Genomic DNA, 57,671 nt, shown 5'->3' with positions numbered 1-57,671 from the left:
GCAGCTAAAGCGGCATCGATGGTTGCAACCGTATAATTTTCGACGGACCCTTCGTAGGAAGGCTGCCCTGGCTGATGGTGAATCGTCACCTGCTTCAAACGATACAGATCTGCGCACCATACCAGAAATGTCGGGCATTGCTCAACGTAAGCCTGCCCTCCGGCCAAATCAGCCAGTTTTGTTTTTAAAGCGGGCTCTGTAACGGCAATAACAGTATATGCCTGCACATTGCTGGACGAGGATGCCATTTGGCCAGCTGCCACAATAGCTGCGAGCTGCTCGTCGGTAATGGGATCTGATTTGAATTTTCGCACAGACCGATGGTTCATCAACAAGGAAATCGTATCATTCATGACTGCTTCACTCCTAATCCGTAATTTAAACTCTTTATCTGCTTCAAGCTGTGAGTACACGAAAAGGTTCTTGCATGCTTGCATGGCACTCCTACAAATATTATGAAACTTTCGCCAGTGATAAGCAACCTAACGCAATGAAGGACGACACTATGGAATCCATAAAATAAAAAAACAACAAAAAAGCAAGCACACAGAAAGCCAAAATTGTGCTTGCTTGCTCCAAATTACAAATAGATCTTGCTGCAAAAGTGTCCAGCAGCATGCATCTGCCTGATACATCACTACACTTACAGTTTCACCCGCTGAAGGCGCAGCGCATTCAGTACGACCGAAACAGAGCTAAATGCCATGGCCGCTCCCGCCAACCATGGAGCAAGAAAGCCCAAAGCAGCAATCGGAATGCCGATCACGTTATAACCGAGCGCCCAAAACAGGTTTTGCCGTATGTTTGTCATGGTCCGGCGGCTCATTTCGATCGCGTCCGGAATGCTGTTCAGGTTACCACGCATGAGAGTAATATCGGCAGCCTCCATAGCTACATCCGTACCTGTGCCCATTGCCATCCCTATATGGGCTGTGGCCAGCGCTGGCGCATCGTTAATACCATCCCCGACCATGGCTACGATCTTGCCCTGTTCTTGAAGTCGTTTCACTTCTTCGGCCTTTCCTTCAGGCAGCACTTCCGCCAGCACACGTTCAATTCCTGCCTCGGCGGCAACGGCCCGCGCTGTCCTTTCATTGTCACCTGTAATCATGATGACTTCAATGTTCATTGCTCGCAAACGGGCAACAGCTTCCCGTGACGTTTCTTTAATCGTATCTGCCACGGCCACCAATCCGGCATAGGAACCATCCACAGCGACAAGCATCGCCGTTTTCCCTGCGCCTTCCAATTCATTCATTTGCTGCTCGACTGAATCATCAATCGCGATGCCTTCCCTGCTCATTAATCGACGTGTGCCCACCAATACTTGTCTGCCTTCCACATGGGCCTTCACACCATAGCCCGGAATATTTTCAAAATCCGTCGCCCCCCCGAACTCAATGCCTCGATCAGCAATTCCTTTTACAATAGCTTCCGCCAGCGGATGCTCCGAGCTTTTTTCTGCCGCACCGAGCAATCGCAGCATATCCGTTTCAGTCAGGCTGCTTGCTCCAACCATAACATCCGTCAGTTCTGGCTTGCCGTTCGTAACCGTACCTGTCTTATCCAAAATCACTGCGTTGACGGAACGGGTCATTTCCAAATGCTCGCCACCCTTGAACAAAATACCGTATTCAGCGGCACGTCCCGAGCCTGCCATAATGGACGTTGGGGTAGCCAATCCGAGCGCACAAGGACAAGCAATAACGAGAACTGCAATCATTTTCTCCAACGATCCTGCAAAATCAGACGGTGTCACAAGGAAAAACCAGACGAGAAACGTCAACACGGCAACAGCAACAACGATGGGAACAAAGATCCCCGAAATTTGATCCGCAATCCGCTGAATCGGGGCCTTGGAGTTCTGCGCATCTTCTACGACCTTAATAATCCGGGCCAACGCCGTATCCCCACCTACACGCTCAGCCTGAATACGAAGTACTCCATTTTTATTGAGGGTGGCTCCTGTGACTGGGGAACCCGCTCCTTTTTCAACCGGAAGGCTCTCGCCACTTAACATGGATTCATCCACTGCCGAACGTCCATCCACGACCACACCATCGACCGGAATTTTCTCCCCTGGGCGCACAATAAAGATATCTTTTACACGCACTTGTTCAATCGGAATATCCAGCTCTTGTCCATCACGTACCACACGTGCCGTCGTCGCCTGTAGGTTCATCAGGCTCTTGATCGCTTCAGACGAGCGCCCTTTGGCTACCGCCTCAAACCATTTGCCGACCAGTATGAGCGTAATAAGTACCGCACTTGTCTCGAAATACAGCTCTGGCATGGTCATGACAGGCATTCCCGCCATAGCATCGGATGGACGCAGAGTAAGGTACAAGCTGTAAAAATAAGCCGCAGACGTACCCAGAGCAACTAATACATCCATATTCGAACTGCCGTTGCGAAGCGCTTTATAAGCACCTACGTAAAACTGCCATCCAATGATGAACTGAATGGGTGTTGTAAGTACAAGTTGAAACCATGGATTCAAGAACAATTGCGGCACATAAATCCATGAGGTAAAGGAAAAGTGAGCCACCATTGCCCACAACAACGGAAGCGACAGCACTGCCGATATCATCCACTTCCATTTTTTACGCTGGATATCCTTACTGCGGACATCCGCAATATTGTCCTCAGCACTCTGTGGGATCGCTCCGTAGCCCAGCTGTTCAATCTTGCTTACCAGATCACTAACCGTAGTACTCCCAGCAGCATATTCCACATGTGCTGTTTCCATCGCCAAATTTACCGTAGCACCTGTTACACCCGGTATTCGGTTTAATCCTTTTTCAATTCGAGCTGCACAGGCCGCGCAAGTCATGCCCGTCACATTCAAATTAGCTTCTTCACTCACAGTTCCAAAACCAAGAGAAGCAATTTTATCGCGGAATTCAGGAATTTCCACCTGCTTGGGATCATAGGATATGGACGCCTGCTCCAAAGCCAAATTTACATTGGCGTGCGCCACGCCGTCTATTCGATTTAAACCTTTCTCAATACGGCTTGCGCAGGCTGCGCAGGACATCCCCGTAATATGAAGCGTTGTATGCCTATCACCGTCGGTCGTGCGGTTTTCCATGGTAGTCCTCCTCCTGAATACCCCTGTGGGGTATATTATGTTCAAAAAGAAAAAGCTCCTAATATGGAAGCTTTTCCTTCGAACAAATCTGTTCACGCATAAAGCATTTTAACCTTAAACAACATCATATCCTTGGTCTTCAATAGCTGTTTTCAGAGCCTCGACACTCAGCTTGGATTCGTCATATTCTACACTTACTTGTTTCGTTTCTAGGCTAACCTTGCCGGTAGCGCCTACTTTCTCCAAAGCTCCTTCTACGGCTTTCACGCAGTGATTGCAACTCATGCCCTCTACGTTCAATGTAACTTGTGCCATATTTCGTTTCCTCCTCAAGGGTACGTTCATACCCGTAATGTGTATACCTGCTACTTTTAACGGATTAGCTTCTTAACCGTAACCAGCAGCTCATCAATCACTTCCTGCTCTCCTGCCTGCATGCGCTCAATGACACAGCTTTTCATATGCCCTTCCAGCAGTAGCTTGCCGACACCATTCAGAGCTGATTGAACAGCCGCAATCTGGTTCAGCACATCATCACAGTAGGTGTCCTTCTCAATCAAGCCCTTAATGCCGCGAACCTGACCCTCAATACGGTTTAACCGGGTTACAAGGCTGTTCTTGAACTCCGCCGAATGATGACTTTTTCTAACTGTCTTTTCCCCATCTGTTCCACAATGAGTCCCGTGAACTTCAGTGTGGGAAACAGGTTGCTCCTCAGCCATACATCAGCCTCCTGTGTGGTGTATATGCATTCATGCTTTTGTTATATCACCATCATAATATACCCCCATGGGGTATGTCAACATTCCAGTAAAATGTCACCTATTCGCCTTGTTTCATACTTTTGCGCGTGCTTCCTTGGCAAGTACAGCAAAGCTTAACAACGCGCCAAGCTCAGCTACAGCAATAACGACCGCCATCGGTACGGGGGTTGTTCCACTCCCCAAGCCCACCAACGGTGAAGCGATGGAGCCCAGCAATAGAGGCAACAAGCCAAGCATGGCGGAGGCACTGCCCGCGGAACGCTGCTGACTCTGCATTGCCAGTGAAGTCGTCGTTGTACTCACAATACCTACGCAAGATACGACAAAAAACATCGGAATTAATACAGCGAACAATTGGCCTCCGGTAAAAGCTACGGCAAGCAAGCTGATCCCGGCTACAGCCGCAATTACCAGGCCCGATAAGAGCAACTGTCGTTCGCTAAATCGGCCCACAAGTCTACCGGTCAATTGGGAGAACAGTACAATCCCCAAACCATTCACCGCAAAAATGATGCTATACATCTGGGGAGAAACCCCGAAAATATCCTGAAGCACGAAAGGCGAACCGGCGATGTACCCGAACATCGCCCCCGTAATCAGCGCCTGCGAAAGGGCATAACCCATAAAACGTCGATCCGCAAACAGATGACCGAGTGTTCCTAGCGTCTGCTTCAAGCCACCGGATGAACGGCGGTTCGTTGGCAACGTTTCTGGAAGACCCCATACGACGGCAATCAGCATTGCTACACCAACTACACATAGCACCATGAATACACCGCGCCAGGAAACAAAATTTAAAATGGCACCGCCCAGCACAGGTGCAGCAATGGGGGCCACGCCATTCACCAGCATGAGCAGTGAGAAAAAGCGTGTCAGTTCTTTGCCCGAGTACAGATCACGTGCCACAGCTCTAGAAATTACGATCCCCGCTGACCCCGTAAGGCCTTGGATAAAGCGAAGCGCAATGAGCACACCGATATTCGGCGCAAACACACATAACAGCGATGCTGCAGCGTACAAAATTAACGAGATAACCAGCGGTCCTCTGCGCCCCCTCACATCGCTAAGCGGACCAGCAACGATCTGACCAACGGCCAGGCCCAACAGACAGGCTGTCAGACTAAGCTGTGCCAGCGAAGTCGTCGTATGCAAATTGTCGGCTAAAGTAGGCAGTGACGGCAAATACATATCTATGGACAACGGTCCGAAGGCACTTAAAGCACCCAGGACAAAGGCAATCCATAATATCCGTGATTTGGTCATATCTGCGGCAACCATTACCGTATTGGATAACCGGTTCATGATAATAATCATCCTTTTCGCTAAAATGTAAATATTGACTTCAATATGTTATGATATCATTCATTTCGCCTGGCTTCGAATAATTACACGCTAATCCGCAATTTTTTTTCAAAACTGCTATAAATCAGGCAGGAATTTACCAATTTCAGGTCGAATTATCAGGGTAACCAAAACAAAAAAATTTGTAGAATCTGGAGAATGATAATGGTCTATGATGGAGTGCTGCTGGGTCTCATTGTAGGTCTGTTCAGAGGAGGCTGGCGGCAGGGTCTGATCCGTTTCAGTCATATTCGCCTTATAGCCGGCTGGATGTTCCCGCTGCTGCTGGTAGTTCAATTTATTATTTTCTATGCTCAGGAAAAGTGGGCTTGGCTGGCAGCCATGAACGGGTATCTATTTATGGGAATCTATATGATCGGATTGATATTTCTCTGGTTGAACAGACATCATAAGGGCTTCAAGCTTATTTTAATCGGCGTATTAATGAATTTTATCGTGATGGCCGTAAATGGCGGCAGAATGCCGGTCTCGTTGAGCGCTTCAGAGGTGCTTGGTCCCTATTATACAGATATGCTGAAATCCGGAAGTGTCATCTCGAAACATTACATGATGGATGCGAACACACGTTTATCATTGCTTGGTGACATCATCCCCCTATCCAAGCCCTATCCACGCACACAGGTGATTAGTATTGGAGATGTCGTCATGAACTTCGGGATGTTCCTGTTTATCCAAAATGTGATGGTCGTGAACAGAAATAAGGATAATCAACAAGAAACCAATCCCCGCCATGCCTAATTCAAATCTTATTCCAAGGAAGGGAGGGAACCTTATGAAAAACCTGAAATACTCCCGTGTGATTATCAATGCTATTATCGTTGCTTCTGTCGTAATCGCTTTGACTTCCGGTTACAAAATCGGAGGCTAGTCACCGATAAGATAAAAAGGGAAGCACAGGCTCAACAAAACAGGCTGGATTCCGGCCTGTTTTTTCATGTGAAATTTTCGATTACAAAATTGTAAATTATCTCATTCACCCCTGGTAGCTTTGACATCAAGATACGACAAGGCAGGAGAAGAAATGATGAGTATATTAAAAAAGCTGCAAGAACGGGTTACCACGACGGGAATATACGTGTTTTTCATATGCATGGCTGGCCTGATCGTCCTCTTGTATACGAACCATTGGTCCTTTTTGCACTATTCGACGACAGAGTGGGTCACGATCTATTCCCTATTAGGAGCAGTTCTGATTTTGGAGCATTTTACATTCCAGCTGCCACCAGCCAGTAACAAGCAGTCCATGGATTCCTCCGTGTATCTCGCTTGTATTTTTGTGCATGGGGCTGAAATCGCCATTTTGATTTTGCTGTTCAATGTGGTCATTGCTGCGTTTCGGCACACAGAGCTGTCCTGGTGGAAGCATGCCGTCAACTTTTCCATTTACGCACTTGCCATTTTCCTGTCGTCCACCTTATTCGAACTAAGCGGCGGAACGCTGGGAGCCTTAAACGAGAACCATTTTGCTTCCTACCTGCTCGCATTAATCTGCTACTTTACGGTGAACACAATCACCCTGGGCATCTACTTTTATGTCGCATATAAAGGGTCTTTCAATGAGCTCAAACAAGCTTTTTTGGCCGAATCCCTACTTGTATACTTATGTACACTCATCCTGTCCTTGGTGTTGACCACGCTGATTTATTATAACGGCATTTTAGGACTTTTGCTGTTTCTAGGGCTAAGCATGCTCTTATCCCACGCATTCAAGCAAATGTTCACAATGTATCGTGAGATTGAGGAAAAAGCCAACACAGATCGCAGAACAGGACTGTACAATCATAGCTACTTTGAAAATACACTTGAAACTGAATTGAATGTATCCAGATCGCAGAACACCCCCCTTAGTCTCGCGCTGATTGATATTGATGATTTCAAAAAATACAATGATCATTTCGGTCATCTCAAGGGCGATCAGCTGCTGGGTTTCCTCGGTGAGTTTCTTAAAAAGGAAACGTTCGGCACTCCTATTACCGTATCCCGTTATGGTGGAGAAGAATTCACTCTGCTTATGCCCGATCATACCGCTGAACAAGCCTATGAAAAAGTCAATGCTATCCGTAAAAAACTGAATGATTCTCGTTACGAGGGAGTCGAAATCTTCCCACACGGTTGTCTGTCCTTCTCCGCAGGCATTGCACAAAGCCGCATTGATATCTACGACAAATCACAGCTGGTCGATCTAGCGGATAAAGCACTGTACTACGCCAAGAAACAAGGCAAAAACATCGTTCATACCCACGGCAGTTTAAATGAAGTGGAACGCGAGGTCGATCTGGGACAGGATATTCGTGATCTGGAGCAGCAGCTTAACCTGTTCTTGTACAAGGATATTAACACTTTTAAGCATTCCAAACGGGTATTCAGATATGCAGCCGACATGAGCGATGTGCTTCAGCTCGGACCGAAGGATAAGCGGCGTTTTTTACTGGGAGCCCTCATTCATGACATTGGAAAGCTGGAAATACCCTGGAATATCCTTAATAAAAAAGAAAAGCTATCCGGCGAGGAATGGCGGATGGTACAAGCCCATGTCATGTGGGGCAAGCGTATTGTCGAGGCCAACGAACGATTCATAGATTTAGTTCCTTTTGTGGAGCTGCATCATGAACGTTATGACGGGGGAGGCTATCCGTTTGGCTTTAAGGGTGAGCAAATCCCAAGGCTGTGTCGGATGCTGACAATCATCGACTCTTTTGATGCGATGACAACTGAGCGTCCCTATCAACCGACCAAAACGTTCGAGGAGGCCATCGAAGAATTGCGTACTTGTTCAGGTAGCCAATTCGATCCCGAACTAACGGCTATTTTTATCCAATATATTCAACATAAACAACCTGCTTTCACACAGTCTGTAGAAGCAGGTCTCTAATGTCTTATAGTCTCCTCATCTTACCACCTACCGTGAACGAAATCCCCTGGATTTCAGTTACGGTAGTTTTTTTTCTTATAATAGGCATTTTGCATACTGCAGATTATTTCAAATTTCATATAAATGTCATAATTCTCTCCATCTATTCCCGTTATATGCACTATGATTAAGATAGGAATTGGATTGTCCGTATAAAATGTTACAAATGAGGATATCCTCGCTTCAAGTAATCGAGAGAAGGTGACTTCACAGGCATGTTGCAACTGTCTAGACCAGCTCGTGTGGCTTGTCTTTTATTGCTGTGTCTTCCTCTTCTGCTCCTGTTTCCTCACTTATCATGGGCTCATGCATTTGTCGTTGAATCCAGTCCAACCGAAAACCAGGTCTTGGACAAGTCTCCTTCCCAGGTGACCATCACCTTCAACGAAGATTTGCAGTCTGCCTTCATGTCCATCAAAGTGACCGATGAAACAGGTAAGCGGGTCGACACAGGAAAAGCACAGCTCAACCCAGAGCACCCATCCACCATGGGAATCCAATTGATTCCAGGGATGAAAAGTGGAATTTACACCATCACTTGGAGAGCTTTGTCCGCAGATGGACATCCAGTCAATGGAGTGATTCCATTTCAAGTAGGCAGCGGTTCCAATGCATCTACCCATCAAGCTGCCGCTTCTGAAGGCTCTGGGACATCACGAATTGACTTAATCGCTGTCCGTTGGCTTTTTTACATAGGGCTATCGCTGCTTTTTGGAGCGATTTGTTTCCGGCTGTTCCTCTTACCAAGCATAAACCGGGACAAGAACCGCAATGAACAGCAGATACTTAGTCAGCGGCCCTCTGACTCATTACCCCGCTGGACTAAGCTGCTATGGAGTGGCTACGGCATAACGTCTGCTGCCATTTTAATCAGCCTGCCGCTTCAGGCGTCTTGGGATGCCGGAGTATCCATCGGAGAGGGCTTCTCACTCCCCATTCTGGGAGAAGCGCTTCAATTTACGGGGGCAGGGCAAATCTGGTTTATCCAGATGATTCTCGTGCTGCTTCTGAGCGTAACGCTAATTTATGCGATCGATCCCAGCATTTCCAATCGCCAGCGCTATGTGTGGGGATACTGCTCCGTTCTACTAACGCTGAGCCTTATGCTGTCCAAGGCATTTGTCGGGCATCCAGCAGCGGCTACCCATCCGGCTCCAGCCATTGTGGCAGATTTCGTCCATCTTGCGGCGTCTGCCTTTTGGATCGGCTCACTTGCCGTTATGGTCGTGTGCCTGCCTGTTGCCGGATCGGAGCTGCCTGTATCCGAGCAGGCAACTCTGCGACAAGCCGCCCTGCGCCGCTTCGCTGGCTGGGGCATGGCTATGGTGGCGGCGCTGCTCGCCACTGGTATATATGGAGCGGTGCTGTACATACCGACTCCCTCCATGCTGCTGAACACGTCCTACGGACTCGTTCTGCTCGGCAAAGCAGCGCTACTGCTAGTGATGCTGGTCTTCGCAGCCAGCCAATTCCGCAGCGCTCGGCTAGCAGCGGCGAGCAAGCGGGCCGCCGGAGGATTGCGTGCCGAGCTGTCCGTCGGCCTGCTCGTGATGCTGTTGGCAGCAGTGCTCACTCACCTGTCACCCGGTCAGGCACCTGCCGTACCCTTTGAGGAGACTCGCATTACTGGCGAATACAGCGTTACACTGGCAGTCAGCCCAAATGCTGTGGGCAGCAATGAATTTAAGGTATCCGTTCAGGATAGCAAGGGTACTGCCGTTTCAGGTATCCAGCAGGTCACATTGACGCTTACTCCAGCCAATCCTGACCAAGACCAACAGGAATTTGTTCTGCCTGTGAAGCAGCAACAGCCCTTCCGCAGTCAGGAATTGATAACCTCCGAAGGAACATGGGCGGTCAAAGTACATGCCTTGATGGCATCACTCGATGCAGTTGACGCGGAATTCACTCTGCAGGTAGGCGGTAAAAAATAATTATTTTATCTAACAAGGAGCGAAATAAAGATGAATAAAACGATTCAAACAGCAAAATCCAGGTTTTCCAGGTTAGCAACCTCTATGGGCTTAATTGCAGCTGGTGCCTTGCTCTTTGCAGGTATGGCCAGTGCGCATGTGACGGTCAAGCCTTCCGTTTCACAGCCTAATACGTGGGAAACGTACACGTTGAAAGTACCTGTGGAAAAAAACATTCCAACCACTAAAGTCGCTTTAAAAGTTCCTAAAGAGGTCGTCTTCAAACAATACGAGCCTGTACCGGATTGGAAGGTAGCCACCGAAAAAGACAACTCTGGCAAAATAACCACCGTCACCTGGACGGCTGAAAAAGACGGCATTCAAGCGGGACAGTATCAACGCTTCAGCTTTGTCGCACAAAATGCAGACCAGAATACCACAGCAGCCTGGAATGCTTTCCAATATTACAGTGACGGAAGTATTGTGGAATGGACCGGTGATGAAGGAAGTAACAATCCTCATTCCATTACCACAATTACAGCGAATGCCACACCCGAAACTTCTGCTCCTGCCGCAGACAGCGGACATGATTCGGCAGGCACCGCAGAGGGCCATACGAGCACAGATACGGCTGAAAATAGCGGCAGCTCAGCACCGACCTCGGACAATGCTGCTCAGGCTACGTCTACCGCTTCTGCTCCAGCCAGCTCTGCTGCACAAACAACAGCACTTGTCCTTTCGATCATCGCAGTCGTGCTTGGTGCGGCAGCAGTAGGCATTGCACTCAAGCGCCGCAAGTAATTCATTCATAACAACAAAGCCTTACATGTAAAAAAAGCTGGTGCCATTCATTCAGGCACCAGCTTTTTTATAATGATCTCATCCTATCATTTCACATTCACCTATCTATCATTTTTTTGGTAAAATGGTAGAAACCTCACGATTCTAACATGATAGCATTGCAATCTATTGAGCATAGGAGATCATAGGATGAAAATCGTAAATAAGGCTCTGTTATCTAGCGCTATCCTTTTGAGTACTGCAGCGGGCATCTATAGTCCCTTAGCCCAAGCGGAGGCGGGGAAGATCAGCATCATGCTGGACGGATATCCATTGCCGTTCCCTGTACAACCTGCCATGATGAACGGCACGACGATGGTTCCTTTTCGCGCTATTTCTGAGGCTCTGGGCATTACCGTAAAATGGGATCAAGCCAGCCAAAGCATCATCGCTACCAAAGCACAAGGCAATGCAACCAAGCAGGTGGTTCTCAAAATGGGAAGCCGCGATGCCACAGTAGACGGACAAACCGTTCAACTAACAGCCGCACCGCAAACCGTACGCGGCAGTACAATGATTCCGTTGGGCTTTTTCGGGCAACAGTTTGGAGCCACAGTGAACTGGAATCAGGGAACGCGGACGGTCTCGATTACATCGCCACGTGAAGCAATGTATACTGTGGGCTTTTATGCACTGTCTTCCTTTGACCAAAAATCGAAAATACCAAATTTTAATGCCGTTGCCTTTGGCTGGAGCCGAATTGATACGAACGGACAGTTCACAACGACCGGCAAAGAATATAAATGGCCTCAAGCTGCCGGAGCTGTAACGCCCGAGTCTATTTTACAGGAAGCAGATAGCCAGGGGACTTCCCCATACCTGATGGTTTATTCTGTCGACGGCAATCATGAGCTAACCAAAGTTTTGGAAAATGCGCAGCTTCAAGAACAGACCATTTCTCAAATCGTCAGCACTGCCACCGATAAGCAGTTCAAGGGCATTACGTTAGATCTTGAAGGATTAGGCTGGAGCGGCGATAAGTCCAAAGCTCGTTCCGACTACAACGCCTTTATTAAAAAGCTGTCAGCCAAAGTGCATCAAGCTGGACTCAAGCTCACCGTCGTTCTGCATCCGCTGAATAGCTCTTACGCTGGCTATGATTACAAGACACTGGGTAATCTGGCGGACGATCTGATCATTATGGCTTATGATTACGGACAAAAGGCTACGCCTGAGCCACTGGATAAAGTGGACGAAGCTATAAAGCTGGCGTTGAAGGAAACCTCGCGTGATAAGCTCATTTTGGGAATCTCAATGGGGAGCGAAAAAGACAGCACCGTTAACGCCAAGATCGGTTTAGCCAAACGTTATGACCTCAAGGGAATCGCCATCTGGCGTCTAGGTATCATTGGAGAAACGGCCTGGGCGAAGATGAGCGAATCGATCGAGTTTAAATAAGTGCCCACTTTGTAAAAGGTAATCTGTCCTTATTCAGCCCGCTAATGATTTCTTATGCATCTTCTATGGAATCATTTGGCGGGCTTTCTTCATGCCCTTTAACAAAAATCCTTGCCCGATTTGGAAGTTGTCGTTACAGGCTCGCAACCCTGTTCTCCATAGAAGATCCCCCAGTCTCTCATAAAATCCAGCAACGGCCTTAATGTTTCTCCCAACGGGGTAAGCGAGTATTCTACACGGGGTGGGTTCTCATTATAAATTTCACGGTGTACAATGCCATCTCTCTCCAATTCACGCAGCTGCAAGGTTAGCATCCGCTGTGTAATATTAGGCAAGGTCCGTCGAATTTCATTATAGCGCCGTGGTCCTGTGGTCAAATGATACAAAATGACCCCCTTCCACTTGCCTCCAATCACCCCGACGGTTTTGGCTACCGGACATCCAAAATTAACGCTAACCGCATGTTCCATCTCCCGTGGCATGTATACCCCTTCTTTCTGCTGGAATGTGTAACCAATAGCCTCAGATGTATGACAAGGAACAAATATGTGCGTACTTGTTCCCTGCAAAAACTTTCTATATGATAACTATATATTCGATATTAGCTCTCATTATAGTAGCAGAAAATCCATAGAGCACCAACTAACCCCATATCAAAAGGAGTACATTTTATGTCCAATACATCAGCTAAAAAGCAGGAAATTCTGGATGCCTTTCTATTTAGACATGCCACGAAAGAATTCGATCCTAATCGCATCATACCGGAGGAGGATTTTCAATTTATTCTCGAAACCGGTCGCCTCTCCCCTAGCTCTGTAGGATTTGAACCGTGGCAGTTTGTGGTCGTACAAAATCAAGCATTGAGAGAAAAGCTGGCGGCAGTGTCCAGTGGCGGTCAAAAGCAGATCCCAGCGGCCAGCCATGTCGTTCTGATTTTGGCACGTAAGGATGTCCGCTATGATTCTCCTTACGTAGAGTACATGTATAAAGAGGTTAAGGGTATGTCTGACGAAGACTTTGCCACACTACCAGGCCGCTATAAGATTTTCCAAGGTGAAAGTCAACGCCTGCTGGAAAACGAACGCACGTTATTTGACTGGGCCTCCAAGCAAACCTATATTGCCTTGGGCAATATGATGACAGCGGCAGCTCAGATTGGCATTGATTCCTGTCCAATTGAAGGCTTTAACTATGATCAGGTGCATGCTATTTTGGAGGAAGAAGGACTGCTGGAGAACGGGCTGCTGGATATTTCAGTGATCGCTGCCTTCGGTTATCGTGCCCATGAACCCAAGCGGGAAAAATCCAGACAACCCCTGGAGAAGGTCACACGCTGGGTTCTGTAAATATTCATCCAATGCTGTTAGTTAATCTTTAAGTTTGCCACAGCTTGAACAGGCGGGCTTGCGATCACTCATCTTAACGATGGCCCATCGCAGCCCGCCTCTTTATTTAAAATTTTTTCTTCTACAACTGTTTGCTTATAGCCGTAGTCAAGTTATCCTATATAATAAGATGTATCTGCCTAAAAAGGAGTACAGTACACGTGGAAAGATCAGAGATATTGACAAGGATTGTTATTGTCGATGATGAAGAGTTAGCTTTGGATTATATGAAGCGTCTGCTTGGCGAGTTACAAGGCATACATATTGCAGGAGCTTTTACGAATCCATTCGTGGCTAAGGACTATATTCTACTTGATGATATAGATATAGCTTTTTTGGATGTAAGACTTCCAGGGATCAGCGGAATTGAATTAGCACATCAAATTTTGGAGCACAAACCCCATGTTCAGATCGTTTTTGTTACGGCTTACGATAAGTACGCTATTCAAGCCTTCGAGCTTAACGCACTGGATTATCTGCTCAAGCCGGTCACGACAGAACGTCTTATCAAAACCATGAATCGCATTCTGAAGCGTGACGATCAAGCTGCCTCCATGCCTGACAATCAGCCTTCTGTTCTTCAATTACAGGTTTTTCAATATGTCGTCTTCACCTTACCGGATCAGCCACCCACTGTTATTCAGTGGAGGACTAAAAAGACCCAGGAGTTGTTTTTGTACTTGCTCCAGAATCATGACCAATGGGTTCGTAAATCAGCCTTAATTGAATTACTATGGCCAGAATATGAAGAAGATAAGGCCTACTCTCTTTTATATACAGCCGCTTATTATATTAGAAAAACGATAGCGCCGTATCACTCCTTTTTAGAGATTTCCAATACTAACGGCGGTTATATTTTGCATACGCAAAACGTACTGTTAGATACAGAAAGATGGGAGTCTCTCCTGGCATCCGCTCCACAGATGAACAAGGAATCCATCCCTTATTATGTAAAAATGATGGAGCTTTACAAAGGGGACTATTTACAAGAATATGATTTTTGGTGGGTTGAAAGTGAACGCCAAAGGCTGCATAAAATGTGGTTATCCATATCATTAAAAATGGCAGAATGGTATAGAGGGAACTCCCAGCCTGAAGAGGCGATCTCTATTTATGAGGGCATCTGTAGTCGTCACCCCCAAGAAGAGGAAGCCTACTGGGGATTAATGAAGACCTACGCTGAGATGAATAAAAATAGCTCAGTGATCAAATGGTATGATTTATTATCATCCGTCTTATGGGAAGAGCTTCATGAGATGCCCAATGAACAAATTACAAATTGGTTTAAAGAGTGGCAAATGGCTCATGCCTAATTTCACGACTGGGAATCCTTCTCCGTACCCGTAGAGTCCCCATTAGAAGCGTCACTTACTTCGCCTCGTTCTGTATAGGACCTACGGGACAGAGATATTATATTTCTTGGCTTTGTACCTGGGGAACATGGAAGCTTACCGTTGTACCCTGGTTGGGAAGACTGCTAATATACAGCCCTTTACCGTATACTTGCTTCAAACGTCGATCCGTATTTCGTAATCCAATCCCGCTATCCTGTTCTTGATGAGGACTCAGCAGACGGTCTAGTTCCTCTTGACTCATCCCCACACCATCATCAATGATCGCTATTTCTGTGCCATCCTCCTGCTGCTGAATACGAATGCACAATGTTCCTCCATGGATCCGATTCATGATACCATGCCTGATTGCATTTTCTGCAAGTGGCTGAATCGATAACGGTGGCAATAGCAAGGATATCTGTTCGTCTACTTCCCATACAATATCTAGTCTATTCCCAAAACGTTCCTTCTCTATATAAAGATAGGATTTCAGGAGAGCAAGCTCATATTCCAATGATACGACTCTATCCAGATTTTGAGGGTTAAAGCTTGATCTTAAATATTTGCCGAACTCTTCAATTAGTTTCACCATTCTGGTATGATCCACATGACTTAAGGATGCAATGGTATTCAAGGTGTTAAACAAAAAATGAGGTTTGATTTGTGCCTGTAACCATGCCGCCTCCATCCAAAGCCTCTCCCTTGCGGACTTTTTAACGTCCGTCAAGGCACGGACCCTTGATTTCAATTCCATGGAATCCACAGGCTTCATAATGTAATCGTTGGCCCCTGCAAGAAATCCCGTATACAAGTCCTCCTGCTGACTACGTGCTGTCAACAGCAACACAGGCAGCTCGGAAATGCTAAAGTATTCCCTCACACGCCGAGTTAACTCATACCCCGACATTTGGGGCATCATGACATCAGCTATAATTAAATCCCATTCCCGATGATCCAGCCTATGCAAGGCATCCTGGGCACTGGTTACAGTGACAAGGTCGTAAGACTCAGACTCCGAGGCGAGAATGCCCTCTAACACCCTTAAATTAACCGGATCATCGTCTACTGCGAGTATGGCAGATCGTGCAGAGCCTGCCGCAACCTGCATCACAGCTGCATTCTGTAGAGCTATAAAATCAGTATCTGCTTCTTCATCGATACACACCTGCTCGTTATCTCTTGATTCTTCTGCGGTAGGTGAGGGATCGAGCGGTAGTGTGAAAGAAAAGGTTGAGCCTTGACCAAGTTCAGAGCTTACACTCAAAGATCCTCCATGAAGCTCCACCAATTGCTTGCTGATACTCAACCCAAGTCCAAGCCCATCCCCAATAACCGTCAAATGAGAATTTCCTTGTTCATATGGACGAAATATTCGCTTTTGCGTCTCCTCATCCATCCCAACGCCAGTGTCACGCACCTGAATACTGGCCATTTCGCCTTGGATGTGTGCGTGAACGGAAATGGTTCCCTCAGCCGTATGTTTAACAGCATTGTGAAGGAGATTGAACAGGATTTGGATTACTCGGTTTTCATCCGCTAATACATTCGGAAAATCAGCAGGGATGTTAACTACCATGTTTAGAGGTTTCCCATCTGTCATGAATTGAAGCATATCCAACACACCCGAGGCTACAGCCTTGGGCTTCAAGCTTCTTTTTTCGAGAATAATATCCTTTTCACGTAGACGTGTAACATCCAGCAAATCATTCAATAATAAGGACATACGGCGACCGACCGTAACGAGCAATTGCATGTTTCTCCTGTTGAGTTCATCCAGGGCGCCGCCCTGATTTTCCAGTACGGTCTGTGCTATATTGATCATCCCATGTAGAGGATTTCGCAGCTCATGAGAGGTGTTGGCTAAAAATTCATTTTTCACCTGATCAGCGCGCTGCAATCTGTCCGACAGCCTTCTCAGTTCAGCATTCGTATTAAAAAATCGCTTGAACCAATAGGATGCAAATGCCACAAAAGCCAGCACAATATCCCAAGGGTAATAGGGGAGATCATTCGTCTTGAAAATGCCCCACAGCATGCTGGATGCAATGCTAATGGATGCTAGTAACAGAAAAACAGCCTCTTTTTGCCCTCTGAATGTTCTAAGAAAAGCAAGAGAGGGAACTGTAGCACATAGAGTAATAGCCGGTAATGCGATAAGAACCATAAGAAATACATAAAGGCTGGATGTAGGTGCAAGTAACACCAGAACCGCAAAACAACAGTGGACTATAAAAACAATCTGAATGATTCGGGATCGAACCAACAGAGACTGCGCCAGCTTCAGTACACACATGCCTATTCCAATATAGGAAAGGGTGGTTATCTTTAACGAAAGACCCAGATTAATGGGAAACCAGTCCAATAAAAGCTTGTCATCGTCTGTCAGGATGGATAATACCGTGCAGATTACAATTCCCGCAAAATACAGAAGCGCCTTCTTTTGTGGATTCATAAAAAATATAACGACTATATATAACCCGTGAAGCAGCAAAATAATACATACCATAATTTGCATTGCGATCGTGAAGTTGGTTCGGCTATTCACAGCATCCGCGCTTCCAAAAATGATAGGCTTCATAATTCCTCCACTAGCAGAGAAATCAAAATTGGATACTTGGATGACAATCTCAATGGCCTGCCTGTTCGCATCAAACATAGCAGAGAATGGAACAGTTGATCCTATATGCTGTTCGACCTTGCTAGAGACCTGACCACTATGACTAATTAAACGGCCGTTGACAAATATGTTGGATGCCGTACTGATCTTCCCGATCCGAAGTCCGTATAAAGTGTCCTCCGACCTGTCACTCAAAATAAGCAGCCGATAGGTTCCAACACCATATGCCTTATGATCCTTAGGAGATACCGACTCACTCCATAATCCTGGTACCTGGATGGTCTGGCGCTGCTTCTGCATAAGTAAGGATTTCAGTTCGGCAGGAGAAGATAACGTTCCAGGATAAAACTCCCACTCCCCATTTAATGGCAGGGTCTTTATCTGCTGTAAATTCAAGCCCCTCAAATCCAAAATTCCCGCCTTGGCCCGTGGATAATCCTGATTGTGGTAATAATCAAACCACAACAAACGCAAGCCGATAATCACGATCAGGAATGACAGCGTAATTAAAAAAAAGTTCCGCTTATTCATCCACTCGTGATCCGGCACCATACATCAACGTACCGTTGCCGGGCTCTCATCTGAACCAGCAGCATTGGATGGTGACCAATCCTCATAGTTTCACAACCTTATCTACACAAATTTCATTTATCGTTCCTGAGCACAGATTGCCCGTGCTATTCAAGCAACATACGAACCCCAGTAAGCACAATTCCAATCAGAAAGCCTGTAAGCGCACCGTTAATCCGAATCCATTGTAAGTCCTGCCCCAGCTTGTCCTCCATTAAAGCGATCAGTGAAGCATCATCCATTTTATTTACATTTTCCCGAACCAGATTACCAATTTGGCTATGGTTTGCTTCCACTACTCCGGTAACACCTGCTACGATCCACGCGTTGATCTTGTCCAGCAGCTCCGTATTTCTCCATACATCAGATAGCATTTGATCCAGTAAGGGTACAATGTATGTCGTTACATAACTGGCATCCTCCATGTAATCCAGCAGATGACGGCGAAGCTCTTCGAGCTTCTCGGATATAGCTGCATCACCTTCCCAGGAATCAATCAAGGTGTTTTTCCAGTGATTTAGCCCCTCCCTGACCGTATTTTTGGCTGCCAGATGGATCAACTGTGTGTTGAACCCATCCAGGACGGCCTGACGACGCGGATGTCCTTCAACTTGAAGCTCCGCTACGCGGTCCAGCAAAAAGTGACGAATCATCTCGCCCATACGCTCCTCATTCAAATACCCAAGGAAGGCGTTCAGGGCAAACTGCATGAGCCCGCTGACCTGCAAGCCGCTAACAGCCTGCATCCCCAGGGTGCCAAGCGTAACACCGGTTTCTGGCCGCAGTAGCCAGGACTCCGTCTGCTCCAGCGCATAATCCAACGCCCGTTGGTCATACTTCCGCTCGCCAGCTTGCTGGGCGAGTGCCTCTAGCAATGGCCCCATATCGAATTCGGTCGCCTGTCGCTTAATCCCGGTTGTGATGACCGGGACCAGCTCTGCTATTGGAAGAGAACGGACAAGTTGCTTGGCAAGAGCATCTATGAAAGTGACCGCTTCGGGCGTACGTATTCCTTTTTCTACACTTTTCAGCACTAGCTCAGCCAGTCTAATCTCGGCAATTTTAGATGCAATACTTTCTTTATGAAGCAAATTGTTTTCGACCGTGTTAACCAAGGCATCGGTCAGCTTTCCCCGATTTTTGGGGAGAAGCGCTGTATGTGGAATCGGAATGCCCAGCGGGTGACGGAATAACGCGGTTACGGCAAACCAGTCTGCCAATCCTCCTACAAGTCCGGCTTCAAAAGATCCGGCCAAAAGACGGGCCCAGCCAAATTGTTGAAAAGGTAACGTAGCAGCAAAGCCCGCTCCCATCATCACAAGTGACCAAGCTGCTGCGGTTTTTGTGTTTTTTGTTTTTCCCATCCTGTAGTCCTCCAAACTGACTGTAAAATGTGTTTCATTACATCCGTAGTACCATCATATCATTGCCTGTACAGATACCAAAGGTTACTGTACTCTCTTGTCAACAAATTGCATGATATTTAAAATTTGCACATTAGCTTAAATTGAGTTCGCATAACCACACTTATCCATACATTTTCGTGAATAATATCTCCACAATAAAAATACAACTATTTTCTAACAAAATGAGCCCTTTGAATCATTTTGTCGAAATATGGTCCCATTTTCCTGAAACCGAAAGGATATATACCTCAAAAAGTGGAATTGCAAGACTATGATATATTCATTGAGGAAACTATTTTTCCCAACTTTATCCTTCATTTCTTTAAGTTAAGAAATGAATTCCAGAAGGTCCCTGTCCTTTTCAAACAGGTGCTTTCTGGTTAATTCTGTTATATATTGTATAGCCTCAAATCGATACATGAATATACTTTAATGTGATAAAATAACCTTTGTAAATGGGAACTCCGGTTCTAAAAGGATATTCGTGAAACAAACTACAATTGTCTTACTAAAATTGTTCTTTTGTAAAGGAATTGGATATGACAACAAACCAAAAAAATGCCCAGTATGTCTTGAGCGAAGATCCAGTTGCAATTATATGTACACCCTCTGCTTTCGCTAAAAAATCCCTCTTTTATATACAGGAAATAGGCTATTTCAAAACAGATGCTTATGTAATGGAACGGCAAAAGCTTACCTCTTTTTTGCTCCTTTTTACCCTGTCCGGAAGAGGGGAACTGCAATACCGGGGCAAGGATTATATATTGAAACCTCATGATATGCTTTTTATTAATTGCGAAGAATATGTACAATACAAAGCTTCCTGTCAGAAGACATGGGAGTTTATTAGCGTGAACCTTAATGGCAATCTTATTGACCATTTCTACGAACAGTTCGATAAGCACAATAAGCCTGTAATTTCACTACAGGATTCAAGTGTAGTATTGGACAAGCTTCGCACCTTGTTACATGTGCAGCCAGAAAGAAGCTTATCTTCTGAACTGCTCTCATCCAAAATAATCGTTGAGTTATTAACGATTATTTTACAGCACCCTTACACCAATCCCAATGCAAATTCAGATGGGACTGCAGAGGTGCGCAAGGTAAAGCAATATCTGGACCAATCCTATTGTGAACGGATCACGCTGGATTCGCTAGCAGACATGTTTGGTCTAAACAAGTTCAACTTGGCTAAAAACTTTAAAAAACAGATTGGCTTTTCCCCTATTGAGTATCTTATTAATGTTCGTATCACGGCTGCTCAAGGCTGGCTTAAAACTAGTGATGTAGCTATTGTGGATATTGCACAGTATGTAGGCATTCCCAACACAAGTCATTTTATCAATCTGTTCAAAGAGCATATTGGAGAAACGCCTCATTCCTATCGCAAAAAATGGGGAAACCGAATAAAATAGGTCTTATGTATAATCTGCAAGCTTGTTTTGTCGATAAATAGCGAAAATTTGAGATTTAAACTTGCCTAATAGAGTACCTAACTGATAGAATAATAGTACAAGCTATTCAGGATAAATGGCAAACTTGTCGAAAGGCAAGGACGCAAAGCTACAGGGCCTTCTGTATGATGGCAGCCAGCTACCGGTTGAAGTGGCTTTTTGTCGTGCTTATTTTTCCCGAAAACTTTATACGAAATGGCAAACCTGTCGAAAGGCAGGGACGCAAAGCTATAGGGCCTTCTATTGATGATGGCAGCCTGGCCACCGAAAGGAAGTTTTTTATGGGGAAAATGATATTTTCCACACTTCTCCTATTTTTTATGCTGTCCGCAATTCTTTTAAATTCGACAATTTACGCTGCTGATCGTGTTGCATGGTTGGACCAAAACAATGTAAATCATGGGACAGTCAGTGTGCGTTACCCCGTTAAACCTAACGTTAAAACCAAAATTTTGGTTGCCAAAGATGCGCAAAAATACTCTTATAATCTAACACCCGGAAAATCCGAAGAAGTATTTCCTCTCCAGATGGGTAATGGGAACTATAGTATCAGTATTTTGGAACAGCTGAGTGGTAATCAATACAAAGTAATAGGACAAGATACGATCGAGTTAAATTTAAACGATAGCAAAGCGGTATACCTCAATTCCGTTCAAAATATCAACTGGAGCGGTACGAATCAAGCGATTCAAAAAGCCCGGGAATTAACTCAAGGTGCAACAACAGATCGCGAAAAGCTGCAAAAAATCTATGACTACGTAATTAGTCATATCAAGTATGACTCTAATCAGGCCTTTGCCTTAACGACTGACTATCTGCCGCAAATTGATCGTACGTTGAACTCTCAAAAAGATATTTGTTATGGTTATGCTTCACTGATGGCTGCTATGTTGCGAAGTGTAGATGTACCAACCAAGCTGGTTATGGGCAAATCCTCCTACGTGGACACTTACCATGCCTGGAATGAGGTCTACATCGACAATCAGTGGGTGGTCGTAGACACTACAGTAGATGCAGCACTGTACATGGGTAAACAAAAATTCGAAATGATCAAAGATCCCTCCAAATACATTAAAACAAAGCAATATTAATATCAATGTTTTTAATTCATATTTTAAAAAAATAAGAAATAGAACTATATTTCCTGAAGAGCCTTGATCACATGATCAAGGCTCTTTTTCGATCCTTGTTGAGAAATTGTTGAGATGTGGCATGTATTCTAGTCCAGAAAGACAATGAGATCTCTAACCATGATCCTAATTTCAAGACAAAAGGAGGAGTTTCACACCCGAATATGAATTTTCACAAATTTTCACTAAGTATTAATGCGGCTAACATAGCATCATATGAATGAATGATGAATATATAAATACAGTTCTCTCGCCCTCGAAGGAATAACCACTAGCCGTTAAATAAGAGTATTTTAAGAATAGGAGATTTGTTTACCGTATGAGAAAAAAATGGAATGCAGCAACGGTTGCGTTATTGCTCTTTTTGCAGTGCTTGTTCAGCACCACACAAGTCTATGCACAAAATCCCGACTCTACTCTGCCAGTGGCCCCAGGAACCGATCCGGTTCAGAGTGTGACTAGCGATGTTTATCCAATGCCCTCAGAGCCAATTAACATCCCACCTGCTGTCCCGGCTCCAGTCCCTGAACCAACTGCGGGCTCAACTTCTGAAGTTAGGGCAACTCAGGAAAGTATTTTAACCAAGCTAACCCTTACAGATTCTACAGGAACTGTTATTGATGCAGTGTATAACCCCGATAGCCGTATTGATATTGGTTCCGCCATCCATTTAGGCTATGAATGGGAACTGCCGAACCATGCGTATAAAGCTGGAGACACCTTTACCTTTCAATTACCCGAACAATTTCAAATTTATACAGATATTACGTCTCCTTTGACGAATACAGATGGAGAAGTAGGCCATTTTACCGTAGACCGACAAGGTAAAGTGGTTATGACATTTAATGATTATGTAGAAAGCCATTCTAATGTCAGCGGTAAGCTGGAGATCAAAACTGAATTTAGCACACAAATAGAAAAAGGCAGTACACAAGTTATTATTGCGATCCCAATCAAAGGCGGCGAGCAAACAGCTATCGTAAATATTAAGCCTGCAGCTGGTCCTACTATGGAGAAACAAGGAAAGTTTGATGGGAAAAATCAGATCCATTGGACGGTTGACGTAAATAAACACTTGGACCCTATCAAACACGCTGTAGTAACCGACCCAACTCCCCAAGGACTGGAACTAGTCAAGGACTCCATCCGGGTAAATCATTTACAAATTAATGTGAACGGAACCACCGTGCTGGGGGACACTGTTAGTGCAGATAAGTATACAGTTGAGGCTGATCCGGCTGTATCAGGCTTCAAAATCCGCTTTAACGACGAGAGTATTAACAGCGCCTACCGTATTCAATACTCCACGAACATAACAAGCGAAGATACTCGGTTCTCCAATACAGCCACTTTTTCAGGGGATAATGTGAAGGACGCCTCCGCAACGGCTACAGTCACTGTTCAACGCGGGGATTTTTTAAGCAAAAAAGTGGAAAAATACGACCCAGTCACACAAACGATCTCATGGGCAATCAAATATAATTTTGCCAACAAAAAAATCCCCGCAGCTAAAGCAGCGTTGAGTGACCGTTTTAATAGCAGCCAACAACTCATCATAGATTCACTTAAAGTGTATAAAGGGGATACACAGGATGAGCTCCCTGCATCGGAATACAGCGTCACCCTAGTTACTGACGATCGTGGTACCAATGGTTTCAATCTGATTTTCAATACGGATATTGATGCGCCATATACCATCCGTTACCAGACAAAGGCCATAGATCGTGTACTTGAAAATGGAAAAATAACGAACAGTGTAACGTCTGACGGAGTAACAAAAGAAACCACCACAGAGCTAAAAAGTATAATTATCACCAAGGGCTATAAGGAACCGAACTATAACACTAAAACGATTCCTTGGGTCATTTCCATTAATCAAGATAAGTATACAATGGATCAAGTCGTTATTGACGATGTCTTCCCGAATGGCGGTCTGGCCTTATTGCCGAACACATTGAAGATCCAAAGCGCGGACGGAAAAACAACACTAACATCACCGGCAGACTACGAACTGATCCCTCTTACGCTAGATTACAAAAAAGGGTTCACTATCCGTTTTCATAAAAAGATTCAAGATACGTATACCATCAACTATACAACTACATTTAATAACGAATGGAAAATTGACAAAACCAAGCCGGACTTTTGGAACAAAGCCTCTATCACTTGGTTATACAACGGAACAACACAAACTGCAGAGGCCGAAGCTCGATTATGGCCGGACAATATGACCCAGCAAAACGGGGCTAAGTCAGGTAGTTACAATGCCATCTCCAAACAAATTACATGGGACATCAAGGCCAACTACAACCGCAAAACTCTCAATCATGCTGAGATTAGAGATACCTTGTTACAAGGCCAAAAGTTGGTCCCAAATTCTGTTAAAGTATACGATATGACCCTGCTTGGATGGTGGAATGGCGTACAGAAAGGGGCCGAAGTACCTTCGAGCCAATATACTCTGGTTTTACCTTCCGCCGCTAACAACAACGAACTGAGCATCCAGTTTAACCAGTCCACCAACTCTCCTTACTGGGTCACTTTCCAAACAACATTGGAAGGAGAGCTTATTGATAAAGAGATTAACAATAACGCTCTGCTTATGGATGGGAAAAATGTAGATTCGGAATGGACTGCCAAAGTGACTGTGCCCCACGGTGGAGAATACGTGACAAAGTCCGGTGCTCAGAATGGAAATAAAATCGACTGGAACATCCATATCAATGAAGGGCAATCCCATGTCTCCAACGCAAGGATCGTGGATACGCCCAGCAATAATCAAATTCTGATTGAAGACTCCTTTCATCTATACTCCACCAAAGTGTCTGCCAACGGAGAAGCTGTCAAGGACACGGAGTTAGTCAAGGATCAGGATTATATGCTAAAAATAACAACGACTGCTCAAGGCCAGCAATCCTTTGAGCTTGCTTTCACGAAAGCTATATCATCGGGTTATATTTTGGAATATCAATCCTTTCTTCAAGCTGAAGACAAGGCGAAAGTGAGCAATAAGGTTAATTTCGAGGGTGATCGTTTGACCACCGAAACCAGGGAAACAAGTAAAGAAATTATCGTGCGCACATCCTCTGGTTCGGGATCAGGAGGAGGAGTGACGGGAAGTCTGGAGATTACCAAAGTTGATGAGGACGATCACAATAAGGTACTGCCCGGGGCCCGTTTTGCACTCTATGACAAAAATCAGAAAAGAGCACCTCTTGTCCAAACTACCAATTCGGACGGGAAAATCGTATTTTCTTCATTGAGTTATGATGACTACATTTTGGAGGAGCTTACTGCTCCTGAAGGCTACAAAATAACAGCGCCAAAAACAGAAATCAAAATAGATGCAACCATCAAACAAAGTTCAGGCATTAAACAAATCGTCATCACTAACAAAAAGGACACTCCGGTTGATCCGGGTCCAGGAACACCTACTGATCCAGGCACGCCTACTGACCCAGGTACACCTACTGACCCAGGTACACCTACTGACCCAGGTACACCTACAAATCCAGGTACACCTACGAATCCGGGCTCAGGCAAAAAACATGATAAGGACCCTGAAATAACTGAACCTCCGGCAACGCCTGTTACGCCCGTAACAACCGAAGAGCCGAAAATTATCGAGGATGAGGATGTTCCGTTGGGCGTTCCGGTTATTGAACAACCACCTGTAGAACCAGAGGCGCAACCACCCGCTGAACCAGGGGTGCAAGCCGAGACACCAGAAGCCGATCCTCACCAGGAGCCTTCTCCGCCCGTGAAGATTGAAGAAGATCCCATACCTAAGGGTGTAATCCGTCTACCGGCAGAAAAACCAGAAGATCCAAGTGACCCGGGGCATACACCCAAGGTGGATACATTGCCAAAGACAGGAGAAAACAGTCCTGCTCCCTTCTATGTAAGTGGCATGTTCTTAATTCTTCTGGGGGCCTATCTGGGTTATAGACGAACGCATAAAAAATAAATAGCATTTTATAATCAAAAATCCCCCTTCTCAGCTCATCATTTGCGAGAAGGGGAATTATTTTACATGTCCGATCTATGGATTACTGTACTAGGAGGCTTTTCAATTGCGTAAGCTGGCGTACGTGAGCATCATGTTAGGAATCATCATCATGTTATTTCCTACCGCTAATGAATGGTTGGAAGATCAAAAGCAAAAAGAGCTATTACAGGAAGCTGAATCATTATCAAATACAGATTCATCGACACTGACTCCCGAAATGATTAAAGGGTATACAAATTTGTCCAATTGGCTGACAAATACTGCAGCAGCGGATGGGCCACAATTGTCACAAGCCACTCCCCCATCGTCGGCTTCAGAGCAAGCCCCAATCGCTACAATCCAGATTGATCGTATCGGGCTGGAGCTTCCTGTACTCGAAGGTGCGACCCAACAGCATATGAGATATGCGGCCGTACATATGTCGGAAACTGCGACACTCGGCCAGGTGGGGAATGCTGCCATAGCCGCTCATCGCTCACGAACAACTGGACGTTTATTTAACCGGCTTAATGAGGTGAAAATCGGAGATCAGATTCTAATTCACACTCGGGGTGAAAAATACGTATACAAGGTCTACAACATTTCAGTCGTCACTCCTTCAAATGTCTCCGTTTTAAAAAGCATCAAAAAACAAAAGCTCCTCACATTAATTACCTGTGATCCTCTTGTAAATCCGACACATCGACTCATCGTTCATGCCAGACAACTGACCTAATGCCGCTAATAGAAGCGGAATAAACTATAAACTATATTGGTGGTGACCCCATTGAGTATATCTTTAACAGCCTTACTTCTAATAGGCCTAACTCTGGCGCTGTGGATATATACGTTAATATTTTTACATTCTGTGATGATGGAAAGAAATTTGCTGCGGAAACTTGCCTATCAGGACCCTGTAACAGGTCTGTTCAATCGGAATGCGCTTGAGCTATTTTGGAAACGAAGCAACGGCAAAGAGGGCTTTGCTATTATGTATCTTGATCTGGATGGATTCAAAGCGATTAATGACACATATGGACATCAAATCGGTGATAAGCTGCTCAGACGGGTAAGCGATCATTTACTCCAGGTGACAAACTCCAATCAGAAAGCTTTCCGAATCGGTGGTGATGAATTTCTACTCATTATGAAGGATTATGATGCCGATCAAGTCACAGTTCTGGCAGAGCTGCTGCTGCAAAAAATCAGCGCTCCTTATAATATCCAGGGAATCAATCTTCAAGTTACAGGAAGCATTGGTATTACTATGCATCCTTCTCCGAAAAAGACTCTGCCTTCTTTACTGAAAGAGGCCGATATTGCCATGTACCAAGCGAAAGAAATGGGGAGAAACTGCTATGCTGTATACGAGAGGATCAAAAAGAGGCCAAACGTCAGATCATATGGTACGGCACGAGTGATGAAGCTTGCGGCTTGTTTTCGAAAAAAGACAAAGATCCAAGGTATACAACAAACGGCAACCTTCTAACACTAACAAAGATACCATAACATAAAATCAGGCGGGTAAGTCCTGTTTAACCAAGATTATACCCGCCGATAAAAAATCTCTACTCTACCTTACCCTTTGCAATCAGCTTGAAATCATCAAAGTGGAAGCCTGGTGCAACAACACAGGTTACCAATACAGGCTCATCCCCCAGCGGACGTGCCGTTTGCCATACTGTTCCCGGTACAAGTGCTTGTGGATGCTGTCCTGCCTCCACATCTGCACCGACGATAATTATTGTTTCTTCGCCAGGCTCTTCTCCGCTTCCACCCAATTTCAACTCTATAGGGCTTCCGCTATGGTACAGCCACAGCTCATCAGAATGGACCACATGCCACTCGGAGAACTCACCCGGATGCAGCAAGAAATACGTAGACGAAGCTGCAAAGCGCGGACCGGAATACACATCCGGCAATACAGGCTTCGGAATTTGAAAATTGGCCTTCCACATCTCTTTGTACCAGCCGCCTTCTGGATGGGGCTCCATGCCCAATGCCGTGACTAGCGGTGAAATAGCTTTCGTCATTGTCTATCCTTCCTTTACCCTAAATTCCTTCTCCCCTACTGTAAAACATAGCGCTGCTTTTGTCACGTTTCCCCCTCTGTATGTCGAGGTTTCATAGTTAATGTCAAATTAAATAACATTAAATTGTGGATATATATTCGTTTCCATCATATAAATAACAAATAACTAGTAAAAAAACAGTAAAAAACGCTTATTACGTTAAGTTTATTGACATAAAATCTTGTTTTTTATTGTAAACTTATAGTATCATGAGAGAAATTTTTAAAATTCTAATAGAACTACATCATGTTAGTCTGTCTGCAAAGCGATGTATCCAAGACAAAAAAAGGGGTGAGCTCTCTGATCCAATTTCGCAATGTCAACAAGCATTACGGTCACTTTCAAGTACTTAAAGACATCAATCTTCAGATTAAGGAGGGCGAGGTCGTTGTCATCATCGGTCCCTCCGGCTCAGGTAAAAGCACCCTGCTCCGCTGCATCAATCGTCTGGAAACGATATCTGATGGGGAACTGATCGTTAATGAGGTCCCTGTACATGACAAAAAGATTGATATTAACGCCTTCCGCCGCAATATCGGGATGGTGTTCCAACATTTCAATCTGTATCCCCACAAAAAGGTGATTGAGAACATTGTACTGGCACCGATGAAGGTGCTGGGCATCCCGAAGGAAGAAGCTATTCAAACTGCCCTCACCTATCTGAAACGTGTCGGAATCGAGGAAAAGGCACAGAGCTATCCCGCCCAATTGTCCGGTGGACAGCAGCAGCGGGTTGCAATCGCCCGTGGACTCGCCATGAATCCGAAAATTATGCTGTTTGATGAGCCGACTTCGGCCTTGGACCCCGAAACGATCGGAGAGGTACTGGATGTCATGCGCTCGCTTGCCCATCAGGGCATCACAATGGTCATCGTCACTCATGAAATGGGCTTTGCCCGTGAAGTAGCGGATCGCGTTATTTTTATGGACAAAGGGCAGATTTTAGAAGACAGTCAACCTGCTGAGTTTTTTCAAAATCCAGGTGAAGAACGGGCTCGCCTGTTCCTAAGCCGTCTGATTCATCATTAAACATATTACCAATGGAATACAATCGAAAGGGGATCATTTTGATGAGAAAAAGATTTCAGTGGAGTACTTTGGTGCTGGTTGTATTATCCTGTCTGCTCGTCTTGGCCGGCTGTGGAGGCAAGCAAGAAGCAGCAACGTCTGGAAATGAGGCAGCAGCTTCCAACGGGCTGGAGGCTATCAAACAGCGTGGCAAACTGGTCGTTGGAGTGAAGTACGACACCAAGTTATTTGGATTAAAAGACCCAGCTAGCGGAAAAGTCGAGGGCTTTGATATCGACATCGCCAAGGCTGTTGCCAAGCATATTTTTGGTGATGAAACCAAGCTCGAACTCAAGGAAGTCACGTCCAAAACACGAATCACCCTACTACAAAACGGGGACATCGACGCTATTATCGCCACCATGACCATTTCGGATGAACGCAAAAAACAGGTCGATTTCAGCGACGTCTACTTTAATGCAGGGCAATCCCTGCTCGTGAAAAAGGGAAGCCCGATCACAGGTCTGGAGTCCCTAACTCCAGACACCAAGGTGCTCGCTGTTAAAGGCTCTACCTCCGCAAAAAATATCCGCGAAAAAGCACCCAAAGCAACGATATTGGAATTTGAAAACTATCAGGATGCCTTCAATGCCCTCAAGGCAGGCAAAGGGCAAGCGCTGACGACCGATAACTCTATTCTGCTTGGCATGCAACAGCAAGATCCGAATTATACCCTAGTAGGTGGAAACTTCACAGAGGAACCTTACGGCATTGCAGTGAAAAAGGGGCAAACCGAACTACTGCAAGCCATTAATGATACGATCAAGGAACTGAAGAGCAGCGGTGAATACGATAAGCTTCACGAACAATGGTTTGGGGTTAAGCCCGAATAAGGATCTTGTGAAGGAGCCGCGATTGCGTGCTCCTTCCTTTCTTAGTTCTGGAAAAGGAGGTATATCCGTAGATGCTTACTTTTGATATCAACGTACTTTTCGATCATGGCGACCGCTTCAGAGAAGGCTTGCTTCATACCGTTCAAGCTAGTGTCATTGCCTTGATCGGCAGCTTTATTCTAGGGGCTATCATTGCCATCTTCCGAATTGCACCTTTTAAATGGTTAAACTGGGTCGGTACTGTCTATGTAGAGGTCATTCGCAATATTCCATTGCTGATCGTCGTGTTGTTTTTTTATCTCGGTCTGCCCACTCTAGGCATTCCCTTGGACGGCTTTATATCTGGCACCCTTGGGTTGACTGTGTACACAGCTTCTTTTATTGCAGAAGCTATACGTGCTGGCATTCAATCTGTACCTAAAGGACAATTTGAAGCGGCAAGGTCCTCCGGCTTGAATTACAACCAGACGATGATCAGCATCATTTTACCGCAAGCTATTAAAATTGTACTGCCTGCGATCGGCAATCAATTCATCAATCTGGTTAAAAACTCTTCCGTGCTGGCGATTGTGGCTGGACTGGATCTCATGTATTACTCGGATCTCATTAACTCAGATACCTTCCTGCCCATCACAGTCTATGCGATCACGGCACTGCTGTATCTTGTATTGACGGTTCCGCTCAGCTTTCTCGTGCTATATATGGAGCGGCGCTTGTCCAAAACATCCTAAGGAGGGAAGCCCGTATGGATTTCGGTGGATTGTTTGCATGGCCTAATGTGCGTTTTATACTGGAGGGCTTCCTGCTCACGCTGGAGGTCGCCATTTACGCTATCCTATTCAGCTTCGTTCTCGGTATTGTGTTCGGCATCCTGCGCTATACCCGTATACCCGTCCTTTCACAGGTTGCAGCCTTTATCATTGATCTGATTCGCAACCTGCCCTTATTGCTCATTATTTTCTTCATCGGCATGGTTTTGCCATCCATCGGATTTTCGATTTCCCTCAAATGGGCAGCCATTACAGGACTGTCGATCTTCGAGGGAGCCATGATTGCCGAGATTGTGCGCAGCGGTCTGAATTCGGTCCATAAAGGACAGCTGGAAGCCGCACGTTCCTCCGGTCTAAGCTATTCTCAAACCTTATGGCATATCATTCTGCCCCAGGCGCTTCGTCGCATGGTGCCTCCCATTGTCAGCCAGTTCATTTCCCTATTCAAGGATACTTCACTGGCTGTCATTATCAGTTTGCCGGAGCTGACGCATAACATTCAGATCGTCGGTGGACAAAATCAATCCTTTGTCATTCCTGCTCTGCTGTTCGCCGCTTTCCTGTACTTTGCCGTCAATTACAGTATGTCACTGATTGCACGCAGGCTGGAAGTTCATACACATTAAAGCTCCTAATAATTATCTGGGTAGTCACTAGTTGGAACGCTCTGTTAACACAGCTTGTATCTGTTCAACCAATCGCTTCATCGCTTCTCCCTGATAACGGTCAGACCGATAAATCAACTCTAGCTGACCTTGGGACACGCCATGCAAAATAGGTACATTGCAAAAATGTGAACGATCCAGTTCTGCTGCAAGGGACTCCGTCTGTAAGGTTACGGCAAGTCCCTCCCGCACCCAGTTCAGGATAGAAGGTATAGAATTTGTCTCCAAGACGGTTGTAAAGGCATACCCGCGATCACGGAAGCACTTTTCAATCAGCCTCCTTCCGGGATGACACTCTGGCTGCATCGCCCAAGGTAGATGCCTCAATTCGTCCAGCATAAGGGAAGAGCGATTAGAAAATACATGATTTACCGAGACAATAAGACAGTACCTCTCTGTGCGAAGTGGAAGTTGGACAAGCCTGTCATCTGTACCTGAGTGTAGCGTGATACCAACGTCCACACGGTTATCCAGCAGTTGTTCTGTTACATCAAATGATGGACAGATGTGCAAGCTGATTTTAGGAAATGACCGATGGAAATGGGCAAGCATCTCTTGCAATGGCTCTTCCAGTTCCGGTAATGCGATACCAATCCGTAAACTCCCGCGCTGCTCGGTACGCAACTCCTCAATGGAAGCCTTCGCTTGCTGTAATCCCTTGAGCGCATGGGCACTGTGTTGCAACAGCAGTTTCCCGGCATCTGTCATTTTAATTTTCTTGCCTGCACGGTCAAAGAGCGTCATGCCCAGTTCCTCTTCCAGCGCCTTAATTTGCAAGCTAAGCGTGGGTTGGGAAATGCCAATCTTTTCCGAAGCCTTCGTAAAATGCAGTTCCTCGCATACGGCTATGAAGTATTGCAGCTGACGTATTTCCGTCTTCCTTCTCTCCCTTCGAGAATCCCCAGAATGATGTCATGAAAAGTTTAAAAGAAGCGCGAGTTCGGAACATTCCGGTTCGCGCTTCTTCATCAAGTTAAGGCGCTTTTTTAGATTATTGATCTACTTCTGCTTTCTCCGAAGTCAACGTAATATTCGCAAACGCGTCTGCATCGTACTCCTTGCCGCGGGTAATATCGTAATTGGCTACCCGATTATTTACTGCCTCCAGCGAGTAACGGAATAATGTGGGTACAATAGGAGCCTCCTCGCTCATATACGCCTGCCACTGATTGTATATATCCTTACGATAATTGTCGTCAAAGGCTTTCACAGACACACCTTCCCGCAACAACTCATCATTCTCTTCGCTCGTAAAGCGCGAGTAGTTAAAGCTGGCTCCGCGTCCATACAGCCCACTAGGGTCTACATCTGTACCTGTACTCCATGCGCCGCCAAAAATATCAATGCCGGGGTCATCCTTCTGCACACGATCATAGAAGGAATTGAACTCCAGTAGACGACCGTCCACCAGCTCGACATGAAGCCCGACATCCTTCCAGTTTTGCAAATAAAACTTGGCCAGCGATTCGGCTGTCGCATCCCCGCTCATTGCTGCATAATGGAGAACCAATTCCTTACCCTTAGGGTCCTCACGGTATCCATCTCCATTGGTATCCACATATCCCGCCTCGTCCAGCAGCTTTTTCGCCTTGTCTGGATCATACGCGATGCCCTTCGCATTCACATCATGGTATCCCTTGAAAGCAGGAGGGATCAAGGATGTGGCAGGAATCCGAAGCCCATGATAGAGCTGCTTGCCTACCTGCTCATTATTCAGCGCATAGCCAAGGGCCTGACGCAATGACTTGTTTGCCAGCTTGGCATTCCGGTCCATAATATTTAGATTCTTGGCCTGATCGAATTTGCCCAGCTTAAAGCCTACATAGCTGTACGATAATTCCTCCTGACCGAGAAACTGTACATTTTTCGGATTGCTGGCCTCGTTGTAACGGGTGGTTGGATAGCTGGCCCAGTCGATCTCTCCGCTTTTTAACGCCTCGGTAATGACATTCGGATTCACCACCTTCAGATGAAGGCCATCCAGCTTGGGCGCACCGTGGAAGTAATCTTCATTTTTAACGAATTCCACAGATTCACCTGTGACCATAGATTTAATTTTGAACGGTCCATAGCCAATCGGATGTTTACGGACAGGATCAGATCCGGCCATATCCTTTACGGGAATGTTTTGGAATACCTTCTTCTCCAGTGGTGTGGACCAAAGTCCCGACTTTACGGAAGGATTAGGTTCCTTGAAATGAATGGTAACCTCTTTCTCATTCAGCACCTTGATGCCTGAAATCGTTTTGGCTTTACCTGCATGATAATCTTCCATCCCTACAATATTGGTCATAAAGCTATCATAACGCGGACCCTCGTAGTCTTTGTGGCCGATCACTTCATAGGAAAAAGCATAGTCCTCCGCCGTAACAGGATTACCATCTGTCCAGTTCAATTTGGGATCAATTTTGACAGTCACCGCCTTATTGTCTGCGGAAAAGGAAATCGTCGCCGCTCCTTTATCATCAATATTCAGATTGGAATCGATCGAAAACAGGGAAGGGTAAAAAAACTGGAAGACTTCAAAATCCGGATTTCCTTCATAAAACACAGGATTTAAAATTCCTTCGAAAGGGGTATCGGATACAAGCGCATAATTGATGATGCCGCCCTTAATCGGGGTTTTATCGTTCTTGACCGCCTTTGCCAGCGCCGTCGTATTCACCTGCTTGCTGTCGGTCCCTGTTCCACCTGTACCGTCAGACGATTTTGCTCCATTTGAAGCGGAAGGCGAGCCGCTGCATGCGGTCAAAGAAAGCACCAACATTGCAGATAGAACGGGCAGAATCCCTTTTTTCCAACGTTTAACCATTGTAAACCCCTCCTTGTTGTTGTCCTTATCCTTGAACTTCGGTTAACCCAATCGTTGTCTGGCATCCGTGGCACGTTTGAGCGCCTGACCGATAAAGTTGATCGCCAGCATTAGCACCAATATCAGCAATGAGGCAGGTAGCCACATCCACCAGCTATTTTGCAATACATCCGGGTCATTCGCATAACTCACCAGCGTCCCCAAGCTTGGAGTAGATTCCGGCAAGCCAAAACCGAGATAGGAAAGCCCGGTCTCAATCCCGATATTTCCTGCAAGACTGAGCGTTAGATTGACAATCACAATAGAGCTGAGATTGGGCAGCACGCCAAACCAGATAATTTTCCAATTGGGTGTGCCCAGGGTTTTGGAAGCCTGGACGTAGTCCAGTTCCCGTTCCGACAGCACCTTGGCCCGGATCAGGCGTGCTTTTCCAATCCATAAAAAGGCGGTCATTATAAAAATAAAAGACCCTATGCCGCTTTTGGGCACAATACTGACAAATACGATGACCAGCATTAAAAACGGAAGCACCAGAATAAAATCAATGATCCGCATGATGATGTTATCAACCAGTCCTCCATAAAACCCGGCCAATAAGCCCAGCGTCAAGCCGATGGCGGCCGATAATAAAGTAATCGTAAAGCCGATGGTAAAGGAATTGCGGGCCCCAATGACCAGCTGGCCGAAGATATCCCTGCCCGCTCGATCCGTACCCAGCCAATGCACTGAGCCGGGAGCTTCGCGGATCGCGCCCAGATCGACCGTCGTGACTACATCCTGATTGACAAACAGGACAGAGGCATATATAAAAATCAAGAACAAAGCCACAAATCCAATGGAAAGCAAGGCCATTTTGTCACGTACCAGTTCACGACGCAGTACAGACCAGCTAGATGGTGATTTACGAATGATTTCCGGCGAGAAGACTTCCTCCACCTGTATAGACACCATAATCCCTCCTTTTTTCTAGACTTGTCCTCTATTCAATTCGAATGCGGGGATCGACCTTGCTTAGGATGACATCCGATAAAAGGGTTCCTAAGAGTGCCAAGAAACCGGAGATCATGACCAATGCATTCACGACTGAAAAGTCCCGTTGGGTGATGGACTGTAGAAACAACTGGCCCAGCCCCGGATAACCAAAAATAGATTCTAGGAAAATGTTGCCCGCAATCACACCCGTCAGGTCATAGCCCAAGAAAGCAGCAATGGGCAATAAAGAGTTTTTGAAAATATGACGGGAATAGATCTTTCCTTCGGGTACCCCCTTGGAACGTGCTGTTTTTACAAAATCCTTCAAACGTGTGTCAATGACCTCATTGCGCAAATACTGGATCGTAGCCGTCGTACTGAGCAATGCGCCCGTAACCGCCGGTAGAATGAGGTGGTACGACTTGTTCACGTAATATGACCATGTCCCCGGCTCCACACCTACATCCACACTGCCACTGGTTGGAAACCAGCCAAGCCTGAATCCAAACACGTACAGCAGCAACAACGCGAGTATAAATAGGGGGGTTGCAAAGCTGAGATAGGTATATCCCACCACGGTTTTATCCAGCAGACTATGCTGATACCGACCGCTAAGTACTCCTAGCGGAATGGCGATCAGATACGTCAGAACCAGAATCACTACGCCCAGAAAAAACGTATTTCCCAAACGACTGCCAATCAAATCGGTAACGCTAATTTTATGTACATAAGATTTGCCCAGATCCCCATGAGCAAGCTGGACAAGCCAGTTCCCATATTGCACCCACACCGGGTCATTGAGCCCCAGTTTTTGCCGCTGTTCTTCCAGTGCAGCCGGATTCAGATTGGGTGTTGAAGTGATGAGCCCTGTCAGGGCATCCCCCGGCATAGCTTTGGCTAGGAAAAATATGAGCACACTTAGTGCAAAAAGTTGAGGGATCATAACCAGCAGCCGACGCATTGTAAATTTCCACATATTCTGTACCTCCCTTAGGGTAGCGCGACTTGATGGGATGGACTTACGGATTTCAGGGCAAACGGCTTTCCACTTGCATCTAGATGTTTGGGGAGCTCTGACTTGTAAGAGGATAAAAGCATTTGCCTTTTGTGGGCATTTTCTAGCCGCTTCGCTGGATCGATACTGGGAATGGTGGCAATAAGCCGCTGGGTATACAAATGCTGTGGACGCTCATAAATATCCTGTTCGCTTCCCTGTTCCACTAAGCGGCCTCGGTACATAATGCCGATTTGGTCGCACATATGGCGGATAATCCCCAGGTCGTGACTTATGAATAAATATGTCAATTTGAACTCCCGCTGCACATCCTTCATAAAATTAAGCACCTGTGCCTGCACAGAAACATCAAGCGCCGATACCGGCTCATCAGCAATAATCAGTTTTGGATTTAATGTCAGCGCACGCGCAATCCCGATCCGTTGCCGCTGACCCCCGGAAAATTCATGCGGGTATTTGTAGGCTGCGTCAGCGTTCAAGCCGACCTTCTCCAGTAGCGTCTGTACTTTCCTCCGCTCTTCCTCATTACTCAGTCGTTCAAAGTTTCGCAGCGGTTCAGCAATGACATCCAATACACGCTTACGCGGGTTCAGCGAAGAATAGGGGTCCTGAAAAATCATCTGAATGTCTCTACGCAGCGGATGGCGGTTATTACGACTCAAAGCCGCAAGATCCTTTCCCTTAAAAAGAATCTGTCCACTCGTCAGCTTATTCAGGCCGATAATTGTCCTTCCTGTCGTCGTTTTTCCGCAGCCGGATTCTCCTACCAGTCCGTAGGTTTGGCCAGCCTCTATGCTGATCGACACACCATCCACTGCTTTTACCTGGTCAACAATGCGCTGGAAAAAACCACCGCGCACCGGATAATACACCTTCAAATTATTTAGCTCCAGTAGTGCCATGAGCAGCCTCTCCCTTTGTCTCGTCTTCAAAATGAAAATGCTGGTAACATGTACAGCGGACCCAATGGCCGGGGGAAATTTCATTTAATTGAGGATGGTCTTCATGCATTCCCTGCTGAATCCAGGGAATACGCGGAGCAAAACGACAGCTACTACGGGGAATATCTTGCAATGAGGGAACCATGCCACCGATGACATGCAGCGTTTCTCCCTTGGTATGCGATCCCGGCATGGAGGCCAGCAAGGAACGCGTATACGGGTGCAGTGGATGCCGGAATAATTCAAAAACATCAGCGCTTTCGACGATTTCTCCGGCATACATGACCACCACACGGTCGGCTACTTCGGCCACAACGCCAAGATCGTGCGTAATCAGAATAATTCCGCTTCCGGTCTCCTGTTGAAGCTGTTTGAGCAAGTCGAGAATTTGCGATTGAATGGTCACATCGAGCGCAGTCGTCGGCTCATCTGCAATAATAAGAGAGGGTCGGCAAGCGATGGCAATCGCGATCATCACACGCTGACGCATCCCTCCTGAAAGCTCATGCGGATACTGTTCATACACACGTACAGGGTTGGGGATATCTACGCTTTCCAGCAGCTCCAGTACACGCTCCCTTTTTTGCTTCGTAGAAAGGGAAGTATGATAATCGAGATTTTCCTCGATCTGCTTACCAATGCTCATTAACGGGTTAAGTGCTGTCAGCGGGTCCTGAAAGATCATGCCAATGCCCGCTCCGCGAATTTTATTCATTTGCCCTAAGGAGAGGCGGATCAGATTCGTGCCTTTAAAAAGAACCTCTCCTTCGACACGTGTCCGCTCCATGTCATGCAGTTGTGGGATTGAAAGCGCCAGCGCGCTTTTGCCACAACCGGATTCTCCGACCACAGCCAGCACTTCATTGGGGTTGACCGTCAGATCCAGATGGTCGACTGCGGGGTGATATTGATCGTTAATGCGAAAAGATACGGATAATCCTTTAATCTCCAACACAGGTTCGATATTCAATGCGTGCGCTTCCCCCATTCTCCATGGTCTTGTCCCGCTAATTCTCACCATGTTTGATGTTAAAACCTTCCACAAACATTACATACCATTTTTGTCGGAATAATTTGAATACATCCTATCACCAGTATATGGATATATCAATTAAGATTATGCTATCAACATCATTTAAAAAATCAATGATCCAGCAGTGGCGCGACTTTCCTGGCACAAAATGTAACCCAATAACCAACCACAGGTTAATTTTCATCACAAAAAAGCCGTTTGATCCCCTACAAAGGATCAAACGGCTAACTAGCACCCAACAACTCACTCTGATTTTTTTACATTTGTTACGAAGCCGCTCCATAGGAGCCCGATTTGAATGTTTTTGGATCGTACCATTTGTAGCCTGCTGCTGGAGCAGACCAAGGCTCAGGTTGCGGTTCCGTGGAAGCCGCTGGCTCCTCAATCGGCAGAAGCTTCGTCGGTTGATCCAGCGTTAAGCCTGCCACATCGGATAATTTGGTGTAGTCCTGCTTCCATGCAAGCCATTGGACCGTTTGCACCAGGAAGGTCGCATCGTCCACTTCCTTGAAACCATCATACGTCTTCTTCGACTGTCCGTTTTCCTCGCGCACATATTTCGGTGTAGCATCTTCTACGGGAGAAGAATCACCGATGAAGGCTGCCTTGCCTTGACCGACCTTGGAGATTGCCGCAAATGGCCCTTCCGCACGGCCCCCGCCGTTATAGACACCCTGGTCTACAGCATTGCCCCATTTTTTCGTACCTGTCGGGATATAGGCAATTCCCTTCGCTTTGGTAGGATCAATAATAGCCAGCGTAGAGCCCGCATGCATAGCAATTGAACGTACACCCTTGGTAATGCCAAAAGATTGATCTTCAGCTACAATGTCCGTAGCATTCACGTCACCAAGCGCATTATAGCGGAAACGAACGCCAAAGTTGGTTGCCAGCCAATCAGAGCTAGTTAACCCTTGCATCGCCGGTGATGCTGCTTCTTCTGCAGTCATGCCTTTTGCCGGATTAGTGTAGGCTCCACGACGATAGCCATTCATAACCTCGGAGGCATCCCAACGGTTTTTGTTGCGGTCCGCATTATAGTGGTCGGAGATGAAGAAAACACTCCCCCCGTTATTCACGTATTGTAGCAAAGCCGCCTGCTCGGAAGCTTTAAATGGAACATTCGCTTCACCGATGATGAACACATCATATTGGCGCAGCTTGTCATAGGTTATGGCTTGTTCCCCAAAAGTAAAAGGAATAGAGCGGTTCAATTGGTCCACAGTAAAACCTACATTACGCAATCCATCGGCAAAATCAGAGAAGGCGCCGTCAATGACCCAATCTGCTGCCCCAGCCGTCTGTGCGTGCGTATTATCGAACAGCACTTTTTTACCTTTGCCGTCCGGCAATGTCGTACCGGGCTGACCCGGGTTTCCAGGATTAGGCTCGCCTGGATTACCAGGTTCCCCCGGCTCGCTTCCATTCACCAGTTCCACAGCGCTTGGGCTTTTTACTCCGCCAAAATTATTGTAGGCGCCAAGTGTACCTGTCACACGAATTTTACTGCCGATCAGCTCAGGATGGCCTGTTAGTCCATATTGCCCTCTGTACGCTGATGTCAGCTGCACATCCAGTAGATTCGACGTGCTACGTTCATTCACCTGGTCGGCAATCAGTACGTTAAAATCATTCGCAAACGGGGAAGAAAAATTAGCCGTTTGCGATCCGGTAGCATGTCCAACAATGTAGCCTTCCACCGTCACTGTGCCTCCACTACCTTGGCGCTGAAGGGCTTCGGCTACTGTCAGTGCTCCCTCTGCTTTGACCTGACCGAATGGAACGAAGATCCCGATCAGCAGCGATATGATCGCCGCCAGATGCAGCACCCCTTTCAAGCGTGAACCTGTGAACCGCGAGCCTTTTACCATACGTCAATATCCCTCCTATAATTCCATAAATGTACTTGTCCTCTATCAGATTAGCTATCAATCTTCTAATTCCTTCCTGGTTTGATCCATAATTATGTAAATTTTTATCTTTTTTATCGGAAACACACTTGTTTATGTAAAAATCGAACCCTGCGATTGACAGCGAGCGCGGCATACATTACGCTAAGGAAGATATGTAGAACGGTATACGCGAATGAAGATGACGGGAGAGTCTGTCCAGAGGCTTACACGCTGGCGGCACCGAAGGAGCAAGCCGCCAGCACCCGGCTGGCGGATAATCTCTCAGGTCCATGTATCGTCATCTGACGCAACTCTGGAGAGAGCGCAAGCCACCCAAGGGGTAAGGCGGTATGGACACCGCACGAAACTCTCAGGTAACGAGGACAGAGATAAGGGGAATTTCCTTATCCTGTCCTTTTTTGTGCTCACATTGTACGTCAGCATCAGGAACCGTTATATCCGTGCAAAGACGCGGAAATACCATATACTATGGTTGTAGAACATACAGGGGGCCATACCATGCGTTTCAAAGATGTATTTTCCATTATCGGTCCGGCCATGACCGGACCCTCCAGCTCACATACTGCAGGCGCGGTGCGGCTTGCACGCGTTGCCCGGCACTGGCTCGGGGCGCAGCCTGACCGCGCCCGCATGACACTGTACGGCTCCTTCGCCGACACGTACAAAGGACACGGTACCGACCTGGCACTCATCGCAGGCCTGCTCAATTACGATACGGACGATCACCGGATTCCCGATGCCGAGCAATGGGCGGAGCAGGCTGGAATGGCCGTAGAATTTGCCGTTAGCGGACTCCCCGCGCCCCATCCGAACACCGTCCGTTTCGAGCTATGGAAGGGCGAGGATCAGCGCACCCTGCTCGGCTCCTCCATCGGAGGCGGCAGTATCCATGTCCAGCAGCTCAACGAATTCCGAGTTAACCTGACCGGAGAACTGCCTACGTTGGTGCTTCTCCACTCGGATAAGCCCGGTACATTAGGTGCGGTAACTTCAGCATTGGGCGCTGCTGACATTAACATTGCCTACATGCATGTGGATCGCAAAGGTCGGGATGGTGAAGCACTTACTGCCATCGAAACGGACAGTCCTCCTACGGCTGAACTGATTGCCAAACTGCGTTCTTTGCCTCATATGTATGAAATTAAAATGATTAATCTGAAAAAAGGAGCTGAATCCGATGCGGTTTAGCCATCTGCATGAAATCAGCGCGATATGCGCTGAGGAATCCACCACGATTGGCCGCCTGATGATTCAAGAACAGGTACAAGAGACGAATACAACGGAAAAAGAAATCTTCCGCCAAATGTCTGATTATTATGAAGTCATGAAGGAGGCCGTTCATCGCGGTCAGACGCAAGACACCGTATCCCGCAGCGGATTGACGGGCGGGGACGGCAAGCGCCTGGCCGAGTATCTGCGGACAGGGGAGACCTGCTCCGGCGACGCCTCCGCGCTCGCCATGGCTTATGCGCTCTCTGTGTCGGAGGTGAATGCATCCATGGGGCGCATTGTCGCCACGCCCACTGCTGGCTCTTGCGGCGTCATCCCCGGCGTGTTCATTAGTGCGCAGGAGCGTTTCGGCTGGGATGACGAGCATATGGTGCACGGCTTGTTCGCAGCCGGAGCCATTGGCTACGTCATCGCCAACAACTCCTTCATTTCCGGCGCGGAGGGAGGCTGTCAGGCTGAGATTGGCTCAGCCATCGGGATGGCCGCTGGTGCAATGGTCGAGCTGCGCGGCGGCACGCCTGAACAGGCCATTCACGCTGTAGGCCTAGCGCTCAAGAATACGCTCGGTCTGATTTGCGACCCCGTTGCCGGGCTCGTCGAGATTCCGTGCATCGTGCGCAACGGGCTGGGAGCCGTGACCGCACTTGCCGCAGCGGATATGGCTTTGGCGGGAGTACGCAGTGCCATTCCGTCTGACGAAGTCATTGACGTGATGCTTGAAGTCGGCAGCGCAATGCCGTCGAAACACCGCGAGACCGCCAAAGGCGGCTTGGCCCAGACACCGACCGGCAAGCGCTTGACCGAATCCCTTACACGCAACACACTGGCCAAGAAAGACAAGTCATAGCTCTAAGCATTAAACCAACTACTTTTCCTCTATAAAACAAGACGAATATTTCTCCCCCACATTCTCCAAGGGAAAGAGAATTCGCCCTTAAAAATAAAGGAGCAAGCATACGTCTAGGGACGACATGCTTGCTCCTTTTCTTTTCAATCGATTACAGATTACTGGACAGTTACCTGTACCTTCGTCATTTTACCTGCATATTTCACGGTAATTACAGCTTTGCCCTTGCCCTGTGCCTTAATGTTACCGTCTTTGACGGTCGCAACAATAATTCTGGACGAGGACCAGACAGCCGGTTTGGTGACATCCTTCTCCGACTCGTCCTTATATGTGGCTGTCGCCGTAACCTTAGCCAACTGCCCTGCCTTCAGGTTCAAAGCGACTTCGTCCGTTTGCAGGTATTTAAGCGTATCAACATCTACAGGCACGCTGATCACTTTCCCGCCGAACTTCGCCTGAATGTTAGCTTTACCATAGCTAACCGCGGTAACCTGACCCTTTTTGACAGTGGCGACCCTATAATTGGATGTTTTCCATTCAGCTTGGGTCGTAACATCCTTTTCTTTACCATCACTGGATTTAACCACAATGGAAATGGTTTTTTGGTCTCCAGATTTGAGGGATAACGCGATGGCATCCGCTTCAATCTTTTGCGCTACGTCTACTTCTACCGTAAACGTAATGGTTTGCTTGCCATAGGAAGCCGTAACGGTTGCCTTACCGTTGGCATTCGCTTTAATCAAACCTTCGCTAACTTCAACTACCTTGACGTTGCTAGTAGACCAGGTGGCATCCTTGGTTACATCTGTTTTTGTACCGCCACTCTTAACGCCAGTTACTTTCAGTTGCTTTGTTTCCTGAGCACCGAGCACAATGACACGCGAATCGGTTTCCAGACGGTCTACAAGGCCTACTTGCACGTTAATCGTCAGCTTTTTGCCATTGTAGGTCGCTGTAATCACTGCTTTACCAGTCGCTTTACCCGTAATCGTTCCCTTGGACACAGAAGCAATATCTTCCGCACTTGAAGTCCATTCTGCATCCTTTGTAACATCTTCCTTACGCCCGTCCGCATAAGTAGCCGTCAGAGTCGCAGTATAATCCTCATTAATATCAATTGTTGCCGTTTTAGAGGACAAAGACAGATCACCAGGTACATTTACGGATACCGTAGCTGTGGCTGTTTTACCGCCATAAGAAGCTGTGATCGTTGCCTCACCTGTTTTATAACCTGTGACTTCTCCCCCGCTGACAAAAACGATATCTTCATTACTGGACTTCCACTCTGCTTTACTTGTGATATCTTCTTCCGTCCCTGTTACATAGGTTGCGGTCAGCTTGAGCTTTTTGGATTCCTTAGCATTCAAGCTCAGCTTGTCCTCGCTTAAATCCAGAAATCTAGAGGTTTCGACATCTGTCTTGATCGAAACCGTCTTATCTCCGTATTTAGCGGTCACCGTAGCCGAACCTGCTCCAATGGCCATAATCGTTCCTTTATTCACTGTTGCAATTTTTTCATCGCTTGATGTCCAAGCAACTTTATCCGTGATATCTGTTACCGTACCATCCGGGTACACAGCAGATACCTGTATTTTTTTAGATTCATCCAAACGGAGAAAAATATTGGTTTCGCTGGCTTTCAGCTTATTCGTCTGATCCACATCCACCGCAATCGTAGCGGACATCGTGCCATATTTACCCGTAATTGTCGCCTTCCCTGTGCTATATCCGGTAATCGTGCCTTTCAGAACATCTGCCACGGCTGTATTGCTGGAGCTCCACTCGGCAGACTCTGTAACATCCTGAGTTGATCCATCCGGGAACGTGGCTGTCAATTTAACCTTCTCTGTATCCTTTAACAAAAGAGAAACCTCTGATGTACTGGCATCCAGCCGTTTAACCTGCTCCACCTGTACAGCAATCGTTACGGTCTGTTGTCCATATACAGCCTTAATATTGGCTGTACCAGCTCCTTGAGCGGTGACCAATCCATTGACTACAGTCGCTACCTTCTGGTTATCGGAGGTCCAGGCAGCATCACCTGAAACCTGAGCTGTTGTATTATCACTGTAAGTCGCTGTCAGATCAATCTGCCCTGTACCGCCTGAACGCAAGTTCAGGCTTTGTACACTGGATATCAGCGCCTTAACCTTCTTCGTTACATGTACCTGAACGGATTGTACCTTCTCCTTATAGGTCGCAATCACAGTGGCTTCCCCTTCAGCCTTGGCTGAAACTGTACCATTATACACCGTAGCAATAGATGTATTATCACTTTTCCAATCTGTGCTGACGGTTACATTCGAGGTTGTCCCATCGGTATAAACAGCCGTTGCCGTCAACGCAGCTGTATCCCCCTGTTGCAAAGTTACCTCGTTAGACGAAAGGACAATCTTGGAAAGCACCGCTTCTGCTGCAGATGCAAACCCTGCATATGATGTAAAACTTGAAATCAGGATGACCAACGCCAGAAAACCGGACCATCTATTCTTCAAAATCTAATTCCCTCCTATTTTCAAAGCTAAAAATTAAGGATTTGGCAAAATCCCTACACCTACGTTTTATGTCGTCATATGGAAAAGAATAGTTTAGACTTTAGAGAAAATTTGGTCCTTATTAACTAGAAACAGTACTTTTACAGACAGCTATAAGCAGCTGCACGAATTCTCAAATGGTGGTATTCTTCCATATTGGGATCGAGCTGATGCATATAAACGACGGAGAACTGCTCGCTCGGATCTATAGAAACCCAGGTGCCCGCCATTCCCGACCAACCAAATTCCCCAATTGAGCTGTTGGCATGCCCAGCCGCTTTATCCATTAACGTGCGTACACCAAGTCCATAGCCATAACCTGTATGGTATGAATTGGTGAAATCCGATAATTGGGCTGTATCCAAATGATTTGTACGCATTAAATCAATGGTTTTTCTCCCCAATAACTTTACTCCGTTTACCGTGCCGCCATTTGACATCATTTGTGAAAATGTGAGGTAATCTGTGACTGTCGAATATAATCCTGCGCCTCCACCTTCATATATAGCATCTGACTGATGATATTCATCCAAAAAACCCTCCATTTTTTTAAGTTTTCCGGCATCTGTCCGTTGATACATGGAGGCCATCCGCGATTCAATATCTCCACGATAGCGGTAGCCTGTGTTGTTCATTTCAAGTGGATCAAATATTTCGTCCTTCAAAAATTGTCCTACTGATTTACCCGAAATCACTTCAATAAGACCCGCAACAAGATCGTGCCCATATCCGTATAACCATCGTGTTCCCGGTTCAAATGCAAGCGGAACTTCAGAAAGCGCTTTAATTTCCGTGCGCAGGTCATATTTTCCCTGCTTCTCCTTTAACTCCGCAATGACCTTCTGCATAGCTTTTCCTGTGTCTGAAAACTCGGAAGCATAAGGAATGCCTGCGCTCATATTGAATATATGCTTAATCAAAATAGGGTTTTCCGCCTTATCAATGTAGGTGTGACCGTTAGGAGCAGTTTTGAATACATACGAATCGCGATATTCAGGTAAATATTCATACAAAGGCTCATTCAATAAAAATTGTCCGCGTTCGTACAACATAAGTGCAGCCGCACATACAATAAGCTTAGTCATGGAAAACAGGCGATATACGGTATCTTCAGTAATCGGCTTCCGAGTTTCCAGATCAGCATATCCATGATACCCTTCATACAACACTTGACCATTTTGTGCAATGGCACAACCACACCCTGCCGGTCCATTCGCTAAGAACTGTTGCAATAACTGATCTACCTTGTCAAAACGAGACATATTTATCCCTCCTATTTTCCTTTTAAAATAACTCTGCTTCCTCTCACACTCTAACTCCTCTTACAACAGGCTCGACGGATTCCTTGTAAGCGCTTATAATATAACATTTATTTTAATGGCAAACTGGGTAATTACAAAGAAAATTTGTCATCCTCAGATAGCTTTATACCAACAACTCTGCCACCGTCTCTTTCCAGCGATTAATCACCGTTTCCGGTTCCTTAAGGCGAATCGTGACACCTGTCAGGATGTCGGCATATTGGGCTGAATCCTCTCGGGCTGCGAAAACACGTGCCGCAAATCGCTCACGCACATGCTTGGCTTCACGCAAAGCAGGCAGATGTTCCAGCGACAACCGCACATAATGCGCCTTTCCCCCGGTGAACACCGCAAGCGTTGCCTTCCCAGTACGGATCATGTTGCCCGTCGTGGTTGTACCCGGCCATAGGGCCAGACGCAAATTCCCCTCGTCCAGCGCTACAACCTCGCCCACACTAATCATCGCTATGTGTGGCCACTGATCTTCCGTGACCGTCAGCAGCATCATGGCTTCATGCTGCTTGTCCTCCAGTCCCTTACCGTCCAATAGCGTGAACAGTTCCTTACCAATCCTTGGTGTCTGCATGAAGTATAATCCCCTTTACATTTGGCCTATAACTTCAAAGTACCATAATTTACGGCTACTTACGAACGCCCCTGTATCCGCTCTGGAATAGGAGGAACATGAGCAGCATTCGGAATATCTTGGGGATTTACCTTGAACGCCGATTTATACTTTGCTGGATCCGTAACGCTATCCGGTTCTGAGGTTCGCCATGTGAACAGGCATACAGGGCACAACAAAACCTCCCAGGCACCTTTAACCGGCGAATGGGAAACGACTTCTGAACGATTGGACTCACAACGGGGACAAATATGCATCTGTCAGCACTCCTTTAATCTTTCTTTGTTTTTTAAAATATTTAGCGAAGCATTTGGCTTAACTTTTTCTCCCATTCCGCTACACCCAGCGGGGAATCGAGCGGCTGCGAGTAATGGCCTCTAATATCCGGTGCTACAGGTGTCGTCGCATCCAGTATCATTTTGTGCGTCATACCTGCCGGATCAGAGCCGGGGTCAAGCGGTAAAATAGACAAGCCAGGAACAATGACAGCATCATGCTTTGGATGAAGCTTGGTGGATAAAGCCCACATGACTTGCGGCAGATTGAACGGATCGACCTCCTCGTCCACCACAATCACCAGTTTGCAATACCCCAATCCATGCGGAGTCGTTAACGCACGCATTCCCACAGCCTTCGCAAAGCCGCCATACCGGGTTTTCGTGGAAATAATAGCGACCAGCCCATGCGTATACATGGCATTAACGGCTACGATTTCATTAGGAAAAGCATCCTTAAGCTGCTGAAACAACGGTACACTTGTATTCACACCGATCATATAATCCGTTTCCGTCCAAGGCATCCCGATGTACAGATGCTCAAAGATAGGCTGTTTGCGGTGATATACACGATTAATCTGAATGACTGGCATCGCGCGACCGCCGGAATAGTGACCTGTGAATTCACCGAATGGACCTTCATACTCACGTTCACCTGCTAACACTTCGCCTTCCAAAATGACCTCGGCTCCCCAAGGCAGATCCAGATCTGCATCCTTCGCTTTGACCACACGATAAGGCTCGCCCTGAATGGCGCCCGCCATCTCATATTCGGATTGATCGTACAGCAGCGGCGTAGAAGCAGCCGTTGTAATCACAGGCTCACATCCGAGGGCAATAGCTACCTTCAGATTTTCGCCACGCTCCTCAGCCTGACGAATATGGATCGCAATATCATGCTGTGGTACAGGCTGGATACCCAAACGGTTCTTGCCTTTCACCTGCATCCGGTATAAGCCGACATTTTGCTTACCGTAGGTGTCCGGGTCATCCAGATCGCGTGAAATTAGAATTGCTTTATCCAGATAAAACCCTCCGTCCCCCTGATTCAAACGAAACAACGGCAAAATATCAAACAAATTAATATTCTCCGTAATCTCGACTTCATGAAAAGGAGCGGCTTCTTCCCGCTTCACGGGCACCGGAAATTGTTCATAGCGTCTGGCAAATTCAAAAAACTGCTCCTTGAGCGGCGTATTTTTGGGCATTCCCATCATGAGGGCATGATTGGGCCAGGAGCCCATCACATTCATTGCAATACGAGCATCCGTATATCCATAGATGTTGTTGAAAAAGAGAGCAGGCGTCTTATCTCCAAGATTGTTTAATGCTCTGTTAGCGGCTGCGAGGTCCGGCTCCGGCTTTACCTCATCGCTGATCGTGAGTAATTGTCCTTCCTTTTCCAAGGTGTGTAGAAAATCGCGAAAGTCTTTATAAGCCATCATTCATTCTCCTTCGTCTTTCGATTTCTCAATTCTGGTGCAGCCTGGAGTCATTCTGCTTCATCCCATCCCAGCGTTTGGCTGCGGTTGTGACAATACCGAACTGATCCAATGCGCGAAAAACAATATGATCCACTAATTCCTCGATACTTGCAGGATGATTATAAAAGGCAGGCATCGGCGGCAGGATCATCACGCCCATACGTGACAGCTCCAGCATATTTTCCAGATGGATACTGCTTAATGGTGTTTCTCTGGTCATGAGCAGCAGCTTCTTTCGCTCCTTCAGCATCACATCCGCTGATCGGGTAAGCAGGTTGTCCGCCATACCGATACGAATAGAGGCAAGAGTCTTCATACTGCAAGGAGCGACGACCATACCATCTACCCGGAAGGAGCCGCTAGAAATACGTGCGGCCTGATCCTTATACGAGTAGACTGCATCCGCCATTGCCTCCACTTCCTTCACCGTGTAGCCTGTCTCATAGGGAATGTTGGCAATAGCCCACGGGGATAGCACCAGATGACTCTCTACTCCAGCCTCCCGTAATTGTTGCAATATACGGATACCAAAGATTGACCCTGTCGCCCCCGATATTCCTACAATGATTTTCTTCATATGTCCCCTCCTTCCACCTCATCGTTTTATGCTCACTCATGTATTACTGTCAAAAATTATACGCCCGTTCCCTGCACACGAAAAATATATATAATATATGTAATGCATACTTTAAAAGTATTTAAATCGAAGCGTTGTTTAGAAATGAGGAGGAATCCCCAATGGACTTGAAGCATCTGCATTACTTTTGCGTCATCGTGGAGGAAGGGCAAATCACCAAGGCCGCCAGAACGCTCAACATGGCCCAGCCTCCACTGAGTCAACAACTCAAAAATATGGAGGACGAGCTTGGTGTAAAGCTGATTTACCGTGAAGGAAAGAAGTGGGAAGTTACCGAGGCCGGATATACACTGTATACACGCGCCAAACGATTATTGGCTGAAATGGAGGACACCTGTAGAGAAATTGGGGAGTTTGAAAACAGAGTAACCGGCACACTTGCTATAGGCACGTCATCCGCCTGTATGTCTCTGATTACTGAACAACTCAGTCACTTTCATCAGGTTTATCCAGAGGTATACATTAAAATAGGACACGGAGACACACATCATCTGGAAGAGCTGCTGCACCAAAATAAAGTGGATCTGGCCCTGCTGCTGCTTCCGGTAGATGACAAATCCTACCACACAATTGAACTGGAGGGCGTTTCCTTTGTTGCCGTACTTCCGTCTGAATGGGCAGATCGTCATCCCAGTGGGGAAATTACGTTACAGGAAGCTGCCAGCTATGACCTCTTGTTGGGACGCCGAACAGAAGGACACGGACTATACGAAACCGTCATCCGCAAATTTCAGGAACACCATCTTGTTCCGCGCGTCGTACTGGACTGTCCTGAAATATCGACCATTCTCTCGCTCGTTTCCACAGGCATGGGAATTACCATCATTCCAGACGCTGGCTTGGGACAAGAATACGGGGACAGATTTCGCACACTCTCCATTAAGGAGCCGTTCCCCTTCACACGGCCTGCAGTCGTATGGCGCAAGGATCGTTATTTATCCAATGCAGCTCGCAAATTTGTTGAATTGCTACAAGCTGGAGACACGAAAAAGACTGCTCCCGAGTAGATGCTCTACCGCTCTACTCCTGAAACAGTCTGATGCTGGATGAACTTCCTTCATTCGGTCGTTGATGCCGCCTTACTTCACTCCTTGATGCCGATACTCGGTTGGAGTCATTCCACATTTGCGCCGGAATACCTGTGTAAAATGTCGCATATCCTGATAGCCGATCCGCTCGGAAATATCAGCCAGCCGCAAAAGAGGATCACTGAGCAGCCGCTTCGCCTCCTCCATACGCAAGGAAATGACGTAATCCTTATAGCCTTGTCCCGTTTTTTGCTTGAATAGCTGGCTGAAATATACTGGATTTAAAAATACGATGGAGGCCACCTTTTCCAGTGACAGCTCCTCTGTAAAGTGAGCCTGAATATACTGCAATGCTACATCAACCGTGTGCATGCCCTTACGGAGACATTCTCCTGTATCCGCTGCTGCGGCTGCAATCTCCTCTGGCGTTCGTCTTAATCGCGCCACCTCTTCAGGTATGGATGAGAAATTGTGGTGAACACCCGAGCGTGTAATTTGCAAAGGTACCTTCACATAACGCTTCAAGTGGGATTCAAGCAAAGACTCTAGCCGTGCAGCCTCTGCTTCATCCCTTAGCCTTGCAATCCCCAGCAGACTATGGCGGTCCAGACTGACGACAAAGCCGCTGCCCCCAGCCTCAATGAGCTCGGACAATACATTTTCAATCATAAAATGCTCTAAATGCGTCTGCTTGTGATCAGGTTCCATGCGAACCATAAAAAGATGGAACTCTGGATAATTTTCGACGAAGGGCTGTATATCCAGCTTGCCCGTATCCAATCCAAGTGCATAACGCTGGAAAACAGCTTCACGTAAATAGACCATATTGGATTTAAGAAGCCTGCCCTCGTTCGCCTGTTGCGAGGCCACAAGCGCTTCGGCTGCTAATACTTCAATACATTCCAGCAGCTTTTTTTTACCGATGGGCTTTAACAGGTAGTCTTTGGCACCCAGCTTTACTGCTCTTTGTGCATATTGGAAGTCGGAATGGGCCGAAATGACAACCCACTGCAGATGAGGATGCTTTCGCTTGGAAATACGCATGAATTCCAGACCATCCATACCGGGCATCAGGATATCGGTCAATACAATATCTACAGGATGCTTCGCCAGAATGCCTGCTGCTTCCTCGGTGGAAGCAGCGAGATGAATGCCGCAGGTTGGTAGTGCTTGGCCAATAGTACGCCGAATCCCCTGTCGAATCATATTTTCATCGTCAGCTATCAGAATATTCATGTTTTTCCTCCTTCTGTGGCAGAGGCACATTTACAGTGACTGTCGTTCCGGCTCCTGGTGCGCTGGAGATCCGTAGGCCGTACTCTTCTCCGAACATGTGCCGTAGCCTTAAATTTAGGTTTTGCAGGCCGATGCCTCCCGCCTGCCCGCTGCCCGCCTGTTTGCCGGGTTCTGCCAAAGCGACCTGGACCACCTCCCATCGTTCATACTCCATTCCTACACCGTTGTCGATGATGTGCAGGCTCAATACACCGTCATACTCCTCCGCTCTGACGAGCAGTTTGCCACCTGTATCTGCATGAAGAGGCTCCAGCCCGTGTTTCACCGCATTTTCAATCAATGGCTGCAAAGTCATTTTAGGTACACGGATATCCAGCCATCGATCTTCAATGTAGACGTCGACAGCTACCCTGCCCTCCAGCCGGGCCTGGATAATGGTGAGGTAATGACCGACCTGCTCTACTTCTTCCCGAAGGCTTACATCGGCTCCCTCTTCCCAGTGACTGCTGTAACGGAACATATGGGATAAGGAGAGCACTACCTCTCCGAGCTGATCCTGTCCCTTTTCATCCAGCATCCAATAGATCATATCCAGCGTATTGTACAGAAAATGTGGATTAACCTGCGTCTGTAGAGCGTGCAGTTCCGCATTTTTTTCGCTGACTGATGATACACGCACCAGCTCAATCAGTTCTGCAATCCGTCTTACCATATGGTTGAAAGAGGTAGCCAACTGGTTGATTTCTTCATAGGATGTGATGTTTACCGTGTGGCGGAAATTGCCTGTCTCTACCCGTTTCATTTCCCGAATAACTCGTTTGAGCGGATGGGAGATGCCTCTGGAGACGATGGATGCAATTAGCGCCGACAACATAATAAGTATGGGTGCCACGATAAACAAGTATCTTTGAGTTTGCGCCAGTTCCACGTTCAGATCCTCACCGGGTGTTACACTAATCACCGACCAATCAGCAAACGGAAGCTTGGAAGCGATTACAACTTTTTTATTACTCCGATCTACAATTACATCCTCCTCCGGGACCTGTTGCTCTAGATTTCTCAAATCTGGTGGCGGATCAGAAGAGGTAGCCGATACAATTCGATTTTCATGGCCCAACAGGTAGACCTGGCTATTAGTGCTCAGCCGTAAATTGTGGAGAGCAGACAAAACGGAACGCGGTTCAGCCTCAAACAAAACAATGCCAATCGGCTTGTGTTCATCCAGATCATAGAGCTGCCGTCCAAACGCAAACACAGGCCTGGTTTCCACCTGGTCGATGACAGAGTGAGGATAAACACCCAGCCATGCAATTTTACCCGCCGACTTTCGAATTTCCCTGTACCATTCCGTCTGCTCGTAATGAGTATCAATGACATTCATATAATTCCCGTAATTATATACCTTGCCTGTGTCTGTGATCACATGAATGCCGATCAGGTCCTCGCGCGAATAATAGATGGCTCCAAGGATGTTCGTAATCGTACGTTCGTTAATGTAATTGACAGCAGGCAAGTCACTACGATCTGTGGTCAGCAGACGAACCAAATCCATATTGTTGCTGATCGACTTGGAGAGACTGTTATAGCTGCCGAGCAGCAATTCAAACAATCCTGCCGTCTGAGATACATTTTTACGAGCAAGCTCGCTGACCTTATCATGGAACTGCACCGTAGTACGGTTGTAGAATAATAGACTGACCGCCAGCACAATGCCGGACATGCTCAATAGGAACAGAACAAACAAGCGGTATTGAATGGATTGAAAACGGCGCATCATACCTCCGTGTGCTCCTTTCGCATCGACCGCCTATCCTTTTACCGCTCCCGCAACCATACCTTTGGTGATTTTTTCGGACAGGACAAAATAAATAATAATAACCGGTAAGGCTCCCATGACCAGAAAAGCACCAATATTGCCGTAGTTCACAGAATACTGGCTGACGAACGTATATACGCCGAAGGGGAGAGTTTTTAGCTTTTCGGACGAGATAAAGGTAGCAGCCATAATGTATTCATTCCAGATGTTAATGAAAGTTAAAATACACACTGTCATGATAGGCGGAATCGAGATAGGTAAGATTACACTGCGGAAGATACGATAAATGCTCGCTCCGTCAATGTAGGCGGATTCTTCAATTTCGTGGGGAATGGACCGCATAAAGCCGGATAGGATGAAGACCGCAATCGGTGTCTGAAAAGCAATGTAGGGTAAAATTAGCGAGAAATACGTATTCAGAATATGGACGTTTTTAAACATCACCATCAGCGGTAGCAGTGTAGCTTGCATGGGGATCATCATCCCGACCAAAAACAACGTCAGCACAACAGCCCCGAAACGCCAGCGAAAACGTGTAATTGCATAAGCAGTCATCGAGCTTAATACAATGACGAAAGTCATCGTAACCCCGGTCACCAGCACACTGTTTCCTAAATAACGCAAGTAACTCCCTGATTCATAGGCTTCCTGGTAGTTGTGCCACTGGGGCACTTGAGGGAGTGCAAAGAAGCTTGAACCTAATATCTCTTCATTCGTCTTCAACGAATAAGTCAGCAGCCAAAAGAGTGGATACAGCTGCGTGACCACTAAGACGGCCAACAGGGCGAAGATCCCCATTTTCTTCAAGGCGTTCAACAGTCCCATCTCCTTTAGCTTACCTTATTTTCAATACGTTTGAAAACAAAATTTATCACAATTGTAAATGACAAGCAGATGAATACAAGAAATGAGGCCAATGCACTGCCATACCCGTATTTCATAGATAAAAAGGACATATTGTACATATACGTGGATACTGTATCCGTCGCATGGGCTGGACCTCCCCCTGTCATTACCCAGATCAAATCAAACGATTGCAAGGACCCGATAAAGGCTAATACAATCGATATTTTAAAAATAGGCACAATGAGCGGCAACGTAATGTGACGGTCTGCTTTGAATCCTTCTGCTCCATCTATTTTAGCTGCTTCATACAGCTCATTGGGTATATTTTGTACCCCGCTAAACTGGATAAGCAAATGGTAGCCAAAATATTGCCACAATGATACAAAATATAGAGCATACATCGCCACCTGCGGTTCTGTCAGCCAAGAGCGTGTCCAGCTTTCCAGCCCGACCGCCATCAAAATACCGTTCAGCATCCCTCCCATCGATGCCGGGTTATAAATCGTCTTCCACAACTGGCCAATAATGACCACCGATAGAATGACCGGCAGAAAATACATCGTTACCAATGTATTTGCTTTACGCACATAACGATTGAGTAAAATGGCCAGCAGCAGACAGAGCGGGATTTCCAGCATGGAAAATACAGCGAACATCATCGTCCGCTTCACAGATGGCCAGAACACTGGATCGGCTGTAAAAATTCGTTTAAAATTAGCCAGTCCCACAAACTTCGCCTCAGCAATTCCGTTCCAATCCAGCAGCCCGCAATACACAGATACCAGAATCGGAACAAATACCATACAGGTATACAGCAACAGGCAGGGCATCACGAAAACGGCAATCGTGCGTGTCGGCACCTTCAGTACATTCATGCTCTAATCTCCTTTATGTTGATTCGGAGCAACTTCTGGGGGATGCTTAGCTATGAGTGATTCCTAATCAGGGAAGGGAACCTTCGCTCCCTCCCCTAGAGTTTGCTTATTCAGGATTTTGCAAAATTCGATCCATTCGCTCCAAAACGCAAATCTAGACGAGCTAGGCTATTTTGAGCTATATTTTGTTCATCAGAAGTCGCTATTCGATTTTTGCAATATTTCACTTATTTATTCGCTTCAAAAGTGTTCTGATGCTCCTTCGCAACTTGTGCAGAGTCCTCTTGTTGCACGAACAGGTTCTGAATGCTACTCAGATGCGCCTGTGCAATAGCGGGGTTCATCGTATTGTCAAAAGCGAGGTCCCCTCCTTTTACATTTTTGAACAGCTCATTGAGACTAATGGCCAACTCGGAATAACCCGCTTCCTTCAGATCACCTTTCATTTTCTGCCCACTGCCAATTGCATTTTTCAGCTCAAACTGGATCTTGGGCATCTCTGTAATAAAATAGTGCAGAAAGTCTTTCGTTTCTTGTAGATGTTCACTATTCGCAGATACTGCAAACGCGCTACCCGGTGCAATGACATATTCATTCACATCCCCTTTGCCATTCACCGTAGGGAATTGGAACGCCCCTACCTTACCTGCTACCGGGGAAGCATCAATAGAACCCGTTTCCCAAGTACCCATGATATACATCGCAGCTTTCCCCGTTTTGAAAATATTACCGCCTGCATTATAGTCAATAGATGTGGCTCCATCCGGGAAAGCTCCAGCCTGCACCAATTCCTGAAATGCATCCACAGCTTCCACAAAAGCTGGGTCATTAAACGTCTTTTTGCCATCCAGCACATCATTGAGGAAATTGGGTCCTTCATTCGTACGCAACAGAATATTCATAAAAAGGAGGGAACCAGTCCAAGAATCCTTTTCCCCAATGGCAATTGGAGTAATTCCCTTCGCTTTCAGCGTCTTGACCGTCGTAATCAACTCATCAAAGGTGGTCGGCAATTTTTGAATTCCCGCCTGCTCGAACAGTTCTTTATTGTAGAAGACCACTTCTATATTGTTACCATCCGGAAAAGCATATAGCTTATCATCGAAGCTATAGTAATTAAGAAGGCCATCCTGAAACGTATCTTTTAACCCCTCTTTATCAGCCACATCATTTAATGGAGCGAGTAGCCCGGCATCTACGAATGGCTTCATCTGTGCAGCCGGATTTACAATCGTGATATCCGGTACTTCCTTCGCTGCTGCTTGTGTTTTCAGCTTGAGTTTTTGCTGATCTGTATTTAGCGAATCCAATTCAATTTTGACATGAGGATGATCTTGCTCGTATTGACTTACAATCTGCTTAATCATTTTGTACGAAGGGGTGCTAGGATCAGGATTGATGTTTTGAAAGGTAATCGTCACATCCTTCGTTACATTGCCTCCACCCTTTTCCCTTGGATTTCCCGGACTTGCGCTTTGTCCGTTATTACAAGCTGCCAGCGTCAATGCCAAGGCGCCCGCCGCCACAGCGGCAAACGCTTTCATTTTTACTCTGCTCATATTCCTTTTCCTCCTCTGGTTGAAGCATTGCGCAATTTATCCTCCTAATCGGTGGACACTCAATGCCCGCTTGTTCTTTTCATTATGTTCCATAGAAAAGACGTGAACAATGCGTGAACTTAAGGAGAAGGGTTTGTTTTTTTAAGCCCTCCATTTGCGTGCTTCAAAATTCATTCATATCATATCTTGCAATTTATCCAGAAGACAGGCATAATATAAATAACACCACTATTTGATAATGATTATCATTATTAAATGATAAATACACATAGACTTTAAAGGAGGCAGGACCGCAGTGAAAGAAGCTTTTAGTAAAACCTCCCTGCATATCGATGATTATTTGGATCTTCTTAATCTTGCCGTACAAGTCGGAGATACAAAATGGCAAAAGGAAATTACCCGTAAACTTCAAGCCTTAAGTGCCCTCCAGGCAGAACAGGTTGAAATAGATTAACATCGCACAATGAATTTTGTATCTTAGTTGAAACCGCACTTCAGGCAGCACTATATAAAAGACAACCAGAATATTATAGTGCTTTTAGCCGAAGGCATGACATGAATCTTTCATGTGAACGATAAATGAATCGGATATACAAAAAAAGCACAGCCATTAAGGCTGTACTCTTTTTTTGTGCTTGGCGGCGTCCTACTCTCCCAGGACCCTGCGGTCCAAGTACCATCGGCGCTGGAGGGCTTAACGGTCGTGTTCGGGATGGGTACGTGTGGAACCCCTCCGCTATCGCCACCAAACATGAATTTGCTTCGCAAATACTTTACTCAGGAACAGCATCGCCAAATGCTGTGTGTTCGCTTGCCTCATATAAGCTACTCGAACTTATATAGTGCAATGCTTACACCCTGAAAACTGGATCCGAAACTTCATTGCGTCTTATCTTTAGGATAAGCCCTCGACCGATTAGTATTGGTCAGCTCCATGCATTACTGCACTTCCACCCCCAACCTATCTACCTCGTCGTCTTCAAGGGGTCTTACTTACTGGGAAATCTCATCTTGAGGGGGGCTTCACGCTTAGATGCTTTCAGCGCTTATCCCTTCCGTACATAGCTACCCAGCGGTGCTCCTGGCGGAACAACTGGTACACCAGCGGTACGTCCATCCCG

At 46.5% G+C, this 57,671-nt stretch carries 47 protein-coding genes, 1 rRNA gene, 3 riboswitches and 1 other annotated feature (2 of these 52 only partly in view); of the genes, 20 read left to right on the top strand and 28 right to left on the bottom strand.

Annotated elements, in window-relative coordinates:
* From nfsA to ACQQ6X_RS02115, 5 genes are all read right to left on the bottom strand, one after another.
* Positions 1-353, bottom strand: the 5' end (the start) of a protein-coding gene (gene nfsA, locus ACQQ6X_RS02135) for an oxygen-insensitive NADPH nitroreductase (RefSeq protein ID WP_305167867.1). 391 nt of this gene lie to the left of the window's left edge; 353 of the gene's 744 nt are visible here — the first part of the coding sequence; the start codon lies at positions 351-353; its stop codon lies beyond the left edge, outside the window.
* A gap of 290 nt (positions 354-643) precedes the next feature.
* Entirely contained in the window at positions 644-3,091 is a 2,448-nt protein-coding gene (locus ACQQ6X_RS02130; protein WP_305167866.1) for a heavy metal translocating P-type ATPase, read from the bottom strand.
* Between the two features lie 114 nt (positions 3,092-3,205).
* Entirely contained in the window at positions 3,206-3,406 is a 201-nt protein-coding gene (locus ACQQ6X_RS02125) for a copper ion binding protein (RefSeq protein WP_017427195.1), read from the bottom strand.
* A 56-nt stretch (positions 3,407-3,462) separates the two neighbouring features.
* Positions 3,463-3,813 carry a metal-sensitive transcriptional regulator gene (locus ACQQ6X_RS02120; RefSeq protein ID WP_063212350.1) on the bottom strand — a complete coding sequence of 117 codons (351 nt, stop codon included), beginning with the start codon at positions 3,811-3,813 and terminating at the stop codon, positions 3,463-3,465.
* Between the two features lie 114 nt (positions 3,814-3,927).
* Entirely contained in the window at positions 3,928-5,157 is a 1,230-nt protein-coding gene (locus ACQQ6X_RS02115; RefSeq protein ID WP_305167865.1) for a multidrug effflux MFS transporter, read from the bottom strand.
* A gap of 204 nt (positions 5,158-5,361) precedes the next feature.
* Here ACQQ6X_RS02115 and ACQQ6X_RS02110 point away from each other — a divergent pair, with 204 nt between their 5' ends.
* The 5 genes from ACQQ6X_RS02110 (at position 5,362) to ACQQ6X_RS02090 (ending at position 12,279) form a co-directional block, all read left to right on the top strand.
* Positions 5,362-5,955, top strand: a complete 594-nt coding sequence (locus ACQQ6X_RS02110; RefSeq protein ID WP_305167864.1) for a DUF5317 domain-containing protein — start codon at positions 5,362-5,364, stop codon at positions 5,953-5,955.
* 283 nt (positions 5,956-6,238) lie between these two features.
* Positions 6,239-8,089 carry a bifunctional diguanylate cyclase/phosphohydrolase gene (locus tag ACQQ6X_RS02105; protein WP_305167863.1) on the top strand — a complete coding sequence of 617 codons (1,851 nt, stop codon included), beginning with the start codon at positions 6,239-6,241 and terminating at the stop codon, positions 8,087-8,089.
* Positions 8,090-8,343: 254 nt separating this feature from the next.
* Positions 8,344-10,062, top strand: coding sequence for a copper resistance CopC/CopD family protein (locus ACQQ6X_RS02100; protein ID WP_305167862.1), 1,719 nt, complete (start codon positions 8,344-8,346; stop codon positions 10,060-10,062).
* Positions 10,063-10,092: 30 nt separating this feature from the next.
* The gene (locus ACQQ6X_RS02095; RefSeq protein WP_305167861.1) at positions 10,093-10,842 is read left to right on the top strand and encodes a YcnI family protein; all 750 of its coding nucleotides are present in this window, start codon (positions 10,093-10,095) and stop codon (positions 10,840-10,842) included.
* Between the two features lie 189 nt (positions 10,843-11,031).
* Entirely contained in the window at positions 11,032-12,279 is a 1,248-nt protein-coding gene (locus ACQQ6X_RS02090) for a stalk domain-containing protein (RefSeq protein ID WP_305167860.1), read from the top strand.
* A 98-nt stretch (positions 12,280-12,377) separates the two neighbouring features.
* Here ACQQ6X_RS02090 and ACQQ6X_RS02085 read toward each other — a convergent pair whose 3' ends face one another.
* A complete protein-coding gene (locus ACQQ6X_RS02085) occupies positions 12,378-12,761 on the bottom strand; it encodes a winged helix-turn-helix transcriptional regulator (RefSeq protein ID WP_305167859.1) in 384 nt (127 codons plus the stop codon).
* A gap of 189 nt (positions 12,762-12,950) precedes the next feature.
* On the opposite strand from ACQQ6X_RS02085, the gene ACQQ6X_RS02080 reads away from it, so the two are divergent.
* On the top strand, positions 12,951-13,625 hold the full coding sequence (locus ACQQ6X_RS02080; RefSeq protein ID WP_305167858.1) for an NAD(P)H-dependent oxidoreductase: 675 nt from the start codon (positions 12,951-12,953) through the stop codon (positions 13,623-13,625).
* Positions 13,626-13,825: 200 nt separating this feature from the next.
* Positions 13,826-14,977 (top strand): response regulator, encoded by a 1,152-nt coding sequence (locus ACQQ6X_RS02075; RefSeq protein WP_305167857.1) that lies wholly within the window; start codon positions 13,826-13,828, stop codon positions 14,975-14,977.
* 97 nt (positions 14,978-15,074) lie between these two features.
* Here the strand turns inward: ACQQ6X_RS02075 and ACQQ6X_RS02070 are convergent, their stop codons facing one another.
* Complete coding sequence (locus ACQQ6X_RS02070; RefSeq protein ID WP_305167856.1) at positions 15,075-18,146, bottom strand: hybrid sensor histidine kinase/response regulator; 3,072 nt, start codon at positions 18,144-18,146, stop codon at positions 15,075-15,077.
* Positions 18,147-18,292: 146 nt separating this feature from the next.
* Entirely contained in the window at positions 18,293-19,549 is a 1,257-nt protein-coding gene (locus ACQQ6X_RS02065) for a DUF445 domain-containing protein (protein ID WP_305167855.1), read from the bottom strand.
* 581 nt (positions 19,550-20,130) lie between these two features.
* Between ACQQ6X_RS02065 and ACQQ6X_RS02060 the strand changes: the two genes are divergently transcribed.
* From ACQQ6X_RS02060 to ACQQ6X_RS02040, 5 genes are all read left to right on the top strand, one after another.
* Positions 20,131-21,006, top strand: a complete 876-nt coding sequence (locus ACQQ6X_RS02060) for an AraC family transcriptional regulator (protein ID WP_305167854.1) — start codon at positions 20,131-20,133, stop codon at positions 21,004-21,006.
* Positions 21,007-21,113: 107 nt separating this feature from the next.
* Positions 21,114-21,192, top strand: a riboswitch (cyclic di-GMP riboswitch).
* A 40-nt stretch (positions 21,193-21,232) separates the two neighbouring features.
* Positions 21,233-21,314, top strand: a riboswitch (cyclic di-GMP riboswitch).
* 51 nt (positions 21,315-21,365) lie between these two features.
* Positions 21,366-22,136, top strand: coding sequence for a transglutaminase-like domain-containing protein (locus ACQQ6X_RS02055; RefSeq protein WP_430493527.1), 771 nt, complete (start codon positions 21,366-21,368; stop codon positions 22,134-22,136).
* Positions 22,137-22,494: 358 nt separating this feature from the next.
* Entirely contained in the window at positions 22,495-26,142 is a 3,648-nt protein-coding gene (locus ACQQ6X_RS02050; protein ID WP_305167852.1) for a collagen binding domain-containing protein, read from the top strand.
* Between the two features lie 106 nt (positions 26,143-26,248).
* Complete coding sequence (locus tag ACQQ6X_RS02045; RefSeq protein ID WP_305167851.1) at positions 26,249-26,899, top strand: class D sortase; 651 nt, start codon at positions 26,249-26,251, stop codon at positions 26,897-26,899.
* A gap of 135 nt (positions 26,900-27,034) precedes the next feature.
* On the top strand, positions 27,035-27,652 hold the full coding sequence (locus ACQQ6X_RS02040; RefSeq protein ID WP_430493526.1) for a diguanylate cyclase domain-containing protein: 618 nt from the start codon (positions 27,035-27,037) through the stop codon (positions 27,650-27,652).
* A gap of 79 nt (positions 27,653-27,731) precedes the next feature.
* On the opposite strand, the gene ACQQ6X_RS02035 is transcribed toward ACQQ6X_RS02040, so the two are convergent.
* Complete coding sequence (locus ACQQ6X_RS02035; protein ID WP_142614685.1) at positions 27,732-28,196, bottom strand: cupin domain-containing protein; 465 nt, start codon at positions 28,194-28,196, stop codon at positions 27,732-27,734.
* A 285-nt stretch (positions 28,197-28,481) separates the two neighbouring features.
* On the opposite strand from ACQQ6X_RS02035, the gene ACQQ6X_RS02030 reads away from it, so the two are divergent.
* The 4 genes from ACQQ6X_RS02030 to ACQQ6X_RS02015 all read left to right on the top strand — a co-directional run bounded on the left by ACQQ6X_RS02030 (position 28,482) and on the right by ACQQ6X_RS02015 (position 31,532).
* On the top strand, positions 28,482-29,264 hold the full coding sequence (locus ACQQ6X_RS02030; protein ID WP_305167850.1) for an amino acid ABC transporter ATP-binding protein: 783 nt from the start codon (positions 28,482-28,484) through the stop codon (positions 29,262-29,264).
* A 41-nt stretch (positions 29,265-29,305) separates the two neighbouring features.
* Positions 29,306-30,136 (top strand): transporter substrate-binding domain-containing protein, encoded by an 831-nt coding sequence (locus tag ACQQ6X_RS02025; RefSeq protein ID WP_305167849.1) that lies wholly within the window; start codon positions 29,306-29,308, stop codon positions 30,134-30,136.
* 71 nt (positions 30,137-30,207) lie between these two features.
* Positions 30,208-30,867, top strand: coding sequence for an amino acid ABC transporter permease (locus tag ACQQ6X_RS02020; protein ID WP_063212365.1), 660 nt, complete (start codon positions 30,208-30,210; stop codon positions 30,865-30,867).
* Between the two features lie 14 nt (positions 30,868-30,881).
* Complete coding sequence (locus tag ACQQ6X_RS02015) at positions 30,882-31,532, top strand: amino acid ABC transporter permease (protein WP_305167848.1); 651 nt, start codon at positions 30,882-30,884, stop codon at positions 31,530-31,532.
* A 27-nt stretch (positions 31,533-31,559) separates the two neighbouring features.
* On the opposite strand, the gene ACQQ6X_RS02010 is transcribed toward ACQQ6X_RS02015, so the two are convergent.
* The 7 genes from ACQQ6X_RS02010 to ACQQ6X_RS01980 all read right to left on the bottom strand — a co-directional run bounded on the left by ACQQ6X_RS02010 (position 31,560) and on the right by ACQQ6X_RS01980 (position 40,215).
* Positions 31,560-32,402 (bottom strand): LysR family transcriptional regulator, encoded by an 843-nt coding sequence (locus ACQQ6X_RS02010; protein ID WP_430493594.1) that lies wholly within the window; start codon positions 32,400-32,402, stop codon positions 31,560-31,562.
* 160 nt (positions 32,403-32,562) lie between these two features.
* On the bottom strand, positions 32,563-34,383 hold the full coding sequence (opp4A, locus tag ACQQ6X_RS02005) for an oligopeptide ABC transporter substrate-binding protein (protein ID WP_305167846.1): 1,821 nt from the start codon (positions 34,381-34,383) through the stop codon (positions 32,563-32,565).
* A gap of 42 nt (positions 34,384-34,425) precedes the next feature.
* Positions 34,426-35,334, bottom strand: a complete 909-nt coding sequence (locus ACQQ6X_RS02000) for an ABC transporter permease (RefSeq protein WP_305167845.1) — start codon at positions 35,332-35,334, stop codon at positions 34,426-34,428.
* Positions 35,335-35,362: 28 nt separating this feature from the next.
* On the bottom strand, positions 35,363-36,331 hold the full coding sequence (gene opp4B / locus ACQQ6X_RS01995) for an oligopeptide ABC transporter permease (RefSeq protein WP_017427175.1): 969 nt from the start codon (positions 36,329-36,331) through the stop codon (positions 35,363-35,365).
* A gap of 14 nt (positions 36,332-36,345) precedes the next feature.
* Complete coding sequence (locus ACQQ6X_RS01990) at positions 36,346-37,272, bottom strand: ABC transporter ATP-binding protein (protein WP_305167844.1); 927 nt, start codon at positions 37,270-37,272, stop codon at positions 36,346-36,348.
* On the bottom strand, positions 37,250-38,281 hold the full coding sequence (locus tag ACQQ6X_RS01985) for an ABC transporter ATP-binding protein (protein WP_305167843.1): 1,032 nt from the start codon (positions 38,279-38,281) through the stop codon (positions 37,250-37,252). The genes ACQQ6X_RS01990 and ACQQ6X_RS01985 overlap by 23 nt, the downstream gene beginning before the upstream one ends.
* A 329-nt stretch (positions 38,282-38,610) precedes the next feature.
* On the bottom strand, positions 38,611-40,215 hold the full coding sequence (locus ACQQ6X_RS01980) for a DUF6359 domain-containing protein (protein ID WP_305167842.1): 1,605 nt from the start codon (positions 40,213-40,215) through the stop codon (positions 38,611-38,613).
* Positions 40,216-40,429: 214 nt separating this feature from the next.
* Positions 40,430-40,544, top strand: a riboswitch (glycine riboswitch).
* 211 nt (positions 40,545-40,755) lie between these two features.
* Here ACQQ6X_RS01980 and sdaAB point away from each other — a divergent pair.
* Positions 40,756-41,445, top strand: a complete 690-nt coding sequence (gene sdaAB / locus ACQQ6X_RS01975) for an L-serine ammonia-lyase, iron-sulfur-dependent subunit beta (RefSeq protein WP_235307017.1) — start codon at positions 40,756-40,758, stop codon at positions 41,443-41,445.
* A complete protein-coding gene (gene sdaAA, locus ACQQ6X_RS01970) occupies positions 41,435-42,334 on the top strand; it encodes an L-serine ammonia-lyase, iron-sulfur-dependent, subunit alpha (RefSeq protein ID WP_305167841.1) in 900 nt (299 codons plus the stop codon). Before sdaAB ends, sdaAA begins: the two co-directional genes overlap by 11 nt.
* A gap of 158 nt (positions 42,335-42,492) precedes the next feature.
* Here sdaAA and ACQQ6X_RS01965 read toward each other — a convergent pair whose 3' ends face one another.
* From ACQQ6X_RS01965 to ACQQ6X_RS01940, 6 genes are all read right to left on the bottom strand, one after another.
* A complete protein-coding gene (locus tag ACQQ6X_RS01965; protein WP_305167840.1) occupies positions 42,493-44,829 on the bottom strand; it encodes an Ig-like domain-containing protein in 2,337 nt (778 codons plus the stop codon).
* A 140-nt stretch (positions 44,830-44,969) separates the two neighbouring features.
* Entirely contained in the window at positions 44,970-46,130 is a 1,161-nt protein-coding gene (locus ACQQ6X_RS01960) for a serine hydrolase domain-containing protein (RefSeq protein ID WP_305167839.1), read from the bottom strand.
* Positions 46,131-46,293: 163 nt separating this feature from the next.
* On the bottom strand, positions 46,294-46,755 hold the full coding sequence (locus tag ACQQ6X_RS01955; protein WP_305167838.1) for a pyridoxamine 5'-phosphate oxidase family protein: 462 nt from the start codon (positions 46,753-46,755) through the stop codon (positions 46,294-46,296).
* A 59-nt stretch (positions 46,756-46,814) separates the two neighbouring features.
* Positions 46,815-47,051, bottom strand: coding sequence for a non-oxidative hydroxyarylic acid decarboxylases subunit D (locus tag ACQQ6X_RS01950; RefSeq protein ID WP_305167837.1), 237 nt, complete (start codon positions 47,049-47,051; stop codon positions 46,815-46,817).
* A 41-nt stretch (positions 47,052-47,092) separates the two neighbouring features.
* On the bottom strand, positions 47,093-48,511 hold the full coding sequence (locus ACQQ6X_RS01945; RefSeq protein ID WP_025363806.1) for a non-oxidative hydroxyarylic acid decarboxylases subunit C: 1,419 nt from the start codon (positions 48,509-48,511) through the stop codon (positions 47,093-47,095).
* Positions 48,512-48,539: 28 nt separating this feature from the next.
* Positions 48,540-49,130 carry a flavin prenyltransferase UbiX gene (locus ACQQ6X_RS01940; RefSeq protein ID WP_305167836.1) on the bottom strand — a complete coding sequence of 197 codons (591 nt, stop codon included), beginning with the start codon at positions 49,128-49,130 and terminating at the stop codon, positions 48,540-48,542.
* Between the two features lie 161 nt (positions 49,131-49,291).
* Between ACQQ6X_RS01940 and ACQQ6X_RS01935 the strand changes: the two genes are divergently transcribed.
* Positions 49,292-50,197 (top strand): LysR family transcriptional regulator, encoded by a 906-nt coding sequence (locus tag ACQQ6X_RS01935; protein WP_305167835.1) that lies wholly within the window; start codon positions 49,292-49,294, stop codon positions 50,195-50,197.
* A gap of 72 nt (positions 50,198-50,269) precedes the next feature.
* On the opposite strand, the gene ACQQ6X_RS01930 is transcribed toward ACQQ6X_RS01935, so the two are convergent.
* From ACQQ6X_RS01930 to ACQQ6X_RS01910, 5 genes are all read right to left on the bottom strand, one after another.
* A complete protein-coding gene (locus tag ACQQ6X_RS01930) occupies positions 50,270-51,454 on the bottom strand; it encodes a response regulator (protein WP_305167834.1) in 1,185 nt (394 codons plus the stop codon).
* Positions 51,435-53,231, bottom strand: coding sequence for a sensor histidine kinase (locus tag ACQQ6X_RS01925; protein ID WP_305167833.1), 1,797 nt, complete (start codon positions 53,229-53,231; stop codon positions 51,435-51,437). The genes ACQQ6X_RS01930 and ACQQ6X_RS01925 overlap by 20 nt, the downstream gene beginning before the upstream one ends.
* A gap of 30 nt (positions 53,232-53,261) precedes the next feature.
* A complete protein-coding gene (locus tag ACQQ6X_RS01920) occupies positions 53,262-54,095 on the bottom strand; it encodes a carbohydrate ABC transporter permease (protein ID WP_430493525.1) in 834 nt (277 codons plus the stop codon).
* A 5-nt stretch (positions 54,096-54,100) separates the two neighbouring features.
* Positions 54,101-54,991: a carbohydrate ABC transporter permease gene (locus tag ACQQ6X_RS01915; RefSeq protein WP_305167831.1), complete on the bottom strand. Its 891-nt coding sequence runs from the start codon at positions 54,989-54,991 to the stop codon at positions 54,101-54,103.
* Positions 54,992-55,218: 227 nt separating this feature from the next.
* On the bottom strand, positions 55,219-56,550 hold the full coding sequence (locus ACQQ6X_RS01910; RefSeq protein ID WP_305167830.1) for an extracellular solute-binding protein: 1,332 nt from the start codon (positions 56,548-56,550) through the stop codon (positions 55,219-55,221).
* Between the two features lie 295 nt (positions 56,551-56,845).
* Between ACQQ6X_RS01910 and ACQQ6X_RS01905 the strand changes: the two genes are divergently transcribed.
* On the top strand, positions 56,846-57,004 hold the full coding sequence (locus ACQQ6X_RS01905) for a hypothetical protein (protein WP_013369026.1): 159 nt from the start codon (positions 56,846-56,848) through the stop codon (positions 57,002-57,004).
* Positions 57,005-57,183: 179 nt separating this feature from the next.
* On the opposite strand, the gene rrf is transcribed toward ACQQ6X_RS01905, so the two are convergent.
* A 5S ribosomal RNA gene (gene rrf / locus ACQQ6X_RS01900) occupies positions 57,184-57,300 on the bottom strand.
* A 158-nt stretch (positions 57,301-57,458) separates the two neighbouring features.
* Positions 57,459-57,671 (bottom strand) — a sequence feature (23S ribosomal RNA rRNA prediction is too short) (it continues 55 nt past the right edge of the window).

Source organism: Paenibacillus ottowii, from assembly GCF_050516475.1.
GTDB classification, from domain to species: domain Bacteria; phylum Bacillota; class Bacilli; order Paenibacillales; family Paenibacillaceae; genus Paenibacillus; species Paenibacillus ottowii.
The sequence above is the reverse complement of the archived record's forward strand: the minus strand, read 5'-3'. Positions and strand labels throughout refer to the sequence as shown.

Bases quoted from the DNA above. Each gene is read 5' to 3' on its own strand.
- ACQQ6X_RS02015 (WP_305167848.1), top strand. From the start codon at position 30,882: ATGGATTTCGGTGGATTGTTTGCATGGCCTAATGTGCGTTTTATACTG.
- ACQQ6X_RS02105 (WP_305167863.1), top strand. From the start codon at position 6,239: ATGATGAGTATATTAAAAAAGCTGCAAGAACGGGTTACCACGACGGGA.
- ACQQ6X_RS01920 (WP_430493525.1), bottom strand. From the start codon at position 54,095: ATGGGACTGTTGAACGCCTTGAAGAAAATGGGGATCTTCGCCCTGTTG.
- ACQQ6X_RS01910 (WP_305167830.1), bottom strand. From the start codon at position 56,550: ATGAGCAGAGTAAAAATGAAAGCGTTTGCCGCTGTGGCGGCGGGCGCC.
- ACQQ6X_RS01930 (WP_305167834.1), bottom strand. From the start codon at position 51,454: ATGAATATTCTGATAGCTGACGATGAAAATATGATTCGACAGGGGATT.
- ACQQ6X_RS02065 (WP_305167855.1), bottom strand. From the start codon at position 19,549: ATGGGAAAAACAAAAAACACAAAAACCGCAGCAGCTTGGTCACTTGTG.
- sdaAB (WP_235307017.1), top strand. From the start codon at position 40,756: ATGCGTTTCAAAGATGTATTTTCCATTATCGGTCCGGCCATGACCGGA.
- ACQQ6X_RS02080 (WP_305167858.1), top strand. From the start codon at position 12,951: ATGTCCAATACATCAGCTAAAAAGCAGGAAATTCTGGATGCCTTTCTA.
- ACQQ6X_RS01940 (WP_305167836.1), bottom strand. From the start codon at position 49,130: ATGAAGAAAATCATTGTAGGAATATCGGGGGCGACAGGGTCAATCTTT.
- ACQQ6X_RS02095 (WP_305167861.1), top strand. From the start codon at position 10,093: ATGAATAAAACGATTCAAACAGCAAAATCCAGGTTTTCCAGGTTAGCA.
- ACQQ6X_RS02100 (WP_305167862.1), top strand. From the start codon at position 8,344: ATGTTGCAACTGTCTAGACCAGCTCGTGTGGCTTGTCTTTTATTGCTG.
- opp4A (WP_305167846.1), bottom strand. From the start codon at position 34,383: ATGGTTAAACGTTGGAAAAAAGGGATTCTGCCCGTTCTATCTGCAATG.
- ACQQ6X_RS02125 (WP_017427195.1), bottom strand. From the start codon at position 3,406: ATGGCACAAGTTACATTGAACGTAGAGGGCATGAGTTGCAATCACTGC.
- sdaAA (WP_305167841.1), top strand. From the start codon at position 41,435: ATGCGGTTTAGCCATCTGCATGAAATCAGCGCGATATGCGCTGAGGAA.
- ACQQ6X_RS02000 (WP_305167845.1), bottom strand. From the start codon at position 35,334: ATGGTGTCTATACAGGTGGAGGAAGTCTTCTCGCCGGAAATCATTCGT.
- ACQQ6X_RS02020 (WP_063212365.1), top strand. From the start codon at position 30,208: ATGCTTACTTTTGATATCAACGTACTTTTCGATCATGGCGACCGCTTC.
- ACQQ6X_RS02115 (WP_305167865.1), bottom strand. From the start codon at position 5,157: ATGAACCGGTTATCCAATACGGTAATGGTTGCCGCAGATATGACCAAA.
- ACQQ6X_RS02120 (WP_063212350.1), bottom strand. From the start codon at position 3,813: ATGGCTGAGGAGCAACCTGTTTCCCACACTGAAGTTCACGGGACTCAT.
- ACQQ6X_RS02025 (WP_305167849.1), top strand. From the start codon at position 29,306: ATGAGAAAAAGATTTCAGTGGAGTACTTTGGTGCTGGTTGTATTATCC.
- ACQQ6X_RS01990 (WP_305167844.1), bottom strand. From the start codon at position 37,272: ATGGCACTACTGGAGCTAAATAATTTGAAGGTGTATTATCCGGTGCGC.
- ACQQ6X_RS01935 (WP_305167835.1), top strand. From the start codon at position 49,292: ATGGACTTGAAGCATCTGCATTACTTTTGCGTCATCGTGGAGGAAGGG.
- ACQQ6X_RS02060 (WP_305167854.1), top strand. From the start codon at position 20,131: ATGACAACAAACCAAAAAAATGCCCAGTATGTCTTGAGCGAAGATCCA.
- ACQQ6X_RS01980 (WP_305167842.1), bottom strand. From the start codon at position 40,215: ATGGTAAAAGGCTCGCGGTTCACAGGTTCACGCTTGAAAGGGGTGCTG.
- ACQQ6X_RS02085 (WP_305167859.1), bottom strand. From the start codon at position 12,761: ATGCCACGGGAGATGGAACATGCGGTTAGCGTTAATTTTGGATGTCCG.
- ACQQ6X_RS01945 (WP_025363806.1), bottom strand. From the start codon at position 48,511: ATGGCTTATAAAGACTTTCGCGATTTTCTACACACCTTGGAAAAGGAA.
- ACQQ6X_RS01950 (WP_305167837.1), bottom strand. From the start codon at position 47,051: ATGCATATTTGTCCCCGTTGTGAGTCCAATCGTTCAGAAGTCGTTTCC.
- ACQQ6X_RS01960 (WP_305167839.1), bottom strand. From the start codon at position 46,130: ATGTCTCGTTTTGACAAGGTAGATCAGTTATTGCAACAGTTCTTAGCG.
- ACQQ6X_RS02040 (WP_430493526.1), top strand. From the start codon at position 27,035: ATGATGGAAAGAAATTTGCTGCGGAAACTTGCCTATCAGGACCCTGTA.
- ACQQ6X_RS01955 (WP_305167838.1), bottom strand. From the start codon at position 46,755: ATGCAGACACCAAGGATTGGTAAGGAACTGTTCACGCTATTGGACGGT.
- ACQQ6X_RS02050 (WP_305167852.1), top strand. From the start codon at position 22,495: ATGAGAAAAAAATGGAATGCAGCAACGGTTGCGTTATTGCTCTTTTTG.
- ACQQ6X_RS02070 (WP_305167856.1), bottom strand. From the start codon at position 18,146: ATGAATAAGCGGAACTTTTTTTTAATTACGCTGTCATTCCTGATCGTG.
- ACQQ6X_RS02035 (WP_142614685.1), bottom strand. From the start codon at position 28,196: ATGACGAAAGCTATTTCACCGCTAGTCACGGCATTGGGCATGGAGCCC.
- ACQQ6X_RS01925 (WP_305167833.1), bottom strand. From the start codon at position 53,231: ATGATGCGCCGTTTTCAATCCATTCAATACCGCTTGTTTGTTCTGTTC.
- opp4B (WP_017427175.1), bottom strand. From the start codon at position 36,331: ATGTGGAAATTTACAATGCGTCGGCTGCTGGTTATGATCCCTCAACTT.
- ACQQ6X_RS02055 (WP_430493527.1), top strand. From the start codon at position 21,366: ATGCTGTCCGCAATTCTTTTAAATTCGACAATTTACGCTGCTGATCGT.
- ACQQ6X_RS02030 (WP_305167850.1), top strand. From the start codon at position 28,482: ATGTTAGTCTGTCTGCAAAGCGATGTATCCAAGACAAAAAAAGGGGTG.
- ACQQ6X_RS02130 (WP_305167866.1), bottom strand. From the start codon at position 3,091: ATGGAAAACCGCACGACCGACGGTGATAGGCATACAACGCTTCATATT.
- ACQQ6X_RS02110 (WP_305167864.1), top strand. From the start codon at position 5,362: ATGGTCTATGATGGAGTGCTGCTGGGTCTCATTGTAGGTCTGTTCAGA.
- ACQQ6X_RS02090 (WP_305167860.1), top strand. From the start codon at position 11,032: ATGAAAATCGTAAATAAGGCTCTGTTATCTAGCGCTATCCTTTTGAGT.
- ACQQ6X_RS01915 (WP_305167831.1), bottom strand. From the start codon at position 54,991: ATGAATGTACTGAAGGTGCCGACACGCACGATTGCCGTTTTCGTGATG.